This window comes from Sulfurivirga sp. (assembly GCF_015490265.1).
In the GTDB taxonomy this organism is placed as follows: domain Bacteria; phylum Pseudomonadota; class Gammaproteobacteria; order Thiomicrospirales; family Thiomicrospiraceae; genus Sulfurivirga.
Map to the genome: position 1 here is coordinate 1 of NZ_WFYD01000011.1, position 51,482 is coordinate 51,482.

Annotated in this window: 53 protein-coding genes and 7 tRNA genes; 11 read left to right on the forward strand and 49 right to left on the reverse strand. The window is 62.9% G+C overall.

The features are described from left to right. Positions 1-405, forward strand: a 405-nt coding sequence (locus F8K16_RS00490; RefSeq protein WP_294945454.1) for a YbjN domain-containing protein, incomplete at its 5' end; no start/stop codon positions are given. Between the two features lie 55 nt (positions 406-460). Here F8K16_RS00490 and gloA read toward each other — a convergent pair. From gloA to F8K16_RS00540, 10 genes are all read right to left on the reverse strand, one after another. Then, the gene (gene gloA, locus F8K16_RS00495) at positions 461-847 is read right to left on the reverse strand and encodes a lactoylglutathione lyase (RefSeq protein WP_294945457.1); all 387 of its coding nucleotides are present in this window, start codon (positions 845-847) and stop codon (positions 461-463) included. Beyond that, the gene (locus tag F8K16_RS00500) at positions 826-1,986 is read right to left on the reverse strand and encodes an MFS transporter (protein ID WP_294945458.1); all 1,161 of its coding nucleotides are present in this window, start codon (positions 1,984-1,986) and stop codon (positions 826-828) included. Before F8K16_RS00500 ends, gloA begins: the two co-directional genes overlap by 22 nt. A gap of 3 nt (positions 1,987-1,989) precedes the next feature. Beyond that, complete coding sequence (aroC, locus tag F8K16_RS00505) at positions 1,990-3,093, reverse strand: chorismate synthase (protein ID WP_294945460.1); 1,104 nt, start codon at positions 3,091-3,093, stop codon at positions 1,990-1,992. A gap of 125 nt (positions 3,094-3,218) precedes the next feature. After that, positions 3,219-4,031, reverse strand: a complete 813-nt coding sequence (locus F8K16_RS00510; protein ID WP_294945462.1) for a carbonic anhydrase — start codon at positions 4,029-4,031, stop codon at positions 3,219-3,221. A 117-nt stretch (positions 4,032-4,148) separates the two neighbouring features. Further along, on the reverse strand, positions 4,149-5,141 hold the full coding sequence (locus F8K16_RS00515; RefSeq protein WP_294945464.1) for a carbonic anhydrase: 993 nt from the start codon (positions 5,139-5,141) through the stop codon (positions 4,149-4,151). Beyond that, positions 5,138-6,076: a 50S ribosomal protein L3 N(5)-glutamine methyltransferase gene (prmB, locus tag F8K16_RS00520; RefSeq protein ID WP_294945467.1), complete on the reverse strand. Its 939-nt coding sequence runs from the start codon at positions 6,074-6,076 to the stop codon at positions 5,138-5,140. The genes F8K16_RS00515 and prmB overlap by 4 nt, the downstream gene beginning before the upstream one ends. Positions 6,077-6,156: 80 nt before the next feature. Beyond that, a tRNA-Cys gene (locus tag F8K16_RS00525) sits at positions 6,157-6,230 on the reverse strand. A gap of 4 nt (positions 6,231-6,234) precedes the next feature. Beyond that, a tRNA-Gly gene (locus F8K16_RS00530) sits at positions 6,235-6,310 on the reverse strand. Positions 6,311-6,346: 36 nt separating this feature from the next. Then, on the reverse strand, positions 6,347-6,646 hold the full coding sequence (locus F8K16_RS00535) for a BolA/IbaG family iron-sulfur metabolism protein (protein WP_294945469.1): 300 nt from the start codon (positions 6,644-6,646) through the stop codon (positions 6,347-6,349). Further along, entirely contained in the window at positions 6,646-7,110 is a 465-nt protein-coding gene (locus tag F8K16_RS00540; RefSeq protein ID WP_294945471.1) for a DUF302 domain-containing protein, read from the reverse strand. Before F8K16_RS00540 ends, F8K16_RS00535 begins: the two co-directional genes overlap by 1 nt. A gap of 118 nt (positions 7,111-7,228) precedes the next feature. Here F8K16_RS00540 and F8K16_RS00545 point away from each other — a divergent pair, with 118 nt between their 5' ends. Then, positions 7,229-7,483, forward strand: coding sequence for a 2Fe-2S iron-sulfur cluster-binding protein (locus F8K16_RS00545; RefSeq protein ID WP_294945473.1), 255 nt, complete (start codon positions 7,229-7,231; stop codon positions 7,481-7,483). A gap of 428 nt (positions 7,484-7,911) precedes the next feature. On the opposite strand, the gene radA is transcribed toward F8K16_RS00545, so the two are convergent. The 18 genes from radA to F8K16_RS00635 form a co-directional block, all read right to left on the reverse strand. Further along, positions 7,912-9,279, reverse strand: a complete 1,368-nt coding sequence (gene radA, locus F8K16_RS00550; RefSeq protein WP_294945585.1) for a DNA repair protein RadA — start codon at positions 9,277-9,279, stop codon at positions 7,912-7,914. A gap of 70 nt (positions 9,280-9,349) precedes the next feature. Continuing rightward, positions 9,350-10,009 (reverse strand): cytochrome c1, encoded by a 660-nt coding sequence (locus tag F8K16_RS00555; RefSeq protein ID WP_294945476.1) that lies wholly within the window; start codon positions 10,007-10,009, stop codon positions 9,350-9,352. After that, a complete protein-coding gene (locus tag F8K16_RS00560; protein WP_294945478.1) occupies positions 10,002-11,258 on the reverse strand; it encodes a cytochrome bc complex cytochrome b subunit in 1,257 nt (418 codons plus the stop codon). The genes F8K16_RS00555 and F8K16_RS00560 overlap by 8 nt, the downstream gene beginning before the upstream one ends. Continuing rightward, positions 11,258-11,869 carry a ubiquinol-cytochrome c reductase iron-sulfur subunit gene (petA, locus tag F8K16_RS00565; RefSeq protein WP_294945480.1) on the reverse strand — a complete coding sequence of 204 codons (612 nt, stop codon included), beginning with the start codon at positions 11,867-11,869 and terminating at the stop codon, positions 11,258-11,260. Before petA ends, F8K16_RS00560 begins: the two co-directional genes overlap by 1 nt. 96 nt (positions 11,870-11,965) lie before the next feature. Beyond that, the gene (locus F8K16_RS00570; protein WP_294945483.1) at positions 11,966-12,712 is read right to left on the reverse strand and encodes a Nif3-like dinuclear metal center hexameric protein; all 747 of its coding nucleotides are present in this window, start codon (positions 12,710-12,712) and stop codon (positions 11,966-11,968) included. Further along, on the reverse strand, positions 12,709-13,764 hold the full coding sequence (hisC, locus tag F8K16_RS00575) for a histidinol-phosphate transaminase (protein WP_294945486.1): 1,056 nt from the start codon (positions 13,762-13,764) through the stop codon (positions 12,709-12,711). Before hisC ends, F8K16_RS00570 begins: the two co-directional genes overlap by 4 nt. Before the next feature lie 10 nt (positions 13,765-13,774). Beyond that, positions 13,775-15,073: a histidinol dehydrogenase gene (gene hisD / locus F8K16_RS00580; RefSeq protein ID WP_294945490.1), complete on the reverse strand. Its 1,299-nt coding sequence runs from the start codon at positions 15,071-15,073 to the stop codon at positions 13,775-13,777. Beyond that, a complete protein-coding gene (hisG, locus tag F8K16_RS00585; protein ID WP_294945492.1) occupies positions 15,066-15,707 on the reverse strand; it encodes an ATP phosphoribosyltransferase in 642 nt (213 codons plus the stop codon). The genes hisD and hisG overlap by 8 nt, the downstream gene beginning before the upstream one ends. Next, entirely contained in the window at positions 15,704-16,969 is a 1,266-nt protein-coding gene (gene murA / locus F8K16_RS00590; protein ID WP_294945494.1) for a UDP-N-acetylglucosamine 1-carboxyvinyltransferase, read from the reverse strand. Before murA ends, hisG begins: the two co-directional genes overlap by 4 nt. Positions 16,970-16,976: 7 nt before the next feature. After that, complete coding sequence (locus F8K16_RS00595; protein ID WP_294945496.1) at positions 16,977-17,201, reverse strand: BolA/IbaG family iron-sulfur metabolism protein; 225 nt, start codon at positions 17,199-17,201, stop codon at positions 16,977-16,979. Between the two features lie 21 nt (positions 17,202-17,222). Further along, entirely contained in the window at positions 17,223-17,984 is a 762-nt protein-coding gene (locus F8K16_RS00600; RefSeq protein WP_294945499.1) for an ABC transporter permease, read from the reverse strand. Continuing rightward, on the reverse strand, positions 17,981-18,889 hold the full coding sequence (locus tag F8K16_RS00605) for an ABC transporter ATP-binding protein (RefSeq protein ID WP_294945502.1): 909 nt from the start codon (positions 18,887-18,889) through the stop codon (positions 17,981-17,983). Before F8K16_RS00605 ends, F8K16_RS00600 begins: the two co-directional genes overlap by 4 nt. Further along, positions 18,886-19,194 (reverse strand): STAS domain-containing protein, encoded by a 309-nt coding sequence (locus F8K16_RS00610; protein WP_294945507.1) that lies wholly within the window; start codon positions 19,192-19,194, stop codon positions 18,886-18,888. The genes F8K16_RS00605 and F8K16_RS00610 overlap by 4 nt, the downstream gene beginning before the upstream one ends. Next, entirely contained in the window at positions 19,191-19,835 is a 645-nt protein-coding gene (locus tag F8K16_RS00615; RefSeq protein ID WP_294945509.1) for a phospholipid-binding protein MlaC, read from the reverse strand. Before F8K16_RS00615 ends, F8K16_RS00610 begins: the two co-directional genes overlap by 4 nt. Continuing rightward, entirely contained in the window at positions 19,832-20,308 is a 477-nt protein-coding gene (gene mlaD / locus F8K16_RS00620) for an outer membrane lipid asymmetry maintenance protein MlaD (protein WP_294945512.1), read from the reverse strand. Before mlaD ends, F8K16_RS00615 begins: the two co-directional genes overlap by 4 nt. Positions 20,309-20,320: 12 nt before the next feature. Next, positions 20,321-21,097 (reverse strand): lipid asymmetry maintenance ABC transporter permease subunit MlaE, encoded by a 777-nt coding sequence (gene mlaE / locus F8K16_RS00625; RefSeq protein WP_294945515.1) that lies wholly within the window; start codon positions 21,095-21,097, stop codon positions 20,321-20,323. Continuing rightward, a complete protein-coding gene (locus F8K16_RS00630; RefSeq protein ID WP_294945518.1) occupies positions 21,094-21,885 on the reverse strand; it encodes an ABC transporter ATP-binding protein in 792 nt (263 codons plus the stop codon). The genes mlaE and F8K16_RS00630 overlap by 4 nt, the downstream gene beginning before the upstream one ends. After that, positions 21,886-22,464, reverse strand: a complete 579-nt coding sequence (locus tag F8K16_RS00635) for a hypothetical protein (RefSeq protein ID WP_294945521.1) — start codon at positions 22,462-22,464, stop codon at positions 21,886-21,888. It abuts the gene before it with no gap. A 60-nt stretch (positions 22,465-22,524) separates the two neighbouring features. On the opposite strand from F8K16_RS00635, the gene F8K16_RS00640 reads away from it, so the two are divergent. From F8K16_RS00640 to raiA, 6 genes are all read left to right on the forward strand, one after another. Further along, positions 22,525-23,517 (forward strand): calcium/sodium antiporter, encoded by a 993-nt coding sequence (locus F8K16_RS00640; RefSeq protein ID WP_294945524.1) that lies wholly within the window; start codon positions 22,525-22,527, stop codon positions 23,515-23,517. Then, positions 23,514-24,044 (forward strand): HAD family hydrolase, encoded by a 531-nt coding sequence (locus tag F8K16_RS00645; RefSeq protein WP_294945527.1) that lies wholly within the window; start codon positions 23,514-23,516, stop codon positions 24,042-24,044. The genes F8K16_RS00640 and F8K16_RS00645 overlap by 4 nt, the downstream gene beginning before the upstream one ends. 2 nt (positions 24,045-24,046) lie before the next feature. Beyond that, positions 24,047-24,595, forward strand: a complete 549-nt coding sequence (gene lptC / locus F8K16_RS00650; RefSeq protein ID WP_294945531.1) for an LPS export ABC transporter periplasmic protein LptC — start codon at positions 24,047-24,049, stop codon at positions 24,593-24,595. After that, a complete protein-coding gene (gene lptA, locus F8K16_RS00655; RefSeq protein ID WP_294945533.1) occupies positions 24,579-25,085 on the forward strand; it encodes a lipopolysaccharide transport periplasmic protein LptA in 507 nt (168 codons plus the stop codon). Before lptC ends, lptA begins: the two co-directional genes overlap by 17 nt. 1 nt (position 25,086) lies before the next feature. Then, positions 25,087-25,812 (forward strand): LPS export ABC transporter ATP-binding protein, encoded by a 726-nt coding sequence (lptB, locus tag F8K16_RS00660; protein ID WP_294945535.1) that lies wholly within the window; start codon positions 25,087-25,089, stop codon positions 25,810-25,812. Between the two features lie 74 nt (positions 25,813-25,886). Further along, the gene (gene raiA, locus F8K16_RS00665) at positions 25,887-26,228 is read left to right on the forward strand and encodes a ribosome-associated translation inhibitor RaiA (protein WP_294945538.1); all 342 of its coding nucleotides are present in this window, start codon (positions 25,887-25,889) and stop codon (positions 26,226-26,228) included. A gap of 73 nt (positions 26,229-26,301) precedes the next feature. Here raiA and F8K16_RS00670 read toward each other — a convergent pair whose 3' ends face one another. From F8K16_RS00670 to mog, 5 genes are all read right to left on the reverse strand, one after another. Further along, positions 26,302-27,543, reverse strand: coding sequence for an OmpP1/FadL family transporter (locus tag F8K16_RS00670; RefSeq protein ID WP_294945540.1), 1,242 nt, complete (start codon positions 27,541-27,543; stop codon positions 26,302-26,304). Between the two features lie 142 nt (positions 27,544-27,685). Then, positions 27,686-27,761 (reverse strand) — tRNA-His (locus F8K16_RS00675). 32 nt (positions 27,762-27,793) lie between these two features. Next, a tRNA-Arg gene (locus F8K16_RS00680) sits at positions 27,794-27,870 on the reverse strand. A 58-nt stretch (positions 27,871-27,928) separates the two neighbouring features. Beyond that, positions 27,929-28,005, reverse strand: a tRNA-Pro gene (locus tag F8K16_RS00685). Positions 28,006-28,044: 39 nt separating this feature from the next. After that, positions 28,045-28,602, reverse strand: coding sequence for a molybdopterin adenylyltransferase (gene mog, locus F8K16_RS00690; RefSeq protein ID WP_294945542.1), 558 nt, complete (start codon positions 28,600-28,602; stop codon positions 28,045-28,047). 68 nt (positions 28,603-28,670) lie between these two features. Between mog and lon the strand changes: the two genes are divergently transcribed. The 3 genes from lon to F8K16_RS00705 all read left to right on the forward strand — a co-directional run bounded on the left by lon (position 28,671) and on the right by F8K16_RS00705 (position 31,403). Continuing rightward, positions 28,671-31,160 carry an endopeptidase La gene (lon, locus tag F8K16_RS00695; RefSeq protein ID WP_294945545.1) on the forward strand — a complete coding sequence of 830 codons (2,490 nt, stop codon included), beginning with the start codon at positions 28,671-28,673 and terminating at the stop codon, positions 31,158-31,160. A gap of 51 nt (positions 31,161-31,211) precedes the next feature. Next, positions 31,212-31,298 (forward strand) — tRNA-Leu (locus tag F8K16_RS00700). 28 nt (positions 31,299-31,326) lie between these two features. After that, positions 31,327-31,403: transfer RNA gene (locus tag F8K16_RS00705), tRNA-Val, on the forward strand. 381 nt (positions 31,404-31,784) lie between these two features. Here the strand turns inward: F8K16_RS00705 and F8K16_RS00710 are convergent. The 16 genes from F8K16_RS00710 to F8K16_RS00785 all read right to left on the reverse strand — a co-directional run. Next, a complete protein-coding gene (locus tag F8K16_RS00710) occupies positions 31,785-33,002 on the reverse strand; it encodes a TolC family protein (RefSeq protein WP_294945548.1) in 1,218 nt (405 codons plus the stop codon). Further along, positions 32,995-36,147: a CusA/CzcA family heavy metal efflux RND transporter gene (locus F8K16_RS00715; protein WP_294945587.1), complete on the reverse strand. Its 3,153-nt coding sequence runs from the start codon at positions 36,145-36,147 to the stop codon at positions 32,995-32,997. The genes F8K16_RS00710 and F8K16_RS00715 overlap by 8 nt, the downstream gene beginning before the upstream one ends. Beyond that, entirely contained in the window at positions 36,147-37,346 is a 1,200-nt protein-coding gene (locus F8K16_RS00720; protein WP_294945551.1) for an efflux RND transporter periplasmic adaptor subunit, read from the reverse strand. Before F8K16_RS00720 ends, F8K16_RS00715 begins: the two co-directional genes overlap by 1 nt. Before the next feature lie 449 nt (positions 37,347-37,795). After that, complete coding sequence (locus F8K16_RS00725; RefSeq protein ID WP_294945553.1) at positions 37,796-38,128, reverse strand: DUF2818 family protein; 333 nt, start codon at positions 38,126-38,128, stop codon at positions 37,796-37,798. Next, a complete protein-coding gene (nuoN, locus tag F8K16_RS00730; RefSeq protein ID WP_294945556.1) occupies positions 38,128-39,582 on the reverse strand; it encodes an NADH-quinone oxidoreductase subunit NuoN in 1,455 nt (484 codons plus the stop codon). Before nuoN ends, F8K16_RS00725 begins: the two co-directional genes overlap by 1 nt. 24 nt (positions 39,583-39,606) lie before the next feature. Beyond that, on the reverse strand, positions 39,607-41,121 hold the full coding sequence (locus F8K16_RS00735) for an NADH-quinone oxidoreductase subunit M (protein WP_294945560.1): 1,515 nt from the start codon (positions 41,119-41,121) through the stop codon (positions 39,607-39,609). A 57-nt stretch (positions 41,122-41,178) separates the two neighbouring features. Then, positions 41,179-43,164: an NADH-quinone oxidoreductase subunit L gene (nuoL, locus tag F8K16_RS00740; protein WP_294945562.1), complete on the reverse strand. Its 1,986-nt coding sequence runs from the start codon at positions 43,162-43,164 to the stop codon at positions 41,179-41,181. 7 nt (positions 43,165-43,171) lie between these two features. Further along, positions 43,172-43,477, reverse strand: a complete 306-nt coding sequence (gene nuoK, locus F8K16_RS00745) for an NADH-quinone oxidoreductase subunit NuoK (RefSeq protein WP_294945564.1) — start codon at positions 43,475-43,477, stop codon at positions 43,172-43,174. Next, on the reverse strand, positions 43,474-44,121 hold the full coding sequence (locus F8K16_RS00750; protein WP_294945567.1) for an NADH-quinone oxidoreductase subunit J: 648 nt from the start codon (positions 44,119-44,121) through the stop codon (positions 43,474-43,476). The genes nuoK and F8K16_RS00750 overlap by 4 nt, the downstream gene beginning before the upstream one ends. An 11-nt stretch (positions 44,122-44,132) precedes the next feature. After that, positions 44,133-44,624 carry an NADH-quinone oxidoreductase subunit NuoI gene (gene nuoI, locus F8K16_RS00755; protein WP_294945590.1) on the reverse strand — a complete coding sequence of 164 codons (492 nt, stop codon included), beginning with the start codon at positions 44,622-44,624 and terminating at the stop codon, positions 44,133-44,135. A gap of 10 nt (positions 44,625-44,634) precedes the next feature. After that, entirely contained in the window at positions 44,635-45,696 is a 1,062-nt protein-coding gene (nuoH, locus tag F8K16_RS00760) for an NADH-quinone oxidoreductase subunit NuoH (protein WP_294945570.1), read from the reverse strand. Positions 45,697-45,714: 18 nt separating this feature from the next. Then, positions 45,715-47,949, reverse strand: coding sequence for an NADH-quinone oxidoreductase subunit NuoG (gene nuoG / locus F8K16_RS00765; RefSeq protein ID WP_294945572.1), 2,235 nt, complete (start codon positions 47,947-47,949; stop codon positions 45,715-45,717). 18 nt (positions 47,950-47,967) lie between these two features. Further along, positions 47,968-49,254, reverse strand: coding sequence for an NADH-quinone oxidoreductase subunit NuoF (gene nuoF / locus F8K16_RS00770; RefSeq protein WP_294945575.1), 1,287 nt, complete (start codon positions 49,252-49,254; stop codon positions 47,968-47,970). Positions 49,255-49,257: 3 nt separating this feature from the next. Continuing rightward, a complete protein-coding gene (gene nuoE, locus F8K16_RS00775; protein WP_294945578.1) occupies positions 49,258-49,752 on the reverse strand; it encodes an NADH-quinone oxidoreductase subunit NuoE in 495 nt (164 codons plus the stop codon). Next, complete coding sequence (locus F8K16_RS00780) at positions 49,749-51,002, reverse strand: NADH-quinone oxidoreductase subunit D (RefSeq protein WP_294945581.1); 1,254 nt, start codon at positions 51,000-51,002, stop codon at positions 49,749-49,751. Before F8K16_RS00780 ends, nuoE begins: the two co-directional genes overlap by 4 nt. Before the next feature lie 6 nt (positions 51,003-51,008). Then, positions 51,009-51,482 (reverse strand): NADH-quinone oxidoreductase subunit C (locus F8K16_RS00785; protein WP_294945583.1); only part of this gene is annotated, 474 nt, incomplete at its 5' end.

Sequence of the window (51,482 nt, forward strand, 5' to 3'; positions counted from 1 at the left end):
AAGGGGACCCGGCTGCATGTCCTTTCCGTGGATGACGCGCTCAAGCTGCTCAAGGACAAGGGCTACAAGGCCTCGAAGATGGACAAGGACTCCATCAGCATGACCTATGAGGGCAGCAAGATCCTGCTGGTGCGCTATGACGACGGGGACTGGCAGAGCTACTATGGCACCAGCGGCATCTACATGACGCCCGCTCAGATCAACGAATGGAACCGCACCAAACGCCTCAACCGCGCCTACATCGACAGTGACGGCAATCCGGTGATCGAGTCTGACCTGCTGGTGGGCGACGGCATCACGGACGGACAGTTCATGAACTTCGTCAAGGTGTTCATCGACGTCATCCGCCCGCAGTTCAAGGCGTTTGTCATCGACAAGGGCAGCACGAAGAAGCCGGGCAAGTAAGCCTTTTCCGCCCGTTCAGACAGGCCGGCGCAAGCCGGCCTTTTTCGTTTGCCCGTCAGCCACGCGGCCCGAGCAGTTCGATCTGGTACCCGTCCGGATCTTCCACAAAGGCGATGATGGTGGTGCCTGCGTTCATCGGCCCCGCCTCGCGGATGATCTTGCCGCCCCGAGCACGGATCTCCTCCACCGCCCGATAGACATCGTCCACCTCAATGGCGATGTGGCCGAAGCCATTGCCCAGATCGTAGTGGTCCACGCCCCAGTTGTAGGTGAGCTCCAGCACGCAGGTATCCTTCTCCTCGCCGTAGCCGAGGAAGGCCAGGGTGAACTTGCCGTCCGGATAGTCCTTGCGCCGCAGCAGTTTCATGCCCAGCACCTTGGTGTAGAAGTCGATGGAACGGTCAAGATCGCCCACGCGGATCATGGTGTGCAGGAATCGCATTGTCTAAATCCTCCGTGTCTGAAGATGAACAGTGCCAGCAGCGCCAGCGCCAATGATACGGCATACCCCAGCGTGCCGCCGCCCCAGTGCCACAGCCAGCCACCCAGCAGCGCCCCCACGCCGCCGCCCAGACCGTGACTGATGGCCGCATAGAGTCCCTGCCCGCGCACCTGTACCGGACCGGTAAAGATGCGGTCGATGAGGGTGATGGCGCAGCCGTGGAACAGGGCGTAGCTGGCGGCATGCAGTGCCTGGGCGAACAGCTGCACCGCCACCTCCGTGGGCCAGAGCATGTTCAGTCCCCAGCGCAAAGCCGTCAGGACGATGGCCACCTGCATGAGCGTCTCCACCGACCAGCGGGCGAACAGCCGGTGCATCAACGAGAACAGCCCCACCTCCACGGCCACCGCCCAGGCCCACAGCAGGCTGATGAAGCTCTCGCCATAGCCCGCCTCGCGCCACGCCAGCGAATAGAAGTTGTAATAGACCCCGTGGGAGGCGGTCACCAGAAAGGTGGTGGCCAGCAGCGCCCACACCGTGGGGCGGCGCAGCAGCGCCCTCATGGAAGCCTCCGCCTCGTGATGCGCTGGTCGCGCCTCATCCCGCAGCCGCAGCGTGATGAAAAACACCAGTGCCGCCGCAGCGGTCAGCCAGACGGGCAGCTGCTCGATGCCGCCTCGCTCCAGCCCGGCACCGGCCACCATCACAGCGACGATGAAGCCCACCGATCCCCACAGGCGGATGCGCCCGTAGCGGCCCTTGTCGTGCAGACGTTCCAGCGTGATCGCCTCCACCTGCGGCAGCATGGCGTGGTAGAAGAAGCTGAAGGCCAGCGCCACCAGCAGTACCGGCCAGAAACGGGTGGTGAGCAGCCAGCCGGAGACAAACAGCAGCGTCAGCCCCGCCGCCAACCGTGCCCAGCGCGCCTTGTGGCCGGACTGATCACTCAGGTGACCCCACAGGGCCGGCGCGATCAGCTTGGTGCCGATGAAGGCCCCCATGACCACGCCGATCTGCACCGGTGTCAGACCCAGATGGTCCAGCCACAGGCTGGCGTAGGGCACCAGCACGCCCAGCAGGGCGAAGTAGAAGAAATAGAAGCCGGACAGGTCGCCGTAGCGCAGCCAGTGGGTGCGCATGGCTCAGTCGTTCAGGCGCGCCAGATCCGGCATGGGCGGGGTCACGTCGGCGTTCTGGGCGCGGTGGCGCAGCCAGTGGTCCATCAGCACCAGCGCCAGCTGCGCCTCGGCGATGGGCACGGCGCGGATGCCGACGCAGGGATCGTGCCGCCCCTTGGTGACCATCTCGGTGGGCCGCATGTCGCGGGTGACGCTGCGCCCGGGCACCATGATGCTGGAAGTGGGCTTGAGCGCCAGCCGGGCGATGATGTCCTGCCCGGTGGAGATGCCGCCCAGCACACCGCCGGCGTGATTGGAGAGGAAGCCCCGCTCCGGGGTGATCTCGTCCCGATGCTCGCTGCCCCGCTGGCTGACCACGGCGAAGCCATCACCGATCTCCACCCCCTTGACGGCGTTGATGCTCATCAAGGCCTTGGCGATGTCGGCATCCAGACGGTCGAACACCGGCTCGCCCAGCCCCACCGGCACGCCGGTGGCCACCACCTCCACCAGCGCACCGATGGAGTCGCCGGTCTTTTTCAGATCGATGAGAAACTGCTCCATCTTCGGCAATGCCTCCGGATCGGGGCAGAAGAGCGGGTTGGTGGCGATGAAGTCCCGCTCCACCCGCTCAATGGCCACCGGGCCGATCTGGCGCACGTAGCCGTAGATCTCCACCCCCAGCCGCTCGCGCAGATACTTGCGGGCAATGGCGCCGGCGGCCACGCGCATGGCCGTCTCCCGCGCCGAGGAACGTCCCCCGCCGCGATAGTCGCGGATGCCGTATTTCTGCAGGTAAGTGTAGTCCGCATGGGCCGGGCGGAAGGTGTCGGCGATCTTGCCGTAGTCGCGGGAACGCTGGTCGGTGTTCTCAATCACCATGGCGATCGGCGTGCCGGTGGTGCGCCCTTCGAACACGCCGGAGAGAATGCGCACCTGGTCCGGTTCGCGCCGCGGTGTGGTGAACTTGGAGCTGCCGGGGCGACGCCGGTCCAGATCCCGCTGAATATCCGCCTCGCTCAGTTCCAGCCCCGGGGGGCAGCCATCCACGATGCACACCAGCGCCGGACCGTGGCTCTCGCCGGCGGTGGTGACGCGAAACAGTTCTCCCAGCGTGTTGCCTGCCATGGCGACCTCCTGAAAACGTCAATCCGCATATTCTATCAGCCCGCCATCACACTGCCTTGGCGCCTGAGACGAAAAAGGCGCGCCCAAGGGCGCGCCTTTTCCCGTGCTGGAACACCGAAACGCGTTTACTGACCGCTCCAGGACTTGAGCATGTGACGGGCATAGTGCGGCTGCACCGGACGGTTGTTGTGGCCCAGCAGCTTCTGCAGGGCGGCGATCTGCGCCTCGGACGCCTCGATCGGCTGACGGAACACCATCCAGTAGACCCCTTCAGAGCACGGCGGGGTGGTCAGTGAGCCACTGTACTTGTAGAAGCGGCGGTCATGGGGAAAGAACTTCGTAAGATCGATATGTACCTGCTCATGGGTGTGCGCCTTGCCGATATCCGCCGGCAGGTGATCGATCAGCTTCTGCAATTCCGGATTTTCCGCCCCGGTGCGGTAGAGAATGCCGATCACCGCCAGATTGCCATGGGCGTCCTTGTGCACCAGATGCATCTCCATCGGCAGATTCTCGCCGTTATGCTGGTGCTCGCTGGGCGTGTGGAAGTGAAACTGCAACAGATCGAAGCGGTGACCACCCACCTTGATGTAGCTGCCGGCAGGATAGTTGACCTGCACCGTATGACCGTTGTTGATCACGTTCAGCGCCGGCGTGCCGTAGGCGATGTCCACGGCCGGCAGGCCGACCGTACCCACCGCCAGCGTGTCATCCAGATTGACCGGCGACTGGTTGCGCCCGGTCTTGCAGGTGGAAAACCCGGGATCAAGATCGCCCCAGTGCGCGGGGCCGGTCGCACCCTCGTAACCCCAGTGGGCAGTATGAGCATGCGCGGCAGCCGGCGCATGGGCGCCATGCTCCGCATGCTCCTTGGCCAGCGCCAGTCCGCTGCCAGCCGCCCACAGGGCGACACCCAGTGCCAGTGCGTGTTTCTTCATGTGCAATGCCTCCGAACAATCATTTCAACCAAACAAAAAACGCCCGCCATTCTATCGGGATGGCGGGCGCGTTTAATAACAGTTACCTATATTCAGGATTGCAAAATTAGCCGCTGATCAATAGTAATAGACCGGTTCGTCCTGCCGCTGCTCGAACCAGGACTTGAGGATATGGCGGGCGTAGCGGGGCTGCACAGGCCGATTGTTGGCGCCCAGCACCCGCTCCATGGCCTCCAACTGCTCGGGTGCAGCCTCCACCGGTGTCTTGAACACCATCCAGTAGACCCCTTCCGAACAGGGCGGCGTGGTCAGCGAGCCGCTGTATTTGTAAAAGCGCGTGTCCTTCGGAAAGAATTTGACCGCATTGACGCGCACCTCTCGGTAGCGGACCGGCTTGCCCGGCTTTTTCGGCAGGTGCCGGATGAGCTTTTCCAGCTCATTGTTGAACGCCCCTTCCTTGAACAGGATGCCGATCACCGCCAGATTGCCGTCCCCGTCCCGGTGCACCAGATGCATTTCCATCGGATAGTTGAAGCCGTCCAGCTGATGTTCGCTGGGCGTGTGGAAGTGGAACTGGAGCAGTTCATAGCGGTGATCGCCCACCTTGATGTAGCTGTTGCCGACCGGATAGCTCACCTGCACCGTATGGCCGTTATTGACGATCTTCATCTGTGGCGCGCCATAGACCACTTCCAGCGAAGGCAGATCCTGCGCACCCACACTGCCCTTCTTGCGGCGGATGTCCACCGGCGACTGGTTGCGCCCCAGCTTGCACAGAATGTAGTCCGGGGACAGATCGCCCCAGTGACGCGGGCCGGTATCCCCGCGATAGCCCCAGTGGACACCGTGTTTCCCCGCCGCCTTTTTATGGGAGGCCGGCTTCCGGGCGGGTGCCTGTGCTGCATGCCCCTCAGAAGATGGACGGCCATGGCTACTATCTGCCGTCCCGCCGGCATATTTCTGCGCTTCCTGCTCCAGATTGATGATGGGCTGATCCGGGGGCAGCTTGACCGGCTTGACCTTGTGACCGGCTGGCGGTGCGCCATGTTCCGCCGCGGCCGCGCCGCTGCTCAGCGCCAGCCCCAGCATCAATACGACAATGCGTTTCATGCGTTCGTTCCCTCTCTGCGCGCCTGCAGAATATCGTCAAAGGCTTCCAGCTCCGAGCGGTTGAGGGCGAACACGCCCTCCCCACCCCGTTCGAACTCGAACCAGTAGAACGGCAGCTCCGGGTAGGCCTCTACCAGATTCATCCAGCTGACACCCACCTCCACGATCAGCACGCCGTTGTCCGTCAGGTAGTTCTTGGCATCGGCAAGCATCTTCCGTACCAGATCCAACCCATCCTCGCCGGCGGCCAGCCCCAGTTCCGGCTCCTGGCGGTATTCCGGCGGCAGATGGGCCATCTCGATGGCGTCCACATAGGGCGGATTGGAGAGAATCAGGTCATACCTGCGCCCCTCAAGGGCGGAAAACAGATCGGAGTGGATCACCTCGGCGCGGCCCTCGAGGCCGTGCAGCACCACATTCTCACGCGCCACCTCGAGCGCCTCCGGCGAGATGTCGGCAAGATCCACCCGCGCATGGGGCAGCGCCTGCAGGCTGGCGATCCCGATGCAGCCGGAGCCGGTGCACAGGTCCAGCACCCGTGTCACCGCCTCCGGATCCACCCAGCCGTCAAACTGCCGTTCGATCAGCTCCGCGATGGGAGAACGGGGCACCAGCACATGCTCGTTCACCTTGAAACGCAGCCCGGCAAACCACGCCTCGCCCACCAGATAGGCCGCCGGCTTGCGGGTCTCTATGCGCTGGTCGAACAGCCGCGCCAACTCTGCCCTTTCGGCCAGCGTCAGGCGGCTGTGCCAGTAGCGTTCCGGCAGATTCCAGGGCAGTTTCAGGGCGGAAAAAGCCAGAAAGCGCGCCTCATCCAGTGCATTGTCAGTGCCATGGCCGTAATGCAGACCGGCACGCTCGAAGCGACTTGCGCCCCAGCGGATGAAGTCGATCAGGGTTTCCAGCCCCTCTGGCTGTTCCGAATGCAGCATGAAGTCATCTCGCCTTGAAGTTCAGGCGGACATTATCGGTGGAAAACGGGAATTTGCGAAGGAAAACGAAGAAGGGAGTGTGGAGGCCGGGGCCGGAATCGAACCGACGTCCAAGGATTTGCAATCCTCTGTATAACCACTCTACCACCCGGCCGAACTGGAGCGGGAAACGGGACTCGAACCCGCGACCCCAACCTTGGCAAGGTTGTGCTCTACCAACTGAGCTATTCCCGCGAAGTGCTGCGTATTATAGAGCAGCGCGGACGGTTGTCAATGCCCGCCCTGACACGCGGGTGAGGCCGGCGCCGCCCCCTTCTCGGCCCACTCCTGCGGCGTGTAGGTATGCAGCGCCAGCGCATGGAAACGGGGCAGCAGCGCCGCCAGCGCCCGATTGACGGCGCGATGGCGGGCGATCAGCTTCTCGCCCTCAAAGCGGTCGCTGACCAGCACCACCTTGAAGTGACTTTCCGTGGCCGGACCACTGTGCATGTGGCTCTCGTTGATCACCTCCAGATGCACCGGCGCGAACGCCTCGCGCAATGTCTGTTCGATCTGCGCCTGCAGACTCATCAGTAATTCTCCACAATACCTTCGATGATGCTACGCAGCAGCTTTTCAACCGGCTTGTAGGCGGGCGTGTCCGCCGGCGGCACCCGATAGCTCAGATACACCTTGCCCGGCTCGCCCTTCACGTCATACACGGCGATGGCATAGGGGCACAGCACCACATTGTGCGGATTGGCGCGCACCAGCTTCTGAGAGATATCCGCCTTGCAGAACAGAAAGATCTCGGAGCCATGGGGATAGACCGAATCCTTGTAGCCGATGTCCTTGCCGGTGCGGTCCAGCATGGCCTTGGCGTGGCTGATGTAGCTGATCACCATGCCGCGCGACTCGATGGCATCCTTCAGGTCGGCGCGCACATCCTCGTAATTGCCTTCCACCTGCCACACCATCGCCTGGCCGATGCGCTGCGGCCAGCCTTCGGCGCCCGCCCAGGCGTTCAACCACAGCCCCAACCACAGCGTCGCCATCCATACAGCCTTTTTCATCCCCTTACCCCTTTTGTGCCCTGAAAGCTTTCAATTCTACACCTGCGTTCCGGGCAGATAAAATAAGCGGCATTTATCCAACCACATCAAGGAGCGTTCCATGAGCAAGATCATCGTCAAGGGCCAGGGCGAGTGCGAATTCGACGGCCAGTTCTCCATTCTGGAATGTCTGGACGAAGCCGGCTTTGACGTGCCCTACAGCTGCCGGGGCGGCAGCTGTGGCGCCTGCGAGGTGAAGCTGGTGCAGGGCGAGGTGGACTATGTGCAGGAAACCGCCTACGAGCCCCAGCCGGGCCACATCCTCACTTGCTCCACCATTCCGAAGAGCGAAATTGTCGAAATCGAGCTGCCCTGAGGAAAAACGCCTTCCACAGCATGAAAAACCGGCCTTGCGCCGGTTTTTCTTTGCGGCGGCTCACGGCCGCTCCGTAAAAATGGGGGAGACCCCGTCACCGCCATCCACCGCCATTGCCGCCGGTCAGACCTTCATCCACGCCAGCCCGGCATTCTCCAGACACGGTGTGCCCAGCAGAAAGCCGGGCGGCATCAAGACAGACCCTCCTCGCCCGCTCTGCCCCATGGACCCCCCCTGACGCGCGAAAAAACGGGCCATTTTCCGGGCGGCCCGCAACGCATCCTGCAAAAGCGGGGGAGACCCCGTCGCCAACCGCCCTTCTGACCGTCAATCGCCCCCCTGCATGCCTGACTCCCGATTTCAGAGGCATTCTTTGGGTCGGTTTACGCGCGGCAGACGCGCGTCCTTCAAAATTGGGGGAGACCCCGTCAGAGTTCGTCCAGTATCCGCAGCGCTTCCTGCACGCTGGCCACCGGCAGCACCTCCATGCCTGCAATGGGCTGACGGGGCGCATTGGCCTTGGGCACCAGCGCCCGGGTGAAGCCATGCTTGGCCGCCTCGGCAATGCGCTCCTGCCCGGAGCGGACCGGACGCACCTCGCCAGCCAGCCCCACCTCGCCAAAGACGATCAGATCCTTCGGCAACGCCCTGCCCCGCAGGCTGGAGACGATGGCCGCCAGCACCGCCAGATCCGCCGCGGTTTCGGTCACCCGCACGCCACCGACCACATTGAGATAGACATCCTGATCTCCCGCCTGCACGCCGCCATGACGGTGCAGCACCGCCAGCAGCATGGCCAGCCGGTTGCCCTCCAGCCCCACGGTGATGCGCCGCGGCGCGCCGAAAGGCGAGGCATCCACCAGCGCCTGCAACTCCACCAGCAGCGGACGGGTCCCCTCCCACAGCACCATCACCACCGAGCCGGGCGCCGTCTGCTCACCACGGCTGAGGAAGATGGCCGACGGGTTGCGCACCTGCTTCATGCCCCCTTCGGTCATGGCGAACACCCCCAGCTCGTTGACCGCGCCAAAGCGGTTCTTGAGCGCCCTCAAAGTGCGGAAGCGGCTGTCCGGATCCCCCTCCAGAAACAGCACCGCATCAACGATGTGCTCCAGCACGCGCGGACCAGCCACCTCGCCCGATTTGGTCACATGCCCCACCAGAAAGATGGCCACATCCCGCTGCTTGGCGAAGCGGGTCAGCAACGCCGCACTCTCGCGCACCTGACTGACACTGCCCGGCGCGCTGGACAGCCCTGCCAGAGTCAGCGTCTGGATGGAGTCCACCACCATCACCTTCGGCCTGAAGCGCTCCGCCTGGGCGATGATCGCCTCCACATCCGTTTCCGCCAGCAGGTGCAGGCTGTCCAGCGGCTGGTTCATGCGCCGCGCCCGCAGCGCCACCTGCTGGGGTGACTCTTCGCCGGTGACATACAGCGCCGGCAGCTGACGGCTGAGCAGCAGCAGCGTCTGCAGCAGCAGGGTGGACTTGCCCACGCCCGGATCACCGCCTACCAGTGCCACCTCGCCCGGCACAATGCCCCCGCCCAGCACCCGGTCCAGCTCCGACAGACCGCTGGGCAGCCGGGTGACCGCCTCCGCCTCGATCTCATCCAGCCTTTGCAGGCGGCTCTCGGTCACCCCCGCATAGCCCTTGCCCGACCCACCCTTCGGCGCCGGTGACAGGCGGATCTCCTGCAGGCTGTTCCAGGCACCGCACTCGGTGCACTGCCCCTGCCATTTGGAAAATTCCGCGCCACACTCGCTGCACACGAACCCCGTCTTCGCCTTTGCCATGTCCACCTCGTCCAGATGCAAAAAGCCCCGCTCATGCGGGGCTTTCATCATACTACGAAGCTCCAGTCGGTCACTTCACGTCGCGCCAGTACTCCTTCTTGAGCAGATAGGCGATGATGAAGAACACGAACAGGAACAGCAGCACCTTCCAGCCCAGAGACTGACGGTAGAGCTTGATCGGCTCGCCCACATATTCGAGGAAGTTGGTCAGATCCCGCGCCGCGTGCCTGCGCTCGGCCTCATCGGCGAAGCGGTATTTGTCCTCCAGTACGTTGGGCATGGCCGTGCCCGGCAGGTAGTGGTTGTCCCACACGCCCTTCTCGGGGTCCTTCTCGAAATACCCCAGCAGGAAGCTGTAGATATAGTCCGGACCGGAGCGACGTGCCATCAGGGACAGATCCGGCGGCGTGGTGCCCAGCACCTTTGCGATAGCCTCCAGATCACCACGGGCCAGCACCGCATCGGTGGGTTTGTTGAGGCCATGGGCCATCTTTTCCACCACCTCTTCGTCCGTCCAGCCCAGATCCCGGGCGATGCGGTTGTAGCGCATGTACTTGATGCTGTGGCAGGCCTGACAGTAGTTGGAGAAGAGCACCGCGCCCCGCTGCAGGGAAGCCTTGTCCCGCAGGTCGTTGTTGGCCTTCTCCAGTGGCTGACCATGTCCGCCACCGGCCCAGACATTCAGGCTGACCAGCAGCCCCGCCAGAATCGCGACAAATCCCTTAGCCATGATAGGTCACCCTCGTCGGAACCGGTTTGCACTGCTCATGCTTCGAGGTAAACGGCAGCAGAATGAAGAACAGGAAGTAGCCTGCCGTGAACAGTTGGGCCAGTTTGGTCAGCGTCGGCGTGGCCGGCTGCGTGCCCAAATAGCCCAGCGCCAGGAAGCTGACAGTGAACATGGCCAGCAGCAGCTTGAAGCTGGTGCCGCGGTAACGGATGGAACGCACCGGACAGCGATCCAGCCACGGCAGCAGGAACAGCACGCCGATGGCCGCCCCCATGGCCATCACGCCGAGGAACTTGTCCGGAATGGCGCGCAAAATGGCATAGAAGGGCGTGAAATACCACACGGGCGCGATATGCTCCGGCGTCTTGAGCGGATTGGCCGGCTCAAAGTTGGGCGGCTCGAGGAAGAAACCGCCGCCTTCCGGGAAGTAGAACACCACCACGGCGAACAGGAAGGCAAACGCTACGGCACCCACGGTGTCCTTGACGGAATAGTAGGGATGGAAGGGAATGCCGTCCAGCGGCGTGCCGTCCGGACCCTTGACCTTCTTGATGTCCACACCGTCCGGGTTGTTGGACCCCACCCGGTGCAGCGCCACGATGTGCAGGAACACCAGAATCAGCAGCACCAGCGGCAGCGCGATCACATGCAGGGCGAAGAAGCGGTTGAGGGTGGCATCGCTGATCACATAGTCACCACGGATCCAGGTGGCCAGATCCGGCCCCACCACCGGGATGGCGCCGAACAGGGAGATGATCACCTGCGCGCCCCAGTAGGACATCTGCCCCCACGGCAGCAGATAGCCCATGAAGGCCTCGCCCATCAGCACCAGGAAGATGAGCATGCCGATGATCCACACCAGCTCGCGCGGCTGCTTGTAGGAGCCGTACATGATGCCGCGGAACATGTGCAGATAGACCACGATGAAGAAGGCGGACGCCCCGGTGGAGTGCATGTAGCGGATCAGCCAGCCCCACTCCACGTCACGCATGATGTATTCGATGGAGTTGAACGCCTCGGCGGCGGAGGGCTTGTAGCTCATGGTCAGCCAGATGCCGGTGACGAACTGGTTGACCAGCACCAGCAGGGCCAGCGAGCCGAAGTAGTACCAGAAGTTGAAGTTCTTGGGCGCGTAGTACTGCCCGACATGCTCGTTCCAGGTCTCCACCAGCGGCAGGCGCTTGTCCAGCCACTGCAGCAGCGTTCCAGGCTTGTCGAAATCGGGCGTGTTCGGATTGTGCTCAGCCATTACGCCTGCCCTCCTTCCTTGGGATCCTCACCCACGCGGATCAGCGTGTCGGTACGGTAGTGATGGGGCGGAATCTCCAGATTGATCGGCGCCGGCACACTCTTGAACACCCTGCCGGCCAGATCGAAGCGGGAGCCGTGACACGGACAGAAGAAGCCGCCCGGCCAGTCACTGCCCAGTTCGGCGTCCTTCGGCTCCGGCTTGAACAGCGGCGCGCAGCCCAGATGCGTGCACACGCCGATGGCCACGAACAGCTCCGGCTTGATGGAGCGGTGACGGTTCTTGCAATAGTCAGGCTGCACGGATTCATTGGATTCCGGATCGCGCAGAACGGGTTCAACCTTCGGCAGGGTCGCCAGCATCTCCTCTGTGCGGTGCAGCACCCATACCGGCTTGCCGCGCCAGTTGACCGTCACCAGCTGACCGGGGGCCAGCTTGGAGACATCCACGTCCACCGGCGCGCCCAGCGCCTTGGCCCGCTCGCTCGGCTGCCAGGAGGCCACGAACGGCGTGGCCAGAAAGGTAGCCGCCGTCGCGCCCATAACACCCGTGGCCGCCACCAGCATGCGGCGGCGCTTGAGATTCACTTCTACCGTCTTGGTCTCGCTCATCTGGACCATCCTCTTGCAAACAGCGCCCCATTTTACCGAAAGCTTATGGACGCCTCATAAGTATTCCTTTATGAGGGCTAATAAATATTTATACGGTCAGACCGGGTTGTCGATATCCACAAAGCTCACTTCAAGGTCAAAGCGCTCGGCCAGATGCTCACCCAGTGCCCGCACCCCCACCCGCTCGGTGGCATGGTGCCCGGCGGCCAGATAGTGTACGTCCAGTTCCCGCGCCTCATGGGCCGTCTGTTCCGACACTTCGCCACTGACGTAGAGGTCAGCACCCCATGCCGCCGCCTGCGGCAGCATCTTCTGCGCTGCGCCGGAGCACCAGGCCACCGTCTGCACCTGTTCCGGCCCGCCGGGCAGATGGAGCGGCGCGCGTCCCAAGGTCTCGGCCACACGACGGATGAAATCCTCCACCGGCCGTGGTTCCGACAGACGCCCCAGCCGCAGCAGGCTGTCCGCCTCCGGCGTGATGTCCTCCAGGCCCCAGAGCTTGCCCAGTTGCGCGTTGTTGCCCAGTTCCGGATGGGCGTCCAGTGGCAGGTGGTAGGCAATCAGGTTGAGATCATGCGCCATGAGCGTGCGCACCCGACGGCCCTTCATGCCGGTCAGCGGCGCGGGTTCCCCCTTCCAGAAATACCCGTGGTGCACGAGAACGGCGTCCGCCTCCCGCCTGACCGCCTCCTCCAGCAGCGCCTGACAGGCGGTGACACCGGTGACAATGCGGCGGATCTCCCGTCGGCCCTCCACCTGCAGCCCATTCGGAGCGTAGTCCTTGAAGGCCGGGGCATTAAGCAGCTGGTCGCAGTAGCGCACCAGCTCATCACGGTCGATCATGCCAGAATCTCCTCAAGGGCGGCAATGAGCGCGTCGTTCTGCTCCGGCGTGCCAATGGTGATGCGCAACCAGTCCCGCACCCGCGGAATGCTGAAGTGACGCACGATGATGTGGCGCGCCCGCAGCGCCTCCATGACGCTTTCGGCAGGTTTCGGCGGGCGGGCCAGCACGAAGTTGGCCTGTGAGGGTACCACCTCGCAGCCCAGCCGCGCGAGTGCCTCGCTCACCCGTGCCCGCTCGGCCATCACCGCCTGACGGGTGCGCTGAAACCACGCCTCGTCCTCGAAGGCGGCCTGCGCCGCCACCTGCGCCAGCCGGTCCAGCGGATAGGAGTTGAAGCTGTCCTTGACCCGCGTCAGCCCCTCGATGAGTTCCTCGGAACCGATGGCGAAGCCGACGCGCATGCCCGCCAGCGCCCGGGACTTGGACAGGGTCTGTACCACCAGCAGGTTGGGATGGCGCGCCACCAGCGGCACGGCGGTCTCGGCGCCGAAGTCCACATAGGCCTCGTCCACCACCACCACGCTGTCCCGGTTGCGTTCCAGCAGCGCCTCGATTTCGGCAAGCGTCACCGCCCGACCGGTGGGGGCATTGGGGTTGGGAAAGATGATGCCGCCATTGGGGCGGTCGTAGTCTGCCAGCACCAGCGAGAAATCCTCCCGCAGCGGAATCTGCTCGTAGGCGATGTCGAACAGTCGGCAGTAGACGGGGTAGAAGCTGTAGGTCACATCGGGAAAGAGCAGCGGCGCGTCATGCCTGAGCAGCGCCCGGAAGGCATGGGCCAGCACCTCGTCGGAGCCGTTGCCCACGAACACCTGTTCCGGCGCAACGTCGTAATAGTCCGCGATGGTGCGGCGCAGCTCCAGCGACACGGGATCAGGGTAAAGCCGTAATCGCCCGTCCGCCGCCGCGCGGATGGCGTCCAGCACCTTTTCCGACGGCGGCCAGGGACACTCGTTGGTATTGAGCTTGATCAGGCTGTCCAGCCGTGGCTGCTCCCCCGGCACATAGGGTTCCAGCGCATCAATGCCGGCGCTCCAGAAGCGGCTCACGCCCGCCTCCTCACTTGAGGCGGTAGCGGGCGGACTGGGCGTGGGCCGGCAGCCCCTCGCCATCGGCCAGGGTGGCGGCGATGCGGCCCAGCGTCTGCGCACCCTCCTCCGACACCATGATCAGGCTGGAGCGCTTGACGAAGTCATACACGCCCAGCGGCGAGCTGAAACGGGCGGTGCGGCTGGTGGGCAGCACATGGTTGGGGCCGGCACAGTAGTCGCCCAACGCCTCGGCGGTGTAGCGGCCCATGAAGATGGCGCCGGCGTGGCGGATATCCGGCAGCAGGGCTTCGGGATCGTCCACGGACAGCTCCAGATGCTCCGGTGCGATGATGTTGATCATCTCCACCGCCTGTGCCATGTCGGAGACAGTGATAATGGCGCCACGGTCGCGCAGGGCCTTTTCGATGATCTCGCGCCGCGGCATGGTGGGCAGCAGCTTGTCGATGCTGGCCGCCACGGCGTCGGCGAAGGCCGCATCCGGCGTCACCAGAATCGCCTGAGCGTCTTCGTCGTGCTCCGCCTGGGAGAACAGGTCCATGGCGATCCAGTCCGGATCCGTCTTGCCGTCGCACACCACAAGAATCTCGGAGGGACCGGCAATCATGTCGATGCCCACGGTGCCATAGACATAGCGCTTGGCGGTGGCCACGAAGATGTTGCCGGGGCCGACGATCTTGTCCACCTGAGGAATGGTCTCGGTGCCGTAGGCCAGCGCCGCCACTGCCTGCGCCCCGCCCACGGTGAACACCCGATCCACCTCGGAGATGGCGGCGGCGGCCAGCACCATGTCGTTCAGCTCGCCATCGGGGGCGGGCACCACCATGATCAGCTCCTCCACGCCGGCCACCTTGGCGGGAATGGCGTTCATCAGCACGGAGGAAGGATAGGCTGCCTTGCCGCCGGGCACATACAGGCCCACCCGATCCAGCGGGGTGATCTTCTGACCAAGCAGCGTGCCGTCCGCCTCCCGATAGCTCCAGCTCTCCTCCACCTGATGACGGTGATAGGCGCGGATGCGCTCGGCGGCCACCTCCAGTCCCTCACGCAGCTCGGGCGCGATGGTCTCCAGCGCCTGCTCAAGCCGTGCGCGGGGAATTTCCAGATCGGCCCCCTTCTCCAGCTTGAGGCGGTCGAAGCGCTCGGTGTACTCCAGCACGGCGGCGTCCCCGCGCTCGCGCACGTTGCGCAGCACGTCCAGCACAATCTGGTTGACCTTGTCGTCGGATACGCTCTCCCAGGCCAGCAGGGCGTCCAGCTGCTGACGGAAATCGGGGGCGTTGGCGTCCAGTCGGCGAATGTCAGTCATGGTTGATGGCCTCTTGCATCTGTTGAACCAGGTCCTGAATCAGGTCGAACTTCATCTTGTAGGCGTGGCGGTTGACGATCAGCCGCGAGCTGATGTCGGCGATGTGCTCCATGGGCACCAGCCCGTTGGCCTTGAGCGTGTTGCCGGTATCCACCAGATCCACGATCACGTCGGACAGCCCCACCAGCGGCGCCAGCTCCATGGAGCCGTAGAGCTTGATCAGCTCCACCTGCTCGCCCTTGCGGGCGAAATGCGCCCGGGCGGAACGGACATACTTGGTGGCCACCTTCAGGCGGTGACCGCCCGGCTGGAAGTCCGCCGGCCCGGCCACCATCAGCCGGCAGGGCGCGATCTTCAGGTCCAGCAGCTCGTAAAGGTTGTCGTCATCGGCCTCCATGAGCACGTCCTTGCCGGCCACGCCCAGATCCGCCGCGCCGTAGTTGACATAGGTGGGCGCGTCGGTGGCGCGCACCGCCAGCAGGCGCACATGCGGCAAATTGGTGCGCAGGATCAGCTTGCGGCTCTTGTCCGGGTGATCCAGCGGCACGATGCCCGCCGCCTCCAGCAGCGGCAGGGTCTCCTTGAGAATGCGCCCCTTGGACAGGGCGATGGTCAGGGTGGTTTCACTGCTCATTGGCTGTCCGTCAGGCGGACGATGTCCGCCCCCAGTTTGTGGAATTTCTCTTCGATACACTCATAGCCGCGGTCAATGTGGTAGACCCGGTTGACCACGGTTTCTCCTTCTGCGGCCAGCCCGGCCAGAATCAGACTGGCGGAAGCGCGCAGGTCGGTGGCCATCACCGGCGCGCCGATGAGCCGCTCCACGCCGTTGGTGATGGCCCTGTTGCCCTGCACGGTGATGTCCGCGCCCATGCGCAGAAGCTCGCTCACATGCATGAAGCGGTTCTCGAACAGGGTCTCCTCCACCACCGCGCGCCCTTTCGCCAGTGCGTTCATCACCAGAAACTGCGCCTGCATGTCGGTGGGAAACAGCGGATAGGGCGCGGTGACGATGTCCACGGGCTTCAGCGGACGGTCGCGCATGTCCAGCGTGATGCGGTCCTGCTCGATTTCCAGCTCGGCCCCTGCCTGACGGAATTTCTCCAGCACGGCGGTCATGTGGGCCGGCTCCACATGTGTGGCGGTCACCCGGCTGCCGGTGACGGCCGCCGCCGCCAGATAGGTGCCCGCCTCGATGCGGTCGGGAATGATGTCGTGCACCGCGCCGCTGAGCCGCTCCACCCCTTCGATCACCAGCGTGGAGGTGCCAATGCCGGAGATTTTGGCGCCCATCCTGTTGAGAAAATGGGCCAGATCCTGCACTTCCGGCTCGCAGGCGGCATTCTCCAGCACGGTGGTGCCTTCGGCCAGCACAGCGGCCATCATCAGGTTTTCCGTGCCGGTGACGGTGACCACGTGCATGCGAATGCGCGCGCCCCTCAGCCGCTCGGCGCGGGCGATGATGTAGCCCCGCTCCACGCGGATGTCGGCGCCCATCTTCTTCATGCCGTCGATGTGCACGTCCACCGGTCGGGAGCCGATGGCGCAGCCGCCGGGCAGGGAGACGCGCGCCTCGCCGAAGCGGGCCAGCAGCGGCCCCATCACCAGAATGGAGGCGCGCATGGTCTTGACCAGCTCGTAGGGGGCCTCGCGGGTGTGGATGTCGCTATTGTCCAGCTCAATGTTGAGCTTTTCGTCCACCACGATGCGCGTGCCCATGGAAGCCAGCAGCTGCAGCGTAGTGGTCACATCACGCAGATGGGGAATGTTGCCGAGGCGTGACGGCTCCTCACTCAGCAGCGTGGCCATGAGAATCGGCAGCGCCGCATTCTTGGCGCCGGAGATGCGCACCTCCCCTTCCAGCCGGTTGGGACCCTGTATGACCAGTCTGTCCATTATGTCCTCACTCGGCCGGCACGCGGGTCTTGATGGACAGGGCGTGCAGCTCGCCGCTCTCCAGCTGCGACTTGAACAGGTCGTTGATCATGCGGTGACGCTGCAGCGGCGTCTTGCCGGCGAAGGCGGCGCTCTCCACCTCCACGGTGAAGCTGCACTCCTCGCCGCTGACCTGCACCTTGGCGTCCGGCAGGGCGTCGGTGATGATCTTCTTGACGGTTTCCGGGGCCATGAAGCCTCCACGAAAAAATGGTTAATGGCGTATTTTAACCCCTTTCACCAGCAGCCACAGATTGATGGCGCTGACCAGCGCCAGAAAGCCGAACGTGACGCTCAGGCTCACACCCAGCGGCACGTCACTCTGCTGGAAGAAGCCGTAGCGGAAGCCGTCCACCATGTAGAAGAAAGGGTTGAAGTGGGATGCCTGCTGCCACACCGGCGGCAGCTGATGGATGGAGTAGAATACACCGGACAGAAAGGTCAGCGGCACGACGATGAAATTCTGGAAAGCGGCCAGGTGGTCATACTTCTCCGACAGGATGCCGGCCATGATGCCCAGCCCGCCCATGACCGCACCGCTGAGCACGGCGAACAGCAGAATCCAGCCGGGCGCCTGCCAGCTCACGCCGTAGCCGAGCCAGCCCACCAGAAACACCATCAAGCCCACCAGCAATCCCCGCAGCACCGCCGAGCCGAGAAAGGCCAGATAGATCTCCAGCGGGGACAGCGGCGCCAGCAGCAGAAAGACGATGTTGCCGTGCATCTTGGACTGGATCAGGCTGGAGGAGCTGTTGGCGAAAGCGTTCTGCATCAGCGCCATCATGGCCAGCCCCGGCACGAGGAAATGGGCGTAGTCCACACCACGGAAGGCCACGCTCTCCTCATCCAGCAGCTGGCCGAACACCAGCAGATACAGCAGCGTGGTCACCACCGGCGCAAACAGGGTCTGCACCGCCACGGAGAGAAAGCGGCGGCTCTCCTTCATGAACAGCGTCCAAAGACCACGCCAGTTCATGCACCCTCCTCCGTCAGCGACAGGAACACCTGTTCCAGGTCCGGTTCGATCACCCGCAGATCCTCAATCTCGATGCCGCAGGCGCGCGCCTGGTCCAGCAGCGCGCCCAGCCCGGCCTCCCGCGGCAGGCGGAAGCGCCAGCCATCCGCCAGCCGCTCGCACACCTGTCCGGCCAGTGCGCCGCTCGGCTCGCCCCGTCCGATGATTTCCACATGCTTCCAGGGCGAGCGGGCCAGCAGTTCGGCCTTGTCCGCCTCCACCACCAGCTCGCCCCGATGGATGATGGCGATGCGGTCGCACAGGCTCTCGGCCTCCTCCAGATAGTGGGTGGTAAGGATGATGGTCATGCCACCGGCGTGCAGCTCGCGGGCGAAGGTCCACAAGCTGCGGCGCAGGGCCACATCCACTCCGGCAGTGGGTTCGTCCAGCACCAGCACCTCCGGATGGTGCACCAGCGCCAGCGCGATCAGCAGACGACGCTTCATGCCGCCGGAAAGCTGATGGGTCTTCACATTTGCCTTATCGGTCAGGGACAGCCGTTCCAGCAGCTCATCCAGCCAGGCCCGCTGCCTGCGCCCATGCAGGCCGAAGTAGCCCGACTGCAGTTCCAGCAGCTCGCGCACGGAAAAGAAAGGCTCGTCGATCAGCTCCTGCGGCACCACGCCCAGCGCCCGCCGGCTGGCACGGTAATTCCGCTGCACGTCATGCCCCATGACGCGAATGCGCCCACGGGTGGGAGTGACCAGCCCGGCCATGGCGTTGATGAGGGTGGACTTGCCTGCGCCGTTATGGCCCAGCAGGCCGTAGAAACTGCCCTGCGGAATAGCAAGGTCGATGCCCTTGAGCGCCCACAGGTCGCCATAGCGCTTGGCCACGCCCTGAAATTCGACCGCCGGTGCGCTCATGCGGCCTCTTTGGGCTCGAATGGCAGGAAATCCAGCTCGTAGAGCTGCACCAGAATGCGCAGGCTCTGCGGCGGGTTGGCAAAAATAGGGGAGACCCCGTTCTCCCGGGCACGGCGTGCCAGCGCCACCAGCCAGGCGAGCGCGGCGCTGTCTACCCGCTCCACCTGACCGAGCTCCACCCGTCGGATGGGCCATCCGAGGCTGTCCAGCGCCTTCTCCAGCGCCGGCACGCTCTCCAGCGTCAGCGCCCCCTGAACGGTCAGGCAGTCACCGGACTGGTTGAGCTGCGCCTGCAGGCCGCTCATGCCGCCCTGGCCTCCTCAGCTTCGCCCTTCCCTTCGAGGAAGTCGCGGTTGCGCTGCTCCATCTCCTCGATCACCCGGTCGAGCCCCTTCTTCTGCAGCTCGCTGGCAAACACCTTGCGATAGTTGAGCAGCAGGCTGACATTCTCGGCCACCACGTCATAGATCTTCCAGCGGTTGGCCTTCCGGTCCCAGTAGAGGCGGTAGACCACCCTGGTCTCCGGTGCGCCTTCGCGGGTCACCGTCTGCTCCACCTGCCAGCGGTCACGCTTGCCGGGCACCGCCCGCTCCACCTTCAGACCGGTGATCTTCATTTTCAGCAGCGTGTTGGCGTAGCTGCGCAGCAGCATGTCGCGGAAGGCGGCCACGAAGCGCTCGCGCTGCGCCTCGCTGGCACGGCGCCAGTATTTGCCCAGCGCGTAGCGAGCCATCTTCTCCGCCGCTACATGGGGCAGCACCTTCTGTTCGGCAAAGGCCTTGAGCGCGCTGTGATCACGGACAAAGGTGTCGCGGTTCTTCTCCAGCTCGGAGGCCAGCTGCTCGGTCAGCTGCTGAATGAAGGCGCCCGGATCGGGACGATCCGCCGCATTCGCCACGGACAGGCCGAGCGCCACCAATACGGTGGCCACCATGCGTCTGATCATTTGTCATCTCCTTTGGAATCACTCATCTTGACCAGAAACTGTCCGATCAGATCCTCCAGCACCAGCGCGGACTGGGTCAGCTCGATCTCGTCACCGTCGGCCAGCATCTCGTCGTCACCGCCCGGCTCAAGGCCGATATACTGATCCCCCAGCAGGCCGCTGGTGAGAATGGACGCCGAGGTATCCGTCGGCAGTTCGTAGGCCCGGTCGATCTTCATGGTCACCAGCGCACGGTAATTGGACCTGTCGATGCCGATGCTGCTGACCCGGCCGATGACCACGCCGCTCAGCTTGACCGGCGCGCGCACCTTGAGCCCACCGATATTGTCAAAGTGGGCCTTGAGCGTGTAGGTGGGACGATCCTGCGCCACGGCGGCGAAGTTGCTCACCTTCATCGCCAGCATGAACAGGGCCGCAGCGGCCAGCACCACCAGCACCCCCACGCCCAGTTCGATTTTCGCCTGCTTGTCCATGTTCCCTTCCCGTCAGTTGAACATCAGTGCGGTCAGCACGAAATCCAGCGCCAGCACACCCAGCGATCCCTGCACCACCGTGCGGGTGGTGGCGTAGCTCACCCCTTCCGACGTGGGCGGCGCCTCTTCCCCTTGGAACAGGGCCACCACGGCGACCCACACGGCAAACACCACCGATTTGATCACGCCGTTGACCACATCATCCTGCCAGTCCACATGGGCGGTCATCTGGGACCAGAAGGCGCCATCGTCCACCCCCAGCCAGCCCACGGCCACCAGATACCCGCCCAGAATGCCCAGCGCAGTGAAGATCAGCGCCAGCAGCGGCACCACCAGCACCACCGCCACGAAGCGGGGCGCGAAGATGAAACGCACCGGATCCACCGCCATCATCTCCAGTGCGGAAAGCTGCTCGGTGGAGCGCATCAGACCGATCTCCGCGGTCAGCGCCGAACCGGCCCGGCCCACGAACAGCAGCGCCGTCACCACCGGCCCCAGCTCCCGCAGCAGCGAAAGCGCCGTCATGGTGCCGACCGCCTCCTCGGAGTTGTAGTCCACCAGCACATTGTAGCCCTGCAATCCCAGCACCATGCCCACGAACAGCCCGGCGGTCAGAATGATGGGCAGCGACAGCGTGCCGGTGTTGTACACCTGCTTCAGCAGCAGACGGATGCGCCAGAAGGGATACGCCAGTGCCGGCAAAAGGCCGAACAGAAACAGTCCGGCACGGCCGGCGGCCCGCAGCCGGCTCAGCCCCCAGCGTCCGATGGCGCGCAACATGCGGATCACAGTCCCAGCTCCTCTCTGAAAGGTGGCGCGGGGTAATGGAAAGGCACCGGTCCGTCCGGCAGGCCGCCGAGAAACTGGCGCACGTAGGGGTCATCGCTGTTGCGCACCGCCTCCACATTACCCTGCGCCACCACGCGCCCTTCGGACAGCACATAGACCTGATGGGCGATGGAGAGCACCTCCTCCACATCATGGGAGACCACCACGCTGGTCAGCCCCAGGCTGTGGTTGAGCTTTTCGATCAGCTTGAGCAGCACCCCCATGGTGATGGGATCCTGCCCCACGAAAGGCTCGTCATAGAGCACCATGGCCGGATCCAGGGCGATGGCCCGCGCCAGCGCCACCCGCCGCGCCATGCCGCCGGAAAGCTCGGAAGGCATCAGGTGGCGCGCGCCACGCAGGCCCACTGCCTGCAGCTTCATCAGCACGATGCGCTCGATGGCCGCCTCCGACAGCCGGGTGTGCTCCCGTAGGGGAAAGGCCACATTGTCAAATACATTGAGGTCGGTCAGCAGCGCACCGCTCTGAAACAGCATGCCCATGCGCCGGCGCAGCTCGAACAGCGCGCGGCGCGACAGACGGTGCACGTCCTCGCCGTCCACCAACACCCGGCCGGACTCGGGCCGCAGCTGGCCGGCAATCAGCTTGAGCAGCGTGGTCTTGCCGGTGCCACTCGGGCCCATCACGGCAGTGACCTGCCCCCGGGGAATGATCAGGGACAGGTCGTCAAAGATGATCCGCTCACCCCGGCGGAAGGTCAGGTGTTCGATTTCAATATGAGGCTGCATTCAGAGTCCCATCAGCTCGACCAGCTGCTTGAACTGTTTAAGTGCGCTCATATTAGCGCAGCCATCACGCACAATGAAAGGGGCGCCCTCCACACCGGTCGGCAGACTGGTGGAGAAATCTTCCAGCAGCGCGCGCTGTTCCGCGGCCGTCTCAGGCACCGTCACCGCCCAGCCAAGCGGCGCCCCGCTCAGGTGACGCCAGCGCCATTGCGCCTCCATTTCCGGACGATCGAACCAGGTGACCGGCCATTCGGCCAGCATATCCGGCAGGTCCACATGACTGGCCAGCCCAACCTGCTGGCCCCGTTCGGCGAGCGCATTCAACACACGCTCAAGCGCGGCCGTCGCCGGCGCAGCCAGCGGTTCACGCACGCCGAAACCGATCCAGCGCAGGGTATCGGCACTCTCGAGAAACGCCTCCCATGCCGCTTCGTCCCATGTGCGCCACAGCGCATGGGGCACCAGCACGGCGGAAAACCAGTTGGCGTACCAGTCCAGCTGCCAGTCCTCGGGCAGATCTTCCGGAAAGGCATCGCCGCACGACCAGCCCATGGCGCCGACCTCGATATTCTCCAGCATGACCTTTTCTCCCGCAGTGAGACGCATATAATAAATGTTTTTTTACACCCATAAGCAAACATGATAAGCACACTCGCCCTGCCCGCACTGGGGCTGATCATCGGCCTCTGGCTGCTCATCAAAAGCGCCGACGCCTTCATCGAAGGTGCAGCAGCCGTCGCCGCCCACATGAACATCAGCCCACTGATCATCGGCGTGGTGGTCCTGGGCTTCGGCACCTCCATGCCGGAGATCATCGTCTCCATCCTGGCCGCCCTGGATGGCGCGCCCGGGCTGGCGGTGGGCAACGCCATCGGCTCCAATATCGCAAACATCGGTCTTGTGCTGGGCGCCACCGCTCTGCTGGTACCGCTGGGCGTGCGCTCCAGCGTGTTGCGGCGGGAGCTGCCGCTGCTGATCGGCGTCACCGTCGCCGCCGGCTTGCTGTTTCTGGATGGCCGGCTGAGCCGTTTTGACGGGGTCATGCTGCTGGTCGCCTTCTTCGCCAGTATGGCGTGGATGATCCACATCAACCGGGCCGCACCCGCCTCCGATCCCCTGGAACAGGAGATGGAGCAGGAGCTGGCCACGCTGGAAAAGATGCCGTTGAAGAAGGCCTGGCTGATGACCCTCGGCGGCCTGATCGTGCTCATGCTGGCCGCCAAGCTCATGGTCTGGGGCGCGGTGGAGATCGCCCACCACTTCGGCGTGTCGGACGCCGTCATCGGTCTGACCATCATCGCCATCGGCACCAGCCTGCCGGAGCTGGCTGCCGGCATCACCGCCGCCCGCAAGGGGGAGGCGGACCTGGTGGTGGGCAATGTGGTCGGCTCCAACCTGTTCAACCTGCTCACCGTGGTGGCCATGCCGGCACTGATCGCCCCCGGTGCGCTGGATGCGGGCATCGTCACCCGTGACTACCCCATCATGCTGGCCTTCACCCTGCTGATGCTGCTGTTCGCCCTGCCGCTGTGGCGCGGGCCTGCTAGAATCTCTCGCATCGAGGGCAGCCTGCTGAGCGCAGGCTTTGCCGCCTATCTTGTTCTGCTGTACTTTTCCGGAGCCGCCACATGAGCCTGTCACCCCTTGAACGCCGTGCCGAGAAGATCCGCCTGCTGCTGCTGGATGTGGACGGCGTGCTGACCGACAACCGCCTGTTCTACGGCGACAACGGCATCGAATACAAGGCCTTCCATACCCGCGACGGCCACGGCATGGTGCTGCTGCAGCAGGCGGGTCTGGACATCGGTATCATCACCGGCCGCACCTCCGAGGTGGTGACCCGCCGCATGGCCGACCTGAAGGTGAAATACGTCTATCAGGGTGTGCCGGACAAGCTGCCCACCTTCGAGGCGTTGATGAAAGAGTGCGGACTGACACCGGAACAGGTGGCCTACATGGGCGATGACATTCTGGACCTGCCCATCCTGCGCCGGGTGGGCCTGGCGGCCATGCCGGCCAATGGTGATCCCACCCTGCGCCACCATGTGCACTTTGTCAGCCAGCACCCCGGCGGTCAGGGCGCCGTGCGCGAGCTATGCGAGCTGATTCTCAAGGCACAGGGCCGCTGGGAAGAGATCATGGCCTTCTACCTGCGCTGACCATGCCGCGCCGCCTGCTGACCGCCCTCGCGCTGATCGCCCTTGCTGGGGCGCTGATCTATTACAACCACGCCAACCAGCCCGCCCCCCCCTCCTCGACCACCGCTTCAAAAACCACCCTGCCCGACTGGCAGGGTGAAAACGCCACTGTCTGGCAGGTCAGGGAGGGCCGAAGCGCCGCCCTCCATGCCCAACGGGTGGTGCATTTCCCGCGGAAACGCACCCTGCTGACAGTGCCGACTGGGCGCATCGACCAGCCCGACAATACCTACTGGTTCAGCGCCCGCAAGGGTGAACAGACTGGACCGGTCAATCAGCTGAGCGGCCAGGTGCGCGTGCTGCTTGAGCGTCAGACGGACCCCGCTCCGCTGCTGCTGACCACCGAGCAGCTGCGCTACCTGAGTGACGCCCGCCGCATGGAGAGCGACACGCTGGTTACAATACGCCAGAAGGACAACTGGACGCGCGGCACCGGCATGACCCTGTGGCTGGACGCCGAGCGACTCGAACTGAAAAAAGATGTCACCAGCCATTATGTTCCGACGCCCTGACCGCCTTCTGCTGCTGTTTCTGCTGCTGTCCGTCCCTTTCGCCCATGGGGCGGATGATCCTGACCGGACACAGCCCATCGAGATCCGCGCCGACAGCCTCAAGGCCAGTCAGAAGGAGGGCGTGGCCCACTATCTGGGCCATGTCATCATCACCCAGGGCAGGCTCACCATCACCGGCGACACGCTGACCGTCACCATAGTGGATGGCAAAATCCGCAAGGCTGTCGTCATTGGCCAGCCGGCCCGCTTCAAGAAGTTCGATTACGAAAAAAAGCGCTGGATTCACGGGCATGCCCACACCATCACCTACACCCTGAAGCCCGAACGCCAGCTGCGGCTTGAGAAGGCCGCCCACATCGAGAGCGAGACCGGTGAACAGCTCAATGGCGCGGTCATCCGCTACTGGCCGGACAGCCAGCGGCTCGAGGCCGACGGCGGCAAGGGTCGGGTGAAGCTGGTGCTGCCGCCACAGGCCGGGGAGACCCCCTGACATGGCTCACTTCTACGCCCGCGGACTGGCCAAGCGCTACCGCAAGCGGGAGGTGGTTCGCGCCGTGGACATCGACGTGCACAGCGGCCAGGTGGTCGGCCTGCTCGGCCCCAACGGCGCCGGCAAGACCACCACCTTCTACATGATGATGGGACTGGTGCCGGCCGATGCGGGGCGCATCTTTCTCGACGACACCGAGCTGACCCGGCTGCCCATCCACCTGCGCGCCCGCCATGGCATCGGCTACCTGCCGCAGGAGGCGTCCGTCTTCCGGCGCCTGACCGTGCGCGAGAACATCCTCGCCGTGCTGGAAATGCGCCCCGAACTGTCCCGCCGTCAGCGGGAGGAAAAACTCGGCGAGCTGCTCGACCAGCTGCAGATCAATCACATCATCGACCAGCCCGGCCAGGCGCTCTCCGGTGGCGAGCGGCGGCGGGTGGAGATCGCCCGGGCGCTGGCGGCGGAACCCAAGTTCATCCTGCTGGACGAACCCTTCGCCGGCGTGGACCCCATCTCCGTCAAGGAGATTCAGCACATCATCCACCACCTCAAGGCCCACGGCATCGGGGTGCTGATCACCGACCACAACGTGCGCGAGACGCTTGGCGTGTGCGACACCGCCTACATCCTCGCCAACGGCACCATTCTGGCCCGCGGCACGCCTGAGGAGATCGTGGAAAACGAGCAGGTGCGCGCCCACTATCTGGGCGAGGATTTCACCGTCTGAGGTTGAATCTCCCCGCCCCCTCCTATACATTGAAACTGCAACACTCCGAAAAACATCAACACAAAGGAGCCATCATGCAACTTGAAATCACCGGTCATCACATCGAAATCACTGATGCGCTTCGTGACCACATCACCAAAAAGCTGGAAAAGATCAAGCACCATTTCGATCAGGTGCTCAATGTGCATGTCGTGCTGACTTCGGAGCGCGCCTTCAAGATCGCGGAAGCCACCGTGCATGTGGCCGGCCATGACTTCTTCGCCAAGGACGAGAAGGATGACATGTACGCCGCCATCGACGGCATGATTCACAAACTGGACCGCCAGATCGTCAAGCACAAGGAAAAGATCCGCGGCCACAACAAGAAAAGCGGCGGCGTGAAAGGCATGGAAGCAACTGAAGCGGAAGCCTCCTGACAGCCACTGGAACTGCCGGAACGAAAAAGCCCCGTCAACGACGGGGCTTTTTGTTGAGAGAGGCTCTGGCTGATCAGTAGTTCCACACCAACTGCAGCGAGAAGATGTCCACGCTGCTGTCGTAAGAACCGGTCAGATTGCCGATATAAGTGGTGCCATCCGCAGCATAGACCTTTTCATCAATCGGGGTGATGTCGGTAAAGACATGGGTATAGGCCGCATCGACCTTGACAGTCGGGCTTACATCATAGCGCAGGCCCAGTGACAGCCAGCGGCGGTCATTATCGGGAATGCGCACCGTGCGGTAGGCGTCCCGCACCGGTGTCTGGTCATAGGCGACCCCGCCCCGCACCAGCCACTTGCCGTTCAGGCGGTAATTGGCGCCCAGCGCCAGCCGCCAGGTGTCATGCCAGTTTTCAGGGGTCAGCGCAATGGTTGAACCGCTGCTGTTGACCACACGCAATTCCTTGAAGCTGCTCCATCCTGTCCAAGTGGCACTGGCCAGCACACTCAGGTGATCACTGTAATCATGACGCCATGACAGATCCACGACAGCCGGCAGTGTGACCTTTGCAGAAGCACCCTGATTACTTAAAACAGCCCCCGTTGCCAGAACTGTCACCTTCGCCTCGCCCTGAGCCTTCTGATCCATGGTAGAACGATAGCTGACGCCAAGCACATCCTTGTCCGTCGGCTGCCATTGAACGCCCAGGTTATACCCCCACGCCCAGCTATCACCAGATAACTTGACTTCGGCATCCGATCCGGGAGTGACCAAAGCATTACGAGTCAATGTCACATCGAGATATTGCGCACTGATACCGGCGCCAAACGACCAGTTGCCCACCTTGCGCGCCACCGACGGATTGATATTGATAGTTTTCAGATCAGATTTGACTCCGGCACCACGCCCCAGCCAATTACTGTCATAACGGGTTTCCAGGCCAAATGGAGTCACCACACTCAGACCCAGGTCATAGTCTCTCCAGCGCCCCTTCCAGAACAGATTGGGCACCACGGCGCTCTCCCCCCCATCCGAATCCGGGCCGGGCTGGAGGCCGGCAACTGTAGAGCCATCGTCCCTGAACTTGGCCCGCGGGTTGATGTAATGGGCGCCCACAATCACCTGATGGCCATCGATGGCGGTCAGACCGGCGGCGTTGTACCACTGCACGGAGGCGTCGTCACTGGCCGCGCCCATGCCGGCAAAGGCACGCCCCTGCCCACTGCCACTCTGCTCGAACAGCTGAAAACCCGACGCCTGTGCCTGTGCGCTCAGTGCGGCGACCGCCATGGCCAGTGCGATTCTTTTCATCTTCATTTCGACCTCCATGCGTGATTGCAGTATGCGTAAAACTGCAGCAAATGCTATCACATGCGCGCGTACCGTCGCATAAGGATGCAAACGGAAGCAATCAGCATCGTTTATGGAAGTAACGGAATAGTGCGGGGGAAGATGGGGTGGGTGACGGGACTCGAACCCGCGACGACAGGGATCACAACCCTGGGCTCTACCAACTGAGCTACACCCACCATAGTGTGGTGGAACACCCGGCGGCCTTGGATGGCACGCCCGGCAGGACTCGAACCTGCAGCCTACGGCTTAGAAGGCCGTTGCTCTATCCAGTTGAGCTACGGGCGCTCATTCGAGACCCTTCGGCACGAAAGGCATGGGTTCCCGGGACGCAGCCCGGGGTGTCTGGTCGGAGTGGCGGGATTTGAACCCACGACCCCCAGTACCCAAAACTGGTGCGCTACCAGGCTGCGCTACACTCCGAAAATGTGGCGCGTATTGTAGGAAGCGCCCCTGCGGGTGTCAAGCTTGCTCCGCCGGTTTTTTGGCGTGCTTCGGACGGAAGGCCTTGATGAAATCCTCGTTGGTTTCCAGATACGGCCCTTCTATCAGGTCGATGCAGTAGGGCACGGCGGGAAAGACCGCCTCCAGACACTCGGCGATGGCCGAGGGCTTGCCCGGCAGGTTGATGATCAGGCTGCTGCCGCGCACGCCGGCGATCTGGCGGGACAGAATGGCGGTGGGCACATACTGCAGCGAGACGGCGCGCATCTGCTCGGCAAAGCCGTCGAGAATCTTGTCGCACACCGCCTCGGTGGCCTCCGGCGTCACATCCCGCCTGGCCGGGCCGGTGCCGCCGGTGGTGAGGATCAGGCAGCAGCCCGCCTCATCCGCCAGCTCCTTCAGGGTGGCCTCGATGACCGGCTGTTCGTCCGGAATCAGCCGCGCCACCGGCTCCCACGGTGTCTTCAGCGCCTTGCCGATCCAGTCCTGCATGGCCGGCCCACCCTTGTCCTCATACACGCCCTGACTGGCGCGGTCCGAGACTGTCACAAACCCGATCCTGACCTTGTTTTTCATAAGCAAACCTTGAAAATGACCCGTTCAACCGCCATATGATAGCGTCAAACCGAATTTTCAGGAGTGCCATGAGCGAGGAACAGGTAAAAACAGGGGAGACCCCGTCTGCGGAGGAACCGAAAGAGGCGGAGCTGGTCGAGGAGAACACGCCGCCTGCGAAAGCGGACGCCCAGCTGCCGCGCACACTCTACCTGCTGCCCATCAAGGACCGGCCCTTCTTTCCCGGTCAGACCCTGCCTGTGGTACTCAACAAGGACGCCTGGCTCGAAACGCTCGAAGCGGTGGCGGAGGCCAAGCAGAACGTCATCGGCGTGGTGTTCACCACCGCCGAGGACAACCAGCGCGCCAGGCCGGAGGAGCTGGCCCGCATCGGCACGGTGGTGCGCATCCATGACCTGAAGGTGAAGGACGACTACATCCAGCTCATCGCCGAGGGGCTGCGCCGCTTCCGCATCGACCATCTGGTGTCCGAACAGCCGCCCTACAGAGCGGTGGTGGACTACCCGGAGGATGTTCACGACGCCTCCGAAACCGAGCTGAAAGCCTACGGGCTGGCGCTGATGAACGCCTTCCGGGAGCTGCTGCCGCTCAACCCGCTCTACAGTGAGGAGCTGCGCTATTTCCTCAACCGCTTCGGCCCCTCCAACCACGCCCAGCTGGCGGATTTCGCCGCCACGCTCACCACCGCCGAGGGCGAGAAGCTGCAGGAGGTGCTGGAGACGCTCAATCTGAGCGAGCGGCTGGAGAAGGCGCTCAAGCTGATCAAGGACGAGATCGAGATCTCCCGCATCCAGACCAACATCCGCGAACGGGTGGAGGAAAACCTCTCCCAGCATCAGCGGGAGTTCTTCCTCAAGCAGCAGCTCAAGGAGATCCAGAAGGAGCTGGGCATCGTCAAGGACGACCGCACCGCGGATGTGGATCTGTTCCGCGAGCGCATCGAAAAGCTGCAGTTGACGGAAGAGGCGCGCGCCAAGGCGGAAGAGGAACTGGACAAACTCAGCGTGCTCGATCCCCACTCGCCGGAATACGCGGTGTCGCGCAACTGGCTCGACTGGCTCACCCAGCTGCCATGGGGGGTGCACAGCGAGGACCGGCTTGATCTCGACCACGCCCGCAAGGTGCTCGACAGGCGTCACGACGGGCTGGAGGACGTCAAGGAACGCATTCTGGAGTTCATCGCCGTCGGCAAGCTCAAGGGCGAGGTTTCCGGCGCCATCATTCTGCTGGTGGGCCCGCCGGGCGTGGGCAAGACCTCCATCGGCAAATCCATCGCCGAGGCGCTTGGACGCAAGTTCTACCGCTTCAGCGTCGGCGGCATGCGCGACGAGGCGGAGATCAAGGGGCACCGGCGCACCTACATCGGCGCCATGCCGGGCAAGTTCATCCAGGCGCTCAAGACCGTCGGCACCGCCAATCCGGTCATCATGCTGGATGAGATCGACAAGATCGGCGCCAGCTATCAGGGCGACCCGGCCTCGGCCCTGCTGGAAGCCCTGGACCCGGAGCAGAACAGCGAGTTCCTCGATCACTATCTGGACGTGCGCTTCGACCTGTCCAACGTGCTGTTCGTGTGCACCGCCAACCAGCTGGACACCATCCCCGGCCCCCTGCTGGACCGCATGGAAGTGATCCGCCTGTCCGGCTACATCACCGAAGAGAAGGTGGCCATCGCCAGGCACCATCTGTGGCCGCGCCTGCTGGAAGAAGCGGGGCTGAAGCGCAGCCAGCTGCGCATCACCGAAGCGGCCATCCGCCATGTGATCGAGGGCTACGCCCGCGAGGCCGGCGTGCGCTCCCTGCAGAAGCAACTGGGCAAGATCGTGCGCAAGGCGGCCATGAAACTGGTCACCGGCGAGGCGGACAGTCTCACCATCCACGTGAGCGACCTGCCCGACTATCTGGGCCAGCCCCGCTTCCATGCGGAAAAGCATCCGCGACTGATCGGCACCGTGGTGGGGCTGGCCTGGACCGCCATGGGCGGCGCCACCCTGACGGTGGAGGCCACCCGCGTGCACACCCTCAACCGCGGCTTCAAGCTCTCCGGCCAGCTGGGCGAGGTGATGCAGGAGTCGGCGAACATCGCCTACAGCTACATCAGCTCGCACCTGCAGAGCTACAAGGCGGATCCGGAGTTCTTCGACCGCGCCTTCGTGCACCTGCACGTGCCCGACGGCGCCACGCCCAAGGACGGCCCCAGCGCCGGCATCACCATGGCCACCGCCCTGCTCTCCCTGGCGCGGGGCGAGCCGGTGCGCCAGCCGCTGGCCATGACCGGCGAGCTCAGCCTCACCGGACAGGTGCTGCCGGTGGGCGGCATCCGCGAAAAGGTCATCGCCGCCCGCCGGGCCGGCATTCACACGCTGGTGCTGCCGGAGGACAACCGCAAGGACTTCGAGGAACTGCCGAACTATCTGAAGGAAGGGCTGGAGGTGCATTTCGCCCGCCACTATGACGAAGTGGCACGGCTGGCCTTCAACATCCGCAGCAAGTCCCCCGCCCTCAAGGCGTGGCTGGAGCGGGAGGCCGCGCAGGCGGCCGAAGGGTGCAAAAGCTGACATTCCGCTTGACGCGCCCCGGTCGGTTCTATAGAATTCCGCCTCTGTCAGGCCAGCGTGGCGGAACTGGTAGACGCGACGGATTCAAAATCCGTTGGGGTAAAACCCGTGTCGGTTCGAGTCCGACCGCTGGTACCAATCGAAGCCACTATCGGCATCACATCGTAGGCGCGTAGCTCAGCTGGTTAGAGCACCACCTTGACATGGTGGGGGTCGCTGGTTCGACTCCAGTCGCGCCTACCACTTCTCTCCCTAGTTTTCTCCTGAAAAGCTTCCACGCAACGGGGTCTCCCCTGATTTTGCAGATTGCCATTTTTCCACGCCGGCAATGCGGTAAAAAAATGCCTGCAAATCCAACACCTGCCGCCTTTTTCAAGACAGAAACCGCTTTTTGACGGGGTCTCCCCCGATCTTGCAGAATGCCGCGCGGAGCGCACCGCCGCGCAGGCCGAAAGACCATGGAAAACCACCCTTTTCCACCTTGAGACCGACCTGAAACGGGGTCTCCCCCATTTTTACAGCGTCTATTGCTCCCCGCGCCGGCAGGTGGTCATTTTTCCCGGCTCTGGAATCAAAAAAGGGGCCCGAAGGCCCCTGAAACCGCTCCACAAGCAGGAGGATGGGCTAGGGTTTGAGTTCGGCACGCAGGTAGCGTTGCTGCTGCATGGCCTGCCATGCCTGCCAGCGGTTGAGCAGACGGTCCTGCTCGGCGTCAATGCGCGCCAGCGCGCTTTCCAGCACGGTCTGGATGCTGAGCTGACCGCTGCCCAGCAGCAGGCGACGGGCCTCTTCGTCTTCCTCGGACGCCTTCTGCCGCTCGGCCAGGGCCTGATCGCGCGGCTCTGCCTGTTCCAGCACCGCCTGCGCCTGCTGCCAGGCCTGTTTCAGTTTGAGCAGCTGGGCACGGCGCTGCTCTGTGAGGCGGCGCATGTCGGCACGCAGGCTGTCGGCGCGGGCCTCCAGCCGACCGCCGGTATAGAGGGGCACGGCATACTGCACGCCGACGCGCGCACCTTCCATGTCGTCGTAGAAGCGCCCGCCGCTGTCGTTGCGCACCCCGAGGGCAAAGACGGCCAGCCGCCCCTTGTACTGGTCTCGAGCCTGCTGGCGCTGTGCCTGCACGGCATCAATCTGCGTGTCGATCAGGCGCAGAAAGGGGGTCTGCCGCCAGTCCGGCTGTTTGAGCGGGCGGATGCCGGCCAGCTCCGGCGCCTCGACAGGGTCCAGCGAGACCGCTTCTTCTGTCAGCGCTTCGATCACCGCCTGCTGGCGCGCCTGCTGCATCTTCAATGTGGCCTGCATGGCGCGGTTGTCCGCCAGTCGGCGTCTGATCACCAGCACCCGGCTGAGCATGCCCCGTCCGGCGCCGTAGCCCTGCTCCATCTGACCCAGCAGGTCGGCCAGCACCTTCTCCTTGCGACGCAGGGCGTCCAGCCGAACGCTGGTCTGCTGCCATGCACTCCACGCCTGCACCAGTTCCCACTCCAGCTGCAACAGCAGCACCTGACGGCGCTGTTCAGCCACCTGTGCCTGCGCCCCGGCCGCGCGCACCGCCGCGCTTTTTGCCGGCTGCCACAAGGTCCAGTCACCTCGTAACAACAGGCTGGAGCGGGCAAAGTCGGTCTTCATCCAGGCGTAGCTCTGCTCCGCCTGAAAATGCACCTCGGGCTTGAAGGCGGCTTCCGCCTCCCGCCGCTTCGCCTGCGCCGCCTCAATGGCCGCCTCGGCCGCCTCCAGTTGAGGGTGTGCCCTGGCGGCACGCTGCATCAGGGCATTCAGATCGGCCGCCTGCACCTGCCCCAGCCAGCCCACCACGACCAGCATGATCATTCGTTTAAGCATTTTCGGACTCCTTCTGTCTGATCTCACGGCGCATGAGCAGATAGACCAGCGCCGGCAGCAGCAGCATGGCCGCCATCGGCGCGGTGACCATGCCACCGATCATGGGCGCGGCGATGCGCTTCATCACATCCGCACCGGTGCCATCCGACCACATGATGGGCAAAAGCCCCACGATGACCACGCTCACCGTCATGGCCATGGGACGCACCCGCTTGACCGTGCCGGCCACAATGGCCTGACGCAGCTCGGTCAGGGTGTTGAGCCGACCGGATGCCCTGGCTTCCGCAATGGCCTCGCGGATATAGAGCAGCACCACCACGCCAAACTCCGCCGCCACGCCAGCCAGGGCGATCATGCCCACGCCCACGGCCACGGAGAGGCGGTAGTCCAGCAGCTCGATCAGCCACAGGCTGCCCACCAGCGCGAACGGCATCAGCAGCATCACCAGCAGCGCGTCCCGCACCGAATGGAACACCAGATAGAGCAGGATGAAGATCACCAGCAGGGTGACCGGCACGATCTGCTGCAATTTGGCCTGCGCCCGCAGCATGTACTCATACTGTCCCGTCCAGCTGAGGCTGTAGCCGGGCGGCAGTTTCATATTGTCCGCCACGGCCTGCTGCCCCTGGCGCACGAAGGCGGCCAGATCCACACCCGGCTCCAGATCCACGAAGGTCCAGCCGGTCAGGCGTGCGTTTTCCGATTTGATCATGGGCGGGCCAAGGGTGATCTTCACCTGGGCCACCTCTCCCAGCGGAACCTGCGCGCCGGAGGGGGTGACGATGGGCAGGCTCTTCAGCGCTTCCACACTGTTGCGCCACTGCTGCGGATAGCGCAGGTTGATCGGATAGCGCTCCCGCCCCTCAATGGTCTGAGCCAGGTTCCTGCCCCCTACGGCGGAGGCGATGATCTGCGCCAGCTGCTCCATGTTCAGGCCATAGCGGGCCGCGGCATCACGATCGGGCAGAATCTCGATGTAGCGCCCGCCGGAAACCCGCTCGGAAAAGACCGAACGCACTCCGGGCAGTTTGCCCAGCACCCGCTCCAGATCGGTACCGATCTTCTGAATGGTGGCCAGGTCTTCGCCGGTCACCTTGATGCCGATGGGCGTCTTGATGCCCGTGGACTGCATGTCAATCCGGGTGCGGATCGGCTGCACCCAGGCATTGGTCAGTCCGGGCAGACGCACTTTCCGGTCAAGCTCGGTGATCAGCTTGTCCAGCGTCATGCCGGGCCGCCACTGATCCCGTGGTTTGAGCTGGATGGTGGTCTCGATCATGGTCAGCGGTGCCGGGTCGGTGGCCGTTTCCGCACGCCCCACCTTGCCGAAGACGCTTTTGACCTCCGGAAAGGTTTTGATCAGCGCATCGGTGGTCTGCAGGATGCGTCGTGCCTCAGCGATGGACACCCCCGGCAGCGTGGTGGGCATGTAGAGCAGATCACCCTCCTCCAGCGCCGGCATGAATTCCGTGCCCAGTTTCTGCCACGGGTAGATGACTGATGCGGCCAGCACCAGCATCAGGGCCAGCGTCAGCAGCGGCCAGCGCAGCACGCCATTGATGAACGGGCGGTAGAGCCACACCAGCAGCCGATTGAGCGGGTTGCGCGCCTCGGAGACGATGCGCCCGCGGATCCAGTAGCCCATCAGCACCGGCACCAGCGTAATGGACAGGCCCGCCGCCACCGCCATGGCGAAAGTCTTGGTATAGGCCAGCGGGCTGAACAGCCGCCCTTCCTGCCCTTCCAGCGCGAACACCGGCAGAAAGCTGAGCGTAATGATCAGAAGCGACACGAACAGCGCCGGCCCCACCTGAATGGCCGCCTCGCGGATGACGCGCCAGTGTTCCGCGCCTCTGGGCCGGTGCCCGTGCTCCTTTTCATAATGCTCAAGGTGCTTATGGGCGTTTTCGATCATGACGATGGCCGCATCCACCATGGCACCGATGGCGATGGCAATGCCGCCCAGGCTCATGATGTTGGCGCTGATGCCCAGTTCGCGCATGATGATGAAGCTGCCCAGAATCCCCAGCGGCAGGGCGATGACCGCCACCAGCGCCGAGCGCATGTGGAACAAAAACAGCAGGCTCACCAGCGCGACGACGATCATCTCCTCGATCAGCTTGTCGCGCAGGGTGTTCACCGCCCGCTTGATCAGCGCGGAGCGGTCATAGGTGGTGACGATCTCCACCCCCTCGGGCAGACTCTTTTTCAGCTGGGCAATGCGCTGCTTGACGCGGTTGATCACATCCAGCGCGTTTTCACCATCACGCATGATGACGATGCCGCCGACCACCTCGCCCTCGCCGTTCAGCTCAGCAATGCCGCGACGCATCTGCGGCCCCAGCCGAACCTCGGCCACATCTTCCAGACGGATGGGCAGCTGGGTTTTCACATCCACTGCCACCACCGCTTTGCGCAGCTGATCCACATCGGTGACATAGCCTTTCATGCGCACGGCATATTCCGCCTCGCCCAGCTCGATGACTGACGCACCCGTCTCCCGGCTGGCTTCGCGGATGGCCCTGGATACCTTGGTCAATGGCAGGCCATACGCCTGCAGGCGCACCGGGTCCACCACCACCTGATACTGCTTGACCATGCCACCGACGGTGGCTACCTCCGACACGCCCGGGATGGCCTGCAGCTCATACTTCAGAAACCAGTCCTGCAGGGTGCGCAGATCGGCCAGATCATGCCTGTGGCTGCGGTCCACCAGTGCATATTCGAACACCCAGCCCACCCCGGACGCATCCGGCCCCAGCGTGGGTGTGACCCCGGGCGGTAGCTGTGCCTGCACCTGATTGAGATATTCCAGCACCCGGGAACGTGCCCAGTAGAGATCGGCACCATCTTCGAATATGACATACACATAGCTGTCACCGAAGAAGGAATACCCCCGCACCACCTTGGCGCCCGGCACCGACATCATCACGCTGGCGATGGGATAGGTGACCTGATCCTCTACCACCTGTGGCGCCTGCCCGGGATAACTGGTCTTGATGATCACCTGAACATCGGACAGATCGGGTATGGCGTCCAGTGGTGTCTTTTCCATGGCGCGCCAGCCCCATGCAGCCAGCAGCACTGCCAGAATCAGGATCAGCACCCGATTCTTCAGGGAAAAATCGATGATGGCCCGGATCATCATTCACCCCCTTTCCCATGACCGGCATGGGGGTTGGCCAGCTTGTTCAGATTGGCCTGCAGCTGGCTCTCACTGTCGATGAGGAACTGGCCGGAGGTGACAATGCGATCGCCCTCTTCCAGACCGGAGAGAATCTCGGCCAGGCCTTTCGTGCGCATACCCACCACTACCGGAACCGGTTTGAAGCTGCCATCCTTCATCACCTTCACGACGCGGATCTCATCCGGCAGCTGAATGAGCGCAGATTCCGGCACTGCCAGCACATCGCGCTTCGGCCCGCCGTAAATGACCGCCTGCACCGGCATGCCCAGCTTCAGCGCGCCATCACGGTTGTCCAGTGTGGCACGCACCCTGAGTGTGCGCGTCTTCGTATCTACATCCGGATAGATCTGTTCGATGAAGCCCTCCCAGTAGCGGTCCGGCACGCCGGGCACACGCACCTCCACTGACTTGTTCGGGGCGATCCATTGCTGCTGCTGCGGATAGACCGCCGCCATCACCCAGACCTTGGACAGGTCGGCAATCTGCATCACCTCATCCACCGGGCGGATATACATGCCCGGCTCCACTTTAAGATGCTGCACCACGCCACCCTGTGGCGCATGAACCGGCACGGTTTCCTGCACCCTGCCACGGCGACGGATGGCTTTGAGCGTGGCGCGATCCACCCCCAGATAGCGCAGTTTGCGCTCGGCGGCCTCGGCCAGCCTGCGACTGCCCTGTTTCAGCGCCAGCAGCCACTCCTCCTGCGCGGCGACGATATCCGGGCTGTAGTAGCGGAACAGCAGCTGACCCTTCTCGACCGTCTCTCCCTCCACGCGCACGGCCAGCTGCTCAATCCAGCCGCTGGCCCGGGGATGCACATGCACCAGACGACTTTCATCCACTTGGATGGTGCCGTAGGTGGGCAGGTACTTCCACAGGGTGACACGCCGGACCATGGCCGTGCGGATGGCCAGCCCCTGTTTTTCACCCTGGCCACCGCCGGTGCCCACCTTGACCGATGGCGCGCCCTGCTCTTCCTTGAAGATTTTTTTGACCAGCGTCATGCCGCAGATGGGACAGGTGCCGGGATGATCCTGCACGATCTGCGGGTGCATGGGACAGACATATTTGACGGTTTCCGCCCGTACTGCGGTAAAAGGTGCCAGCAGACCCGCCGCGCCCCAGCGCAGCAGCTGACGTCGTTGCATTTTCATAGGATGTTCCTCCAGAGAGTCCAACCGATTGTTTCCGTGCCACAGGCACGGCCCTGATGAGAATCAGGCGGTCAGACGCGGAGGTTTGTCAGGCAGATCCGCCGGTTTGGAGGAAAAGAAGGCTTCAATCGCAGAAACAGCTGCAGAGGCAACCGACACGGGGCAGACAAGACAGCTGCTGCTGGCCAGACTGACACCGTGGCCGGTAACGGAACAGTGTGTGGCACAGGAACACTGGTCGTCACAGTGATCACCTGCCAGCTTCTGGCCGTCATGCTGACAGCCGTGTGCGGACATGTCGCACCCCTGCTCACAGCAGCAATCATGCGCCTGCGATTCAGACGGCGCGGAGATGGCTGGCACCGCCCAGAAAGCAGCTGCAAACAGCAGAGAACATGTCAGCAAAAGGATACGCATGGTTCCGACTATACAGACCCCACGGTGGCAGGTCAACCCGGGTGCTTCTCAGCGGCGCGCAGATAGCGCCTGAAGTTGTAACGGTAGATGAAGCCGGGAAAAGCGAAGATCATGAACATGAAAAATACGGTCACCCAGAACTCCCAGTCCTGCGGTGAGACCGTGCCCATGACCCGTTTTTCCAGCAGATAGCCGAACAGCACGGACAGGCCGAAATAGGCGCTCCACTCCACCAATCCCAGCCAGAAGGGCTTGATGCGCTTGAGATCGATGAACAGGAACAGGCGGCGCTCGAACAGCCAGGGCAGGTTGGCCAGCACGAACGCCGTGGCGATCAGCAGATAGATGGCAATGTCCTGACTCATCAGGCGACCACGCTCAGGCCCAGGCTGCGGTAGCACAGCTCCATGATCCAGCCCGGGAACAGACCGAACAGCAGCAGCACGGAAGCAGACAGGCTCACCGCCAGCCCCAGTTGGGTGGAAATGGGCTCCAGCCGGCTGGTCTCCACGGGCTTGTCAAAGTACATCACCTTGACCACGCGCAGGTAGTAGAAGGCGCTCACCACCGCCATGACCACGGCCAGCACCGCCAGCCAGACCAGTCCGGCATTGACCGCCGCCTCGATGACCGCCACCTTGACGAAGAAGCCGATGAACGGCGGCACGCCCGCCATGGAGAACATGACGAACAGCATCATCAGCGCCAGCCACGGATTGCGATCGTTCAGCCCCTTGTAGTCGTCGATTTCCTCGAACTCCATGCCGGCACGTGCCAGGGAGATCATCAGGCCGAAGGCCGCCACGGAAGTGATGGCATAGACCACGATGTAGAACATGGCACTGGCGAAACCTTCCGCGTCACCGGCCGCAACCCCCATGAGCACGAAGCCCACATGACCGATACCGGAATAGGCCAGCATGCGCTTGAGATTGGTCTGGGCGATGGCGATGACCGATCCCACCACCATGGACAGCGCCGCCAGAATGACCAGCATGCCCTGCCAGTCCGGCAGCGCCTGTTGCAGACCGTCCCACAGCAGGCGGTAAAGCATGGCAAAGGCCGCGATCTTGGGCGCGGAAGCCAGATAGAGCGTCATGGCCGTGGGCGCGCCGTGATACACATCCGGCACCCACATGTGGAACGGCACCGCTCCCAGCTTGAAGGCCAGACCGATGACGATGAACACCAGCGCGAAGGCCAGCACCGCGTTGTCCACCTCACCGGAAGCGATCTTCTGAGCAATGCCAGTCAGCTCCAGCGTGCCGGTGGCGCCATAGAGCATGGACATGCCGTAGAGCATCATGCCGGTAGCCAGCGCGCCCAGCACGAAGTACTTCATGGCCGCCTCGGAAGCGCGGTCGGAGTGACGCTGCATGGCGATCATGGCGTACAGTGCCAGCGACATGATCTCCAGCCCCAGATAGAGGGTGATCAGATTGTAGGCGCTGACCATGACGAACATGCCCAGCACGCCGAACAGACCCAGCACGAAGAACTCGCCGTAATAGGCCCTGTTCTGCAGCAGGTATTCGCGGGAGAACAGGAAGATGCCGATGCTCACCACCACGATGAACAGCTTGAGCACATCCGACAGGGTGTCGCGCACGAAGCTGCCGTCAAAGGTCACCTGCGTCTGGGTGGCGAAATCGGAGAACACCAGCCAGCCGACGATCACCAGCGTGATCTGCGTGGCCCAGTAGGTGCAGTCACGGCAGGTGCGCGACCAGAAGGTATCCGCCACCAGCAGCAGCGAGGTCAGCGTCAGCAGCACGATTTCGGGCAACGCCAGAGAAAGGTTGGGAATCTCGAATGTCATTGCGTCTTTTCCTGCCTTGTGTGCTTAGAGTTTGGAAGTCATGGCCTGCTGGATGAGATGCTCCACCGAAGCATGCATCACATCCATCAGCGGATAGGGATAGACACCCAGCGCAACCACCGCCACCGCCAGCGCAGTCATGATGGCGAACTCGCGCTTGTTGAGATCCTGCATCTCGGCCACTTCCCTGTTGCGAATGTCACCAAAGATGACCCGCTTGATCATCCACAGGGTATAGGCTGCGCCGATGATCAGGGTGAAGGCGGCCAGAATGCCGTACCACGGATTGGCCATGAAGCTGGACAGAATGACCATGAACTCGCCCACGAAGCCGGACGTGCCCGGCAGGCCCACATTACCCATGGCGAACAGCACCGCGAAGAAGCCGAACCAGGGCATCACGTTGACCACGCCCCCATAGGCGCTGATCTCGCGGGTGTGCAGGCGGTCATACAGCACGCCGATGCCCAGGAACATGGCGCCGGAGATGAAGCCATGGGAGATCATCTGCACCATGGCACCCTCAAGCCCCAGCTGCGCGCCCTTGAGACCGCCTGTGCTCTCAACGATGTCATACAGTACGAACATGCCCAGGGTGACGAAGCCCATGTGGGAGATGGAGGAATAGGCCACCAGCTTCTTCATGTCATGCTGCACCAGCGCCACGAAGCCGATATAGACGATGGCGATCAGGGACAGCACGATCACCAGCCAGTCCAGCATGTGGGAGGCATCGGGGGTGATCGGCAGGCTGAAGCGTACGAAACCGTACCCACCCATCTTCAGCATGATGGCCGCCAGCACCACGGAGCCGGCCGTGGGTGCTTCCACGTGGGCATCGGGCAGCCAGGTGTGCACCGGGAACATGGGAATCTTGACCGCAAAGGCGATGAAAAACGCCAGGAAGATCAAAATCTGTGCGGTCATGCCCAGAGGCAGGTTGTGGAAATCCAGAATGGAGAAGCTGCCCGCCTGATAGTACATGTACAGGAAGGACACCAGCATGAACACGGAGCCGAAGAAGGTGTACAGGAAGAATTTGAGCGTGGCGTACACACGGCGCGGCCCACCCCACTTACCGATGACGATGAACATGGGAATCAGCAGCGCCTCCCAGAATACATAGAACAGCACCGCGTCCAGCGCCACGAACACACCAGTCATCAGACCCTGCATGATCAGGAAGGCGCCCATGTACTGCTCCACCCGCTCCCTGATCACCTCCCACGCGGAAGCGATGACCAGCACCTGGGTGAAGGTGGTCAGCAGCACCAGCGGCATGGACAGCCCGTCCACGCCGAGGAAGTACTGAATCTTGTAGGCGGGAATCCAGTCGAAGCGCTCGACGAACTGCATGGCGGCCGTGGTGCGGTCGAATTCGAACCACAAAGGCAGCGAAAGGAGGAACGTCACGATGGCGGTGATCAGCGACAGCCAGCGGGCCAGCGCCGGATTGTTGCGTCCGGCGAACAGCACGATGACACCCGCCACGATCGGTAGCCAGATCAGGGTACTGAGAATGGGATAGCCGACTGACATAATGTGATGTTCCTTTTCAGATTCCGTTGAGTGTGCTCGTTCTTGTCATCCAGTCCGTCACTTGATTGCCCACACCGCCCACAGCAGCAGGATCAGCAGACCGAAGATCATGGCAAAGGCGTAGTGGTACAGGTAGCCGGTCTGCATCTGGCGCCAGTTGCGCGCGGCGGCTGCCACCGTATTGGCAGTGCCGTTGACCAGCCAGCCGTCGATGAGGGTCTGGTCGATTACCTTCCAGAAGAACTCTCCGAGACGGCGGCTGCCATTGACGAAGACGATCTCGTTGAAGCGGTCGAAACCATAGCCCGCCACCAGCACGCGATAGCACGGCATGCACGCCTGCTGGATCTTCGCCGGCAGATCCGGTCGCTTCAGATACAGGAACCAGGCCGTGGCCACACCGGCGAAGGAAAGCCACACGGGTACGGACATCAGGCCATGCAGCACCATGTTGAAGGCACCATGATAGTCATGCTCGTAGATTTCGCGCAGCACGTCATGCTCCGGCAGCACGCGGATGCTGTCGGCGAAGTAGCTGCCGGAGAGCACGCCCTCGATCAGGGGCCAGCCCACCAGCACCGCCGGAATGGACAGCAGGATCAGCGGAATGGTGACCACCCTGGGCGACTCGTGAATCTCGTGGGTGCGCACGTATTCGCTTTCCGGCCCGTGGAAGACGATGAAGAACATGCGGAAGGTATAGAGCGCGGTCACGAAGACACCGGCCACCAGCAGCAGATGAGCGAAGCCTGCGCCGAACTGTTCGGATTCCGCGGTGGCCATGATGATGGAATCCTTGGAGAAGAAGCCGGAGAAGCCAGGGAAACCGATCAGCGCCAGCGCACCGATAAGCATGGTCCAGTAGGTGATCGGCATGTACTTCTTGAGTCCACCCATGTTGCGGATGTCCTGATCGTGATGCATGGCGATGATCACCGAACCGGCCGCCAAGAACAGCAGCGCCTTGAAGAAGGCGTGGGTGATGACATGGAACATGCCGGCCGCGTAGGCGGAAACCCCCAGTGCGGCGGTCATGTAGCCCAGCTGTGACAGGGTGGAATAGGCAACCACCCGCTTGATGTCGTTCTGCACCAGACCCAGCAGCCCCATCATGAAAGCGGTGATGGCACCCACCAGCAGCACCACGCTCAGGGCTACTTCAGACAGTTCATAGGCAGGCGAGAAACGCGCCACCATGAAGATACCGGCAGTCACCATGGTCGCCGCGTGAATGAGGGCGGAGATGGGCGTCGGGCCCTCCATGGATTCCGGCAGCCACACATGCAGCGGCATCTGGGCGGATTTGCCCATGGCGCCCACGAACAGCAGCAGCGTCGCAGCGGTAATCATGGACACCGGTCCCCAGCCGAAGTCGATGGTGTCATTCCTGTGCTGTTCCAGCCCGGCGAAGAACTCGGCATAGTCCACCGTGCCGAAGTAGAGCACGATCACGGCGATGCCCAGTACGAAGCCGAAATCCCCCACCCGGTTGACCAGAAAGGCCTTCAGGTTGGCCTGAATGGCGGACTCCCGCTTCATGTAGAAGCCGATCAGCAGGTAAGAAACCAGCCCCACGGCCTCCCAGCCGAAGAACAGCTGCATGAAGTTGTTGGCCAGCACCAGCGCCAGCATGGAGAACGTAAACAGCGAGATGTAGCTGAAGAAGCGCTGGTAATAGGGGTTGTCATGGGGATAGTCGGCATCGTGATCCATGTAGCCGATGGTGTAAATGTGCACCATCAGGGAGACAAAGGTCACCACCAGCATCATGGTGGCAGACAGGCTGTCCACCAGATAGCCGATCTCAAACTTGATGCCGTCACTCACCATCCAGGTGTACAGCGGTGCGTTGTAGGGTTCATGCCCCTGAATGATGAACAGCCAGAACACCCATGCAGACAGCACGGTGGAGATGGCCACACCGGCGATGGTGACGCTGTGGGCGCCCTTGCGACCGATCTGGCGACCGAACAGACCGGCGATGATCGAGCCGATCAGCGGTGCGATCAGGATGATGGTCAGAACCGTATGCAGTGTGCTCATGGATCAATTACCCCTTCAGCTCGTCCAGATCGTCCACATTGATCTGCCGGCGGTGACGGAACACCAGCACCAGAATCGCCAGACCGATGGCCGCCTCGGCTGCCGCCACGGTCAGAATGAAGAACACGAAGATCTGCCCCTGCACGTCGTTGAGGTAGTGACTGAAGGCCACCAGATTGGTGTTGACGGCCAGCAGCAGAAGCTCCACGCACATGAGGATCAGCACCAGATTCTTGCGGTTGAGGAAGATGCCGGCCATGCTGATCATGAACAGCACGGCGCCAAACACCAGATAGTCGGACAGAGCGATCATTTGGCGCCCTCCTCTTCTTCCTTGTTCTCGGGCAGGTCCGGCTCCACTTCCGCCGGCATCTTCACCATGGTCAGACGGTCCTCGGCACGCACACGCACCTGAGCGTCAATATCCTGATAGAGCGCTTCGGAGGGCGGACGGCGACGCAGCGTCAGAGCGATGGCCGCCACAATGCCGACCAGCAGCAGCACGGCCGCCAGCACGAAGGCATAGGCGTGCTGCGTGTAGAGCGGCACGGCGATCTCCTTGGTGTTGCTGTAGTCCGGGCCGTGCTCAACCGGCTTGAACTGCGCCAGCCCGAAGTGTTCCGGCCCCACGACCATGTAGATCAGGCCGAACACTACCAGCGACACCAGAACCCCGATGGGCAGATAGCGGGCGAAGCCTTCCTTCATCTCGGCCAGGTTGATGTCCAGCATCATGACCACGAACAGGAACAGCACCAGCACAGCGCCCACATAGACCAGAATCAGCACCAGACCGAGGAACTCGGCTTCGGCAAGGATCCATACTGCTGCAGTACTGACAAAGGCAAGCACCAGCCACAGGGCAGCCTTGACCGGGTTGCGCACGGTGATCACCATCAGGCCGGCAAAGGCGGCGATGGCGGCAAAGGCATAGAAGACCAGCTGTTCAAAACTCATCTCACCGTCCCTCAGCGATATTTGGCGTCCGCAGCCTTGTCCGCCGCGATCATCTGTTCATGTTTGTCGCCGAAAGCCAGCAACTTTTCCTTGGTCATGATGTTCTCACCCCGCTCCCAGAAGACATATTCGAACACGCGGGTTTCTACGATCGCATCGACCGGGCAGGCCTCCTCACAGAAGCCGCAGTAGATGCACTTGAACATGTCGATGTCATAACGCGTGGTGCGGCGGGTGCCGTCCTCGCGCTCCTCCGACTCGATGGTGATGGCATTGGCCGGGCACACCGCCTCGCACAGTTTGCAGGCGATGCAACGCTCCTCGCCGTTCTCATAGCGGCGCAGGGCGTGATGGCCGCGGAACCGGGGAGAGATGGGCGTCTTCTCCTCCGGATAGCGCACGGTGATCTTCGGCTTGAACAGATACTTGCCGGTGACCGCCAGTCCCTTGAACAGTTCGATCAGGCCGAAGGTCTTGATCCAGTGGCGAATGTTATCGGTCATCATGCTGTCCTCAGTTGAACCACGGGCCGACTTTGAAGTAATGCATCAGCATGACCACAAAGACCCAGACGATGGTCAGCGGAATGAACACCTTCCACCCCAGCCGCATCAGCTGGTCGTAGCGATAGCGCGGGAAGGTGGCACGGAACCACAGGAAGACGAACAGCAGGAACGCCACCTTGGCCGCCAGCCAGAAGAACGGCGGCACCCAGGCAAACAGCGTCTCCAGCAGCGGGATGCCTTCGAACGGAGACAGCCAGCCGCCCAGGAACATGATGGACGTCATGTAGGAGATCAGGATCATCATGGCGTATTCGGCCAGGAAGAAGACCGCGAACGCCATGCCTGAATATTCCACATGGAAGCCGGCCACGATTTCGGATTCGCCCTCGGCGATATCGAAAGGCGCCCGGTTGGTCTCCGCCACGCCGGAGATGAAATAGACCACGAACATGGGCAGCAGCGGGATCAGATACCAGTGCCAGATGCCGCCCTGCTGACCTTCCACGATCTTGGTCAGGTTCATGGTGTCCGCCACCATCAGCACCGTCACCAGCGCAAAGCCCATGGCGATCTCATAGGAGATCTTCTGCGCGGAGGAACGCAGGCCGCCCAGAAAGGCGTACTTGGAGTTGGACGCCCAGCCGGAGACCACCACGCCATAGACGGTGATGGACGCGATGGCCAGCACATAGAGCACGCCGGCGTCAATGTCGGTCACCACCCAGCCTGGTGCGAACGGCACTACCGCCCACACGGCGATGGCCGGCGCAATGGCGAGAATCGGTGCGATGAGGAACAGATAGACGTTCGACTGGGTGGGCAGCACCACCTCCTTGAACATCAGCTTGACCGCATCCGCGATGGGCTGCAGCAGGCCATAGGGGCCCACACGGTTCGGCCCCATGCGCACCTGCATGTAGGCGATCACCTTGCGCTCGGCGTAGGTGAGGTAGGCCACGGCGATCATGATGGGCAGGATGACCACCACCGCCTGGATCAGCAGCGTGATCAGCACGGCCAGCCAGTCCCACATCCATCCGGACAGCCAATGTTGCAGTGTCGCAAACATAAATCCGCTCCCGCTTCTTTAGGCTCTGACTTCGGCGCAGACGGCCGGGACAGTCAGGGTTTCGTCAATGGCGACCGGTTCGAACACCGCCCCTTCGGCCACCGCCTCATCCTGACGGTTGGGCAACTCTACACAGGTTTCTCCACAGCAGAGGACGACCTTTTCAGTCTCAAGTCGGCTGACGGTTTCGGCCACAGCGGCACCGGCCGCCTGCTGCAGCGGTTCAGCCCGACGCACGACCATGTCGGTGCTGTAGAGCGCCAGGGACGGCACGACTTCCAGTTCTCCGCCTGCCACAAAGGTGTCAGGCATGGCAATCTCGGCCCCGACCTCGGTCACTGCCTGGCGCGCCTCCTCAAGCACCTGATCGGCGTGAATATAGTCGAAGCCGTCCACATCCAGCACATTGCCCAGCACGCGCAGCACCTTCCACGCCGGCTTGGCATCGCCGGGGGCGTCGGTCACCTGCTTGAAGGACTGCCAGGTGCCGGTGGCGCTGACCAGGGTGCCGGCGGTCTCATAGGCAGTCGCGACCGGCAGCAGAATGTCGCTGTATTCCCTGGCGCGAGCATTGGCGAAGGGTGTCAGGTTGATGACCAGCTCCGCCTGCTCCAGCATCTGCACGGCCCTTTCACCCCACAGGGTGTCATATTCAGGTTCCACACCCAGGGTAATTACGGCTTTCGCCCCTTTCTCCAGCATGTCATTGAAGCTCTCGCCGGCGAAGTCCAGCGCCTGCGCGCCCATCTCATTAGCCGCCAGCGGCAGAATGTTGACGCTCGCCCCCGTCTTCTCGCCCAGCACAGCGGCCAACGCGGCCAGCTCTGCGTAATGACGGCTCATGCGCGCCACGCCACCGACGAAAATGGCGGATTTGTCCTGTTTCAGCGCCTCGGCCCAGGCATGATGCTGGTCGGTGACCGGCACATCGGACAGTCCGGCGGGAAGCTCGGCGCCTGCCGCCTTGGCTACGGCCGCCAGCTGGCGCACCATCTCGCTCGGCTTGACGATGAGCCGGTCGGCGATGTCAAAGGTGCTGGCGTAATCCATCGGATTGAGCATGTGCACCGAGGCACCGGCCAGCTGCGCCTTGCGCACGCGCAGGTTGAGCAGCGGCAGCTCATGGCGCAGATGGCTGCCCACGACCAGCACATGATTGAGCTGCTCTACCTCGTCAAGGCCCAGTTTCAGCCCCAGCGGCACTTCTACACGGAAATCCTGCTGCCGCAGACGCCATTCGCGCCGTCTGACACCCAGCGCGTCGGTCAGCTTCCTGAGCAGATACAGCTCTTCCACCGTGGCGTTGGGCGAGGCCAGCACGGCAATATCCTGCGGCGAATTCAGAAAAGGCTTCAGGCGCTCCACCACTGCCTCCAGTGCCTCCTCCCATTCGACCTCCTCCCAGCGGCCATTGCGCTTGACCATGGGCACGGTCAGACGGTCCTCGGCATAGAGGCCCGTGTAGGCGAAGCGGTCACGGTCGGAGAGCCAGACTTCGTTGATGGCTTCGTTCTCCCGCGGCACCACACGCATCACCTTGCCATGATAGGTATGCACCTCGATATTGGAGCCAAGGCTGTCGTGGGCGGCGATGGCCGGCGCAGCCTTGAGTTCCCAGGCGCGCGCCTTGTAGCGGAAAGGCTTGGAGGTCAGCGCCCCCACCGGACACAGATCGATGATGTTGCCGGAAATCTCGGAGGTGATGGACTTGCCCACGAAAGTGGTGATCTCCATCCACTCGGACCGGCCGACCGCACCCAGCTCCATCAGACCGGAAATCTCCTGCCCGAAACGCACGCAGCGGGTGCAGTGGATGCAACGGGTCATGTCGGTGGCGATCAGAGGGCCCACATCATGGTCGGGCACCACGCGCTTGGCCTCGGAATACTTGCCCACGTCGTCACCGTATTCGAAAGCCACGTCCTGCAGCTCGCACTCGCCGCCCTGGTCACAGATGGGGCAGTCCAGCGGGTGGTTGATGAGCAGGAATTCCATCACCGCCTTCTGCGCCGCCCGGGCCTTGGGCGAGCGGGTGAACACCTTCATGCCGTCGGTGACCGGCGTGGCGCAGGCCGGCAGCGCTTTGGGCGCGCCTTCCACCTCCACCAGACACATGCGGCAGTTGGCGGCGATGGACAGCTTCTTGTGGTAGCAGAAGCGGGGAATCGGGATATCCGCGCTGTCCGCCACGTCGATCAGCATGTCCCCTTCGTGGGCCTCAACAACCTGACCATTGATTTCGATCTTGATCATAAGCGGATCCCTGACCCCTTAGGCACGGTCGTAAATGCTGCAACCGTGTTCGATGTAATGACGGAATTCGTGTTCAAAGTGCTCCAGGAAACTGGCCACCGGAATGGACGCCGCATCCCCCAGACCGCAGATGACCCGGCCCATGATCTTGCCGGACACATCCTTGAGCATCTCGATGTCCTCGGGACGCCCCTTACCGGTGCGGATCCGGTGCACGACCCGGTACATCCAGCCCGTGCCCTCGCGGCACGGGGTGCACTGGCCGCAGGACTCCTCGTAGTAGAACCATGTGAGCCGCTCCAGCGCCTTCACCATGTCGGTGGTCTCATCCATGATGATGACCGAACCGGCGCCGAGGAAGGACCCCGCCTTGGCGATGGAGTCATAGTCCATGTTCATCTTCATCGCCTTCTCGGCCGGCAGCACCGCCGTGGACGAGCCCCCCGGAATCACGGCCTTGAGCTTGCGCCCCTTCCACACGCCGCCCGCCAGCGACAGCAGATCCTTGAAGGGGGTGCCCATGCGCACCTCATAGTTTCCGGGCTTCTCCACATGGCCGGAGACGGCGTAGATCTTGGTGCCACCGGCACCGGGCACGCCCAGATCGGCAAACCACTTGCCGCCCTTGGCCAGAATCATGGGAATGGAGGCGAGCGTCTCGGTGTTGTTGATCGTGGTCGGACGCCCGTAGAGACCATAACTGGCCGGAAACGGCGGCTTGAAACGGGGTTGCCCCTTCTTGCCCTCGATGGACTCGATCAGCGCGGTCTCTTCACCGCAGATATAGGCCCCCGCACCCAGATGGGTGTAGAGATCGAAGTCCCAGCCGGAACCGAGGATGTTCTTGCCAAGCAGGCCGGCCTCGTAGGCCTGCTTTACCGCGTTGTCGAAGCGCTTGTAGGGCTCCCAGAACTCACCGCGGATGTAGTTGTAACCGGCATTGGCGCCGATCACGTAGCCGGCGATCATCATGCCCTCAATCAGCTGGTGAGGGTTGTAGCGGAGAATGTCACGGTCCTTGAAAGTGCCCGGCTCACCTTCGTCGGAATTGCACAGAATGTATTTGGGACCGGGTGCATGGCGGTTCATGAAGCTCCACTTCAGCCCGGTGGGAAAACCGGCACCTCCGCGGCCACGGATGTTGGAGGTCTTGACCTCGTCGATGATCTCCTGAGGCGTCAGCTCGCCGGCCAGCACCTTTTTCCACACCTCATAGCCACCGTTGGCCATGTAGACGTCAATGTCCCACGACCGGTCCAGGTGGTTGAGGCGGTAGCAACACTCGTTCAGCGGAATCTCTGCCATAACTTACTCCAGGCTGTCCAGCAGCTCATCCAGCCGCTCACGGGTCAGATTGCCGTAGTATTCCTTGCCGATCATCGCCACCGGCGCTTCGCCGCAGGCACCCAGACACTCCACCTTCTTGATGGAGAAGCGGCCGTCGGGCGTCACCTCACCCACATCCACGCCGAGCTTCTCCTTCAGGTACTCGACCAGATCATCGGCATCCCGCAGCATGCAGGAGATGTTGGTGCACATGCAGATCTTGTGCTTGCCGACCGGCTTGTGCTCATACATGGAGTAGAAGGTGGCCACCTCATAGACGGCCATGGGCGCCATGCCGAGATAGTCGGCCACCTCATCCATCAGCTCGCGGGTCAGGTAGCCACCGTTGACCTCCTGCACGATGCGCAGCGCCGGCATCACGGCGGACTGACGCTGGTCGGCGGGATACTGGGAAATCCACCGATCGATGCGGGCCTTCACATCGCCCTTGATGACCTGATAGTTCTTCTCGCTCATCGGTCGATCTCCCCGAATACGATGTCCTGGGTTCCGATAATGGTGACCACGTCTGCAATCATGTGGCCCTTGCACATCTCGTCAAGCGAGGCCAGATGGGCGAAGCCCGGCGCCCGGATCTTGAGGCGATAGGGCTTGTTGGCACCGTCGGAAACCAGATAGATGCCGAACTCGCCCTTGGGATGCTCCACTGCTGCATAGGCCTCACCTTCCGGCACGCTGTAGCCTTCGGTGAACAGCTTGAAGTGGTGGATGAGCGCCTCCATGTTGGTCTTCATCTCCTCACGGGAGGGCGGCGTCACCTTGTGGTTCTCCGCCATCACCGGACCGGGATTCTCCCGCAGCCACTTGATGCACTGACGGATGATCTTGTTGGATTCGCGCATCTCCGCCATGCGCACCAGATAGCGGTCATAGCTGTCGCCGTTCTTGCCGACGGGAATGTCGAAATCCAGCCTGTCGTACACCTCGTAGGGCTGTTTCTTGCGCAGATCCCACGCGACACCGGAGCCACGCAGCATGGGGCCGGTAAAGCCCAGCTGCAGCGCACGCTCCGGCGATACGACACCAATGTCCACGGTGCGCTGCTTCCAGATGCGGTTGTCGGTCAGCAGCGTCTCATACTCGTCCAGATAGCCCGGGAAGCGCTCGGTGAAGGCCTCCAGAAAGTCCAGCAGGCTGCCCTCACGGGTTTCGTTCAGACGCTTCAGCTCCTTTTCGGAGCGCCACTTGGACGGCTTGTATTTGGGCATGCTGTCCGGCAGATCGCGATAGACCCCACCCGGACGGTAGTAGGTGGCGTGCAGACGGGCACCCGAGACCGCCTCGTAGCAGTCCATCAGGTCCTCACGCTCGCGGAAGGCGTAGAGGAACACCGTCATGGCGCCGATATCCAGCGCATGCGCGCCCACCCACAGCAGGTGATTGAGAATGCGGGTGATCTCGTCGAACATCACGCGGATGTACTGGGCACGTTCCGGCACCTCAATGCCCAACAGCTTTTCGATGGCCATGACATAGGCGTGCTCGTTGCACATCATGGACACGTAGTCGAGACGGTCCATGTAGCCGATGGACTGGTTGAACGGCTTGTATTCAGCCAGTTTTTCCGTGCCGCGGTGCAGCAGCCCGATATGCGGGTCGGAGCGGACGACGGTCTCACCGTCCAGCTCGAGAATCAGACGCAGAACGCCGTGCGCCGAGGGGTGCTGAGGACCGAAGTTGAGCGTGTAGTTCTTGATTTCTGCCATCTGTCGTCACCCCTGCTCAGCAAAACCTTCGTCACGAATGACCCGCGGCACGTTGACACGGTTTTCGATGGAAACCGGCTCGTAGACGCAGCGGCCCTGCTCCGGGTCGTAACGCATCTCCACATGACCGGTCAGCGGAAAATCCTTGCGCAGCGGATGACCGACAAAGCCATAGTCCGTCAGAATGCGGCGCAGATCCGGATGCCCGCGGAAGATGATGCCGAAAAGGTCGAACGCCTCACGCTCGAACCAGTTGGCACAGTTCCATACATCCACGACGGAATCGATGGTCGGCTGCGCCGTGTTTTCGATGAAGGCGCGCACGCGGATGCGACGGTTGTCAGCAACCGAGAGCAGATGCATCACCACCGCAAAACGGCGCGGCATGTCCAGCGGCAGCTCGCTGACCTGCTCCTCGAAATCGAACACGCCCCGGCTGAAGCCCTCATTGGGGGCGTCCAGCGTCTCCCAGTTGGTGCG

Coding starts and splice junctions, on each gene's coding strand:
- gloA (WP_294945457.1), bottom strand. CDS start 847: ATGCGATTCCTGCACACCATGATCCGCGTGGGCGATCTTGACCGTTCC.
- F8K16_RS00500 (WP_294945458.1), bottom strand. CDS start 1,986: ATGCGCACCCACTGGCTGCGCTACGGCGACCTGTCCGGCTTCTATTTC.
- aroC (WP_294945460.1), bottom strand. CDS start 3,093: ATGGCAGGCAACACGCTGGGAGAACTGTTTCGCGTCACCACCGCCGGC.
- F8K16_RS00510 (WP_294945462.1), bottom strand. CDS start 4,031: ATGAAGAAACACGCACTGGCACTGGGTGTCGCCCTGTGGGCGGCTGGC.
- F8K16_RS00515 (WP_294945464.1), bottom strand. CDS start 5,141: ATGAAACGCATTGTCGTATTGATGCTGGGGCTGGCGCTGAGCAGCGGC.
- prmB (WP_294945467.1), bottom strand. CDS start 6,076: ATGCTGCATTCGGAACAGCCAGAGGGGCTGGAAACCCTGATCGACTTC.
- F8K16_RS00535 (WP_294945469.1), bottom strand. CDS start 6,646: ATGAGTCTGCAGGCGCAGATCGAACAGACATTGCGCGAGGCGTTCGCG.
- F8K16_RS00540 (WP_294945471.1), bottom strand. CDS start 7,110: ATGGCGACGCTGTGGTTGGGGCTGTGGTTGAACGCCTGGGCGGGCGCC.
- F8K16_RS00545 (WP_294945473.1), top strand. CDS start 7,229: ATGAGCAAGATCATCGTCAAGGGCCAGGGCGAGTGCGAATTCGACGGC.
- radA (WP_294945585.1), bottom strand. CDS start 9,279: ATGGCAAAGGCGAAGACGGGGTTCGTGTGCAGCGAGTGTGGCGCGGAA.
- F8K16_RS00555 (WP_294945476.1), bottom strand. CDS start 10,009: ATGGCTAAGGGATTTGTCGCGATTCTGGCGGGGCTGCTGGTCAGCCTG.
- F8K16_RS00560 (WP_294945478.1), bottom strand. CDS start 11,258: ATGGCTGAGCACAATCCGAACACGCCCGATTTCGACAAGCCTGGAACG.
- petA (WP_294945480.1), bottom strand. CDS start 11,869: ATGAGCGAGACCAAGACGGTAGAAGTGAATCTCAAGCGCCGCCGCATG.
- F8K16_RS00570 (WP_294945483.1), bottom strand. CDS start 12,712: ATGATCGACCGTGATGAGCTGGTGCGCTACTGCGACCAGCTGCTTAAT.
- hisD (WP_294945490.1), bottom strand. CDS start 15,073: ATGACTGACATTCGCCGACTGGACGCCAACGCCCCCGATTTCCGTCAG.
- hisG (WP_294945492.1), bottom strand. CDS start 15,707: ATGAGCAGTGAAACCACCCTGACCATCGCCCTGTCCAAGGGGCGCATT.
- murA (WP_294945494.1), bottom strand. CDS start 16,969: ATGGACAGACTGGTCATACAGGGTCCCAACCGGCTGGAAGGGGAGGTG.
- F8K16_RS00595 (WP_294945496.1), bottom strand. CDS start 17,201: ATGGCCCCGGAAACCGTCAAGAAGATCATCACCGACGCCCTGCCGGAC.
- F8K16_RS00600 (WP_294945499.1), bottom strand. CDS start 17,984: ATGAACTGGCGTGGTCTTTGGACGCTGTTCATGAAGGAGAGCCGCCGC.
- F8K16_RS00605 (WP_294945502.1), bottom strand. CDS start 18,889: ATGAGCGCACCGGCGGTCGAATTTCAGGGCGTGGCCAAGCGCTATGGC.
- F8K16_RS00610 (WP_294945507.1), bottom strand. CDS start 19,194: ATGAGCGGCCTGCAGGCGCAGCTCAACCAGTCCGGTGACTGCCTGACC.
- F8K16_RS00615 (WP_294945509.1), bottom strand. CDS start 19,835: ATGATCAGACGCATGGTGGCCACCGTATTGGTGGCGCTCGGCCTGTCC.
- mlaD (WP_294945512.1), bottom strand. CDS start 20,308: ATGGACAAGCAGGCGAAAATCGAACTGGGCGTGGGGGTGCTGGTGGTG.
- F8K16_RS00630 (WP_294945518.1), bottom strand. CDS start 21,885: ATGCAGCCTCATATTGAAATCGAACACCTGACCTTCCGCCGGGGTGAG.
- F8K16_RS00635 (WP_294945521.1), bottom strand. CDS start 22,464: ATGCTGGAGAATATCGAGGTCGGCGCCATGGGCTGGTCGTGCGGCGAT.
- F8K16_RS00640 (WP_294945524.1), top strand. CDS start 22,525: ATGATAAGCACACTCGCCCTGCCCGCACTGGGGCTGATCATCGGCCTC.
- F8K16_RS00645 (WP_294945527.1), top strand. CDS start 23,514: ATGAGCCTGTCACCCCTTGAACGCCGTGCCGAGAAGATCCGCCTGCTG.
- lptC (WP_294945531.1), top strand. CDS start 24,047: ATGCCGCGCCGCCTGCTGACCGCCCTCGCGCTGATCGCCCTTGCTGGG.
- lptA (WP_294945533.1), top strand. CDS start 24,579: ATGTTCCGACGCCCTGACCGCCTTCTGCTGCTGTTTCTGCTGCTGTCC.
- lptB (WP_294945535.1), top strand. CDS start 25,087: ATGGCTCACTTCTACGCCCGCGGACTGGCCAAGCGCTACCGCAAGCGG.
- raiA (WP_294945538.1), top strand. CDS start 25,887: ATGCAACTTGAAATCACCGGTCATCACATCGAAATCACTGATGCGCTT.
- F8K16_RS00670 (WP_294945540.1), bottom strand. CDS start 27,543: ATGAAAAGAATCGCACTGGCCATGGCGGTCGCCGCACTGAGCGCACAG.
- mog (WP_294945542.1), bottom strand. CDS start 28,602: ATGAAAAACAAGGTCAGGATCGGGTTTGTGACAGTCTCGGACCGCGCC.
- lon (WP_294945545.1), top strand. CDS start 28,671: ATGAGCGAGGAACAGGTAAAAACAGGGGAGACCCCGTCTGCGGAGGAA.
- F8K16_RS00710 (WP_294945548.1), bottom strand. CDS start 33,002: ATGCTTAAACGAATGATCATGCTGGTCGTGGTGGGCTGGCTGGGGCAG.
- F8K16_RS00715 (WP_294945587.1), bottom strand. CDS start 36,147: ATGATCCGGGCCATCATCGATTTTTCCCTGAAGAATCGGGTGCTGATC.
- F8K16_RS00720 (WP_294945551.1), bottom strand. CDS start 37,346: ATGAAAATGCAACGACGTCAGCTGCTGCGCTGGGGCGCGGCGGGTCTG.
- F8K16_RS00725 (WP_294945553.1), bottom strand. CDS start 38,128: ATGAGTCAGGACATTGCCATCTATCTGCTGATCGCCACGGCGTTCGTG.
- nuoN (WP_294945556.1), bottom strand. CDS start 39,582: ATGACATTCGAGATTCCCAACCTTTCTCTGGCGTTGCCCGAAATCGTG.
- F8K16_RS00735 (WP_294945560.1), bottom strand. CDS start 41,121: ATGTCAGTCGGCTATCCCATTCTCAGTACCCTGATCTGGCTACCGATC.
- nuoL (WP_294945562.1), bottom strand. CDS start 43,164: ATGAGCACACTGCATACGGTTCTGACCATCATCCTGATCGCACCGCTG.
- nuoK (WP_294945564.1), bottom strand. CDS start 43,477: ATGATCGCTCTGTCCGACTATCTGGTGTTTGGCGCCGTGCTGTTCATG.
- F8K16_RS00750 (WP_294945567.1), bottom strand. CDS start 44,121: ATGAGTTTTGAACAGCTGGTCTTCTATGCCTTTGCCGCCATCGCCGCC.
- nuoI (WP_294945590.1), bottom strand. CDS start 44,624: ATGACCGATAACATTCGCCACTGGATCAAGACCTTCGGCCTGATCGAA.
- nuoH (WP_294945570.1), bottom strand. CDS start 45,696: ATGTTTGCGACACTGCAACATTGGCTGTCCGGATGGATGTGGGACTGG.
- nuoG (WP_294945572.1), bottom strand. CDS start 47,949: ATGATCAAGATCGAAATCAATGGTCAGGTTGTTGAGGCCCACGAAGGG.
- nuoF (WP_294945575.1), bottom strand. CDS start 49,254: ATGGCAGAGATTCCGCTGAACGAGTGTTGCTACCGCCTCAACCACCTG.
- nuoE (WP_294945578.1), bottom strand. CDS start 49,752: ATGAGCGAGAAGAACTATCAGGTCATCAAGGGCGATGTGAAGGCCCGC.
- F8K16_RS00780 (WP_294945581.1), bottom strand. CDS start 51,002: ATGGCAGAAATCAAGAACTACACGCTCAACTTCGGTCCTCAGCACCCC.